This is a genomic window from Rhodococcus sp. 21391 (assembly GCF_016772255.1).
GTDB lineage: Bacteria > Actinomycetota > Actinomycetes > Mycobacteriales > Mycobacteriaceae > Rhodococcus_F > Rhodococcus_F opacus.
Map to the genome: position 1 here is coordinate 7002507 of NZ_CP063781.1, position 56971 is coordinate 7059477.

At 66.3% G+C, this 56971-nt stretch carries 52 protein-coding genes and 6 pseudogenes (2 of these 58 only partly in view); 32 read left to right on the forward strand and 26 right to left on the reverse strand.

What is annotated here, in order from left to right:
- From GO592_RS32425 to GO592_RS32435, 3 genes and pseudogenes are all read left to right on the forward strand, one after another.
- Positions 1 to 92, forward strand: partial view of an HNH endonuclease signature motif containing protein gene (locus GO592_RS32425; RefSeq protein WP_202715043.1) — the end only. 1225 nt of this gene lie to the left of the window's left edge; the window shows 92 of its 1317 coding nt (coding positions 1226-1317); its start codon lies beyond the left edge, outside the window; it ends in the stop codon at positions 90 to 92.
- A 665-nt stretch (positions 93 to 757) separates the two neighbouring features.
- Positions 758 to 955 carry a three-helix bundle dimerization domain-containing protein gene (locus GO592_RS32430; RefSeq protein ID WP_043790384.1) on the forward strand — a complete coding sequence of 66 codons (198 nt, stop codon included), beginning with the start codon at positions 758 to 760 and terminating at the stop codon, positions 953 to 955.
- A 519-nt stretch (positions 956 to 1474) separates the two neighbouring features.
- A pseudogene (locus GO592_RS32435) lies at positions 1475 to 1921 on the forward strand (MspA family porin); the annotation flags it as partial.
- Between the two features lie 93 nt (positions 1922 to 2014).
- Here the strand turns inward: GO592_RS32435 and GO592_RS46675 are convergent.
- Entirely contained in the window at positions 2015 to 2221 is a 207-nt protein-coding gene (locus GO592_RS46675; protein ID WP_371737112.1) for a three-helix bundle dimerization domain-containing protein, read from the reverse strand.
- Positions 2222 to 2796: 575 nt separating this feature from the next.
- Here GO592_RS46675 and GO592_RS32440 point away from each other — a divergent pair.
- From GO592_RS32440 to GO592_RS32460, 5 genes are read left to right on the forward strand one after another with little or no spacing between them, the layout of a single operon-like run.
- Positions 2797 to 3927, forward strand: a complete 1131-nt coding sequence (locus GO592_RS32440) for an ABC transporter ATP-binding protein (RefSeq protein WP_237737169.1) — start codon at positions 2797 to 2799, stop codon at positions 3925 to 3927.
- Positions 3928 to 3977: 50 nt separating this feature from the next.
- Complete coding sequence (locus GO592_RS32445) at positions 3978 to 5354, forward strand: ABC transporter substrate-binding protein (protein ID WP_172652055.1); 1377 nt, start codon at positions 3978 to 3980, stop codon at positions 5352 to 5354.
- A complete protein-coding gene (locus GO592_RS32450) occupies positions 5351 to 6214 on the forward strand; it encodes a metallophosphoesterase (RefSeq protein WP_172652054.1) in 864 nt (287 codons plus the stop codon). Before GO592_RS32445 ends, GO592_RS32450 begins: the two co-directional genes overlap by 4 nt.
- Positions 6189 to 7184, forward strand: a complete 996-nt coding sequence (locus GO592_RS32455; RefSeq protein ID WP_182624219.1) for a carbohydrate ABC transporter permease — start codon at positions 6189 to 6191, stop codon at positions 7182 to 7184. The genes GO592_RS32450 and GO592_RS32455 overlap by 26 nt, the downstream gene beginning before the upstream one ends.
- Positions 7174 to 8007 (forward strand): carbohydrate ABC transporter permease, encoded by an 834-nt coding sequence (locus GO592_RS32460; protein ID WP_172652052.1) that lies wholly within the window; start codon positions 7174 to 7176, stop codon positions 8005 to 8007. Before GO592_RS32455 ends, GO592_RS32460 begins: the two co-directional genes overlap by 11 nt.
- Here GO592_RS32460 and GO592_RS32465 read toward each other — a convergent pair.
- Both GO592_RS32465 and GO592_RS32470 read right to left on the reverse strand, forming a co-directional pair.
- The gene (locus GO592_RS32465; protein WP_202715044.1) at positions 7976 to 8956 is read right to left on the reverse strand and encodes a LysR family transcriptional regulator; all 981 of its coding nucleotides are present in this window, start codon (positions 8954 to 8956) and stop codon (positions 7976 to 7978) included. The two genes, GO592_RS32460 and GO592_RS32465, sit on opposite strands and share 32 nt — an antisense overlap.
- A 117-nt stretch (positions 8957 to 9073) precedes the next feature.
- Positions 9074 to 9523, reverse strand: a complete 450-nt coding sequence (locus GO592_RS32470; RefSeq protein ID WP_202715045.1) for a hypothetical protein — start codon at positions 9521 to 9523, stop codon at positions 9074 to 9076.
- A gap of 235 nt (positions 9524 to 9758) precedes the next feature.
- Between GO592_RS32470 and GO592_RS32475 the strand changes: the two genes are divergently transcribed.
- The 3 genes from GO592_RS32475 to GO592_RS32485 all read left to right on the forward strand — a co-directional run bounded on the left by GO592_RS32475 (position 9759) and on the right by GO592_RS32485 (position 13384).
- Positions 9759 to 11897 (forward strand): catalase, encoded by a 2139-nt coding sequence (locus GO592_RS32475; protein ID WP_202715046.1) that lies wholly within the window; start codon positions 9759 to 9761, stop codon positions 11895 to 11897.
- 216 nt (positions 11898 to 12113) lie between these two features.
- Entirely contained in the window at positions 12114 to 12671 is a 558-nt protein-coding gene (locus tag GO592_RS32480; protein WP_172652048.1) for a CsbD family protein, read from the forward strand.
- A gap of 29 nt (positions 12672 to 12700) precedes the next feature.
- Positions 12701 to 13384, forward strand: a complete 684-nt coding sequence (locus GO592_RS32485) for an IF2 family translation initiation factor (protein ID WP_202715047.1) — start codon at positions 12701 to 12703, stop codon at positions 13382 to 13384.
- Positions 13385 to 13392: 8 nt separating this feature from the next.
- Here the strand turns inward: GO592_RS32485 and GO592_RS32490 are convergent, their stop codons facing one another.
- Positions 13393 to 13752 (reverse strand): MerR family transcriptional regulator, encoded by a 360-nt coding sequence (locus tag GO592_RS32490; RefSeq protein WP_005257843.1) that lies wholly within the window; start codon positions 13750 to 13752, stop codon positions 13393 to 13395.
- 125 nt (positions 13753 to 13877) lie between these two features.
- Here GO592_RS32490 and GO592_RS32495 point away from each other — a divergent pair, with 125 nt between their 5' ends.
- The 3 genes from GO592_RS32495 to GO592_RS32505 all read left to right on the forward strand — a co-directional run bounded on the left by GO592_RS32495 (position 13878) and on the right by GO592_RS32505 (position 15768).
- The gene (locus GO592_RS32495) at positions 13878 to 14297 is read left to right on the forward strand and encodes an Hsp20/alpha crystallin family protein (protein WP_005257842.1); all 420 of its coding nucleotides are present in this window, start codon (positions 13878 to 13880) and stop codon (positions 14295 to 14297) included.
- 54 nt (positions 14298 to 14351) lie between these two features.
- Positions 14352 to 14621, forward strand: a complete 270-nt coding sequence (locus tag GO592_RS32500) for a hypothetical protein (protein ID WP_237720403.1) — start codon at positions 14352 to 14354, stop codon at positions 14619 to 14621.
- A gap of 181 nt (positions 14622 to 14802) precedes the next feature.
- Positions 14803 to 15768, forward strand: a complete 966-nt coding sequence (locus tag GO592_RS32505; RefSeq protein WP_237720402.1) for a GAF and ANTAR domain-containing protein — start codon at positions 14803 to 14805, stop codon at positions 15766 to 15768.
- Here GO592_RS32505 and GO592_RS44855 read toward each other — a convergent pair.
- Positions 15720 to 16123 (reverse strand): annotated as a pseudogene (locus tag GO592_RS44855) (hemerythrin domain-containing protein); the annotation flags it as partial. The gene GO592_RS32505 and the pseudogene GO592_RS44855 sit on opposite strands and share 49 nt — an antisense overlap.
- Before the next feature lie 267 nt (positions 16124 to 16390).
- Here GO592_RS44855 and GO592_RS32515 point away from each other — a divergent pair.
- Positions 16391 to 17071: a GAF and ANTAR domain-containing protein gene (locus GO592_RS32515; protein WP_007297176.1), complete on the forward strand. Its 681-nt coding sequence runs from the start codon at positions 16391 to 16393 to the stop codon at positions 17069 to 17071.
- A 61-nt stretch (positions 17072 to 17132) separates the two neighbouring features.
- Here GO592_RS32515 and GO592_RS32520 read toward each other — a convergent pair whose 3' ends face one another.
- A complete protein-coding gene (locus GO592_RS32520; RefSeq protein ID WP_007297175.1) occupies positions 17133 to 18341 on the reverse strand; it encodes a fatty acid desaturase family protein in 1209 nt (402 codons plus the stop codon).
- 177 nt (positions 18342 to 18518) lie between these two features.
- Between GO592_RS32520 and GO592_RS32525 the strand changes: the two genes are divergently transcribed.
- On the forward strand, positions 18519 to 18872 hold the full coding sequence (locus GO592_RS32525; RefSeq protein ID WP_007297174.1) for a YtxH domain-containing protein: 354 nt from the start codon (positions 18519 to 18521) through the stop codon (positions 18870 to 18872).
- 106 nt (positions 18873 to 18978) lie between these two features.
- On the forward strand, positions 18979 to 19662 hold the full coding sequence (locus GO592_RS32530; RefSeq protein ID WP_172652043.1) for a PAS and ANTAR domain-containing protein: 684 nt from the start codon (positions 18979 to 18981) through the stop codon (positions 19660 to 19662).
- A 48-nt stretch (positions 19663 to 19710) separates the two neighbouring features.
- On the opposite strand, the gene GO592_RS32535 is transcribed toward GO592_RS32530, so the two are convergent.
- From GO592_RS32535 to GO592_RS32560, 6 genes and pseudogenes are all read right to left on the reverse strand, one after another.
- A complete protein-coding gene (locus GO592_RS32535) occupies positions 19711 to 20202 on the reverse strand; it encodes a hypothetical protein (protein WP_007297172.1) in 492 nt (163 codons plus the stop codon).
- A 61-nt stretch (positions 20203 to 20263) separates the two neighbouring features.
- The gene (locus tag GO592_RS32540; RefSeq protein WP_007297171.1) at positions 20264 to 20629 is read right to left on the reverse strand and encodes an HNH endonuclease; all 366 of its coding nucleotides are present in this window, start codon (positions 20627 to 20629) and stop codon (positions 20264 to 20266) included.
- Between the two features lie 70 nt (positions 20630 to 20699).
- A pseudogene (locus GO592_RS32545) lies at positions 20700 to 21104 on the reverse strand (CocE/NonD family hydrolase C-terminal non-catalytic domain-containing protein); the annotation flags it as partial.
- Positions 21105 to 21710: 606 nt separating this feature from the next.
- Positions 21711 to 22472, reverse strand: coding sequence for an SDR family NAD(P)-dependent oxidoreductase (locus tag GO592_RS32550; RefSeq protein WP_007297168.1), 762 nt, complete (start codon positions 22470 to 22472; stop codon positions 21711 to 21713).
- Between the two features lie 47 nt (positions 22473 to 22519).
- Positions 22520 to 23701 (reverse strand): acetyl-CoA C-acetyltransferase, encoded by a 1182-nt coding sequence (locus GO592_RS32555; protein ID WP_007297167.1) that lies wholly within the window; start codon positions 23699 to 23701, stop codon positions 22520 to 22522.
- Between the two features lie 32 nt (positions 23702 to 23733).
- Positions 23734 to 24876 carry an acyl-CoA dehydrogenase family protein gene (locus GO592_RS32560; protein ID WP_005567925.1) on the reverse strand — a complete coding sequence of 381 codons (1143 nt, stop codon included), beginning with the start codon at positions 24874 to 24876 and terminating at the stop codon, positions 23734 to 23736.
- Between the two features lie 101 nt (positions 24877 to 24977).
- On the opposite strand from GO592_RS32560, the gene GO592_RS32565 reads away from it, so the two are divergent.
- Positions 24978 to 25562: a TetR/AcrR family transcriptional regulator gene (locus GO592_RS32565; RefSeq protein ID WP_005567928.1), complete on the forward strand. Its 585-nt coding sequence runs from the start codon at positions 24978 to 24980 to the stop codon at positions 25560 to 25562.
- A 6-nt stretch (positions 25563 to 25568) separates the two neighbouring features.
- On the opposite strand, the gene GO592_RS32570 is transcribed toward GO592_RS32565, so the two are convergent.
- A complete protein-coding gene (locus tag GO592_RS32570; RefSeq protein WP_082324907.1) occupies positions 25569 to 27437 on the reverse strand; it encodes a helix-turn-helix domain-containing protein in 1869 nt (622 codons plus the stop codon).
- A 105-nt stretch (positions 27438 to 27542) separates the two neighbouring features.
- Here GO592_RS32570 and GO592_RS32575 point away from each other — a divergent pair, with 105 nt between their 5' ends.
- The gene (locus GO592_RS32575; protein WP_007297165.1) at positions 27543 to 28910 is read left to right on the forward strand and encodes an FAD-binding oxidoreductase; all 1368 of its coding nucleotides are present in this window, start codon (positions 27543 to 27545) and stop codon (positions 28908 to 28910) included.
- A 96-nt stretch (positions 28911 to 29006) separates the two neighbouring features.
- Positions 29007 to 30363: pseudogene (locus tag GO592_RS32580) on the forward strand (MFS transporter).
- A gap of 43 nt (positions 30364 to 30406) precedes the next feature.
- Here GO592_RS32580 and GO592_RS32585 read toward each other — a convergent pair.
- Positions 30407 to 30880: an Lrp/AsnC family transcriptional regulator gene (locus GO592_RS32585; RefSeq protein ID WP_025433548.1), complete on the reverse strand. Its 474-nt coding sequence runs from the start codon at positions 30878 to 30880 to the stop codon at positions 30407 to 30409.
- A 169-nt stretch (positions 30881 to 31049) separates the two neighbouring features.
- Between GO592_RS32585 and pdhA the strand changes: the two genes are divergently transcribed.
- From pdhA to lpdA, 4 genes are all read left to right on the forward strand, one after another.
- On the forward strand, positions 31050 to 32135 hold the full coding sequence (gene pdhA / locus GO592_RS32590) for a pyruvate dehydrogenase (acetyl-transferring) E1 component subunit alpha (RefSeq protein ID WP_007297164.1): 1086 nt from the start codon (positions 31050 to 31052) through the stop codon (positions 32133 to 32135).
- Complete coding sequence (locus tag GO592_RS32595; protein ID WP_007297163.1) at positions 32132 to 33133, forward strand: alpha-ketoacid dehydrogenase subunit beta; 1002 nt, start codon at positions 32132 to 32134, stop codon at positions 33131 to 33133. Before pdhA ends, GO592_RS32595 begins: the two co-directional genes overlap by 4 nt.
- Positions 33134 to 33148: 15 nt before the next feature.
- Positions 33149 to 34426: a dihydrolipoamide acetyltransferase family protein gene (locus tag GO592_RS32600; RefSeq protein ID WP_007297162.1), complete on the forward strand. Its 1278-nt coding sequence runs from the start codon at positions 33149 to 33151 to the stop codon at positions 34424 to 34426.
- A gap of 62 nt (positions 34427 to 34488) precedes the next feature.
- Positions 34489 to 35865: a dihydrolipoyl dehydrogenase gene (gene lpdA, locus GO592_RS32605; RefSeq protein ID WP_007297161.1), complete on the forward strand. Its 1377-nt coding sequence runs from the start codon at positions 34489 to 34491 to the stop codon at positions 35863 to 35865.
- Positions 35866 to 35911: 46 nt separating this feature from the next.
- Here lpdA and GO592_RS32610 read toward each other — a convergent pair whose 3' ends face one another.
- Together GO592_RS32610 and GO592_RS32615 are read right to left on the reverse strand one after the other, a co-directional pair.
- A complete protein-coding gene (locus GO592_RS32610) occupies positions 35912 to 36541 on the reverse strand; it encodes a cysteine hydrolase family protein (RefSeq protein ID WP_007297160.1) in 630 nt (209 codons plus the stop codon).
- A gap of 56 nt (positions 36542 to 36597) precedes the next feature.
- On the reverse strand, positions 36598 to 38124 hold the full coding sequence (locus GO592_RS32615; protein WP_007297159.1) for a hypothetical protein: 1527 nt from the start codon (positions 38122 to 38124) through the stop codon (positions 36598 to 36600).
- Positions 38125 to 39144: 1020 nt separating this feature from the next.
- Between GO592_RS32615 and GO592_RS32620 the strand changes: the two genes are divergently transcribed.
- The 5 genes from GO592_RS32620 (at position 39145) to GO592_RS32640 (ending at position 44669) form a co-directional block, all read left to right on the forward strand.
- Positions 39145 to 39870, forward strand: coding sequence for a hypothetical protein (locus tag GO592_RS32620; protein WP_007297158.1), 726 nt, complete (start codon positions 39145 to 39147; stop codon positions 39868 to 39870).
- Between the two features lie 376 nt (positions 39871 to 40246).
- Positions 40247 to 40528 carry a hypothetical protein gene (locus GO592_RS32625; protein WP_237720401.1) on the forward strand — a complete coding sequence of 94 codons (282 nt, stop codon included), beginning with the start codon at positions 40247 to 40249 and terminating at the stop codon, positions 40526 to 40528.
- Positions 40528 to 42057: a solute symporter family protein gene (locus tag GO592_RS32630; RefSeq protein WP_007297156.1), complete on the forward strand. Its 1530-nt coding sequence runs from the start codon at positions 40528 to 40530 to the stop codon at positions 42055 to 42057. The genes GO592_RS32625 and GO592_RS32630 overlap by 1 nt, the downstream gene beginning before the upstream one ends.
- A 46-nt stretch (positions 42058 to 42103) precedes the next feature.
- The gene (locus GO592_RS32635; RefSeq protein WP_039951138.1) at positions 42104 to 43705 is read left to right on the forward strand and encodes a thiamine pyrophosphate-dependent enzyme; all 1602 of its coding nucleotides are present in this window, start codon (positions 42104 to 42106) and stop codon (positions 43703 to 43705) included.
- A gap of 28 nt (positions 43706 to 43733) precedes the next feature.
- Positions 43734 to 44669, forward strand: coding sequence for a malate dehydrogenase (locus GO592_RS32640; RefSeq protein ID WP_007297154.1), 936 nt, complete (start codon positions 43734 to 43736; stop codon positions 44667 to 44669).
- Between the two features lie 41 nt (positions 44670 to 44710).
- Here the strand turns inward: GO592_RS32640 and GO592_RS32645 are convergent, their stop codons facing one another.
- Positions 44711 to 45469, reverse strand: coding sequence for an IclR family transcriptional regulator (locus GO592_RS32645; protein ID WP_039951137.1), 759 nt, complete (start codon positions 45467 to 45469; stop codon positions 44711 to 44713).
- A gap of 396 nt (positions 45470 to 45865) precedes the next feature.
- On the opposite strand from GO592_RS32645, the gene GO592_RS32650 reads away from it, so the two are divergent.
- Complete coding sequence (locus GO592_RS32650; protein ID WP_039951151.1) at positions 45866 to 47329, forward strand: aldehyde dehydrogenase family protein; 1464 nt, start codon at positions 45866 to 45868, stop codon at positions 47327 to 47329.
- Here GO592_RS32650 and GO592_RS32655 read toward each other — a convergent pair.
- The gene (locus GO592_RS32655) at positions 47292 to 47585 is read right to left on the reverse strand and encodes a hypothetical protein (RefSeq protein WP_039951135.1); all 294 of its coding nucleotides are present in this window, start codon (positions 47583 to 47585) and stop codon (positions 47292 to 47294) included. The genes GO592_RS32650 and GO592_RS32655 overlap by 38 nt on opposite strands.
- Before the next feature lie 287 nt (positions 47586 to 47872).
- Between GO592_RS32655 and GO592_RS44860 the strand changes: the two genes are divergently transcribed.
- On the forward strand, positions 47873 to 48229 hold the full coding sequence (locus GO592_RS44860) for a hypothetical protein (RefSeq protein WP_237720400.1): 357 nt from the start codon (positions 47873 to 47875) through the stop codon (positions 48227 to 48229).
- A 160-nt stretch (positions 48230 to 48389) separates the two neighbouring features.
- Here GO592_RS44860 and GO592_RS32665 read toward each other — a convergent pair.
- The 5 genes and pseudogenes from GO592_RS32665 to GO592_RS32685 form a co-directional block, all read right to left on the reverse strand.
- Positions 48390 to 49044, reverse strand: a pseudogene (locus GO592_RS32665) (IS1380 family transposase); the annotation flags it as partial.
- Between the two features lie 110 nt (positions 49045 to 49154).
- Positions 49155 to 50017: pseudogene (locus GO592_RS32670) on the reverse strand (response regulator transcription factor).
- Positions 50018 to 50493: 476 nt separating this feature from the next.
- Positions 50494 to 51999 (reverse strand): aldehyde dehydrogenase family protein, encoded by a 1506-nt coding sequence (locus GO592_RS32675; protein WP_007297148.1) that lies wholly within the window; start codon positions 51997 to 51999, stop codon positions 50494 to 50496.
- Positions 52000 to 52046: 47 nt separating this feature from the next.
- On the reverse strand, positions 52047 to 52892 hold the full coding sequence (locus GO592_RS32680; protein ID WP_007297147.1) for a cupin domain-containing protein: 846 nt from the start codon (positions 52890 to 52892) through the stop codon (positions 52047 to 52049).
- 97 nt (positions 52893 to 52989) lie between these two features.
- On the reverse strand, positions 52990 to 53505 hold the full coding sequence (locus tag GO592_RS32685) for an antibiotic biosynthesis monooxygenase family protein (protein WP_172652015.1): 516 nt from the start codon (positions 53503 to 53505) through the stop codon (positions 52990 to 52992).
- Positions 53506 to 53704: 199 nt separating this feature from the next.
- On the opposite strand from GO592_RS32685, the gene pdxR reads away from it, so the two are divergent.
- Positions 53705 to 55210: a MocR-like pyridoxine biosynthesis transcription factor PdxR gene (gene pdxR, locus GO592_RS32690; protein WP_172652014.1), complete on the forward strand. Its 1506-nt coding sequence runs from the start codon at positions 53705 to 53707 to the stop codon at positions 55208 to 55210.
- Positions 55211 to 55259: 49 nt separating this feature from the next.
- Here the strand turns inward: pdxR and GO592_RS32695 are convergent, their stop codons facing one another.
- From GO592_RS32695 to GO592_RS32705, 3 genes are all read right to left on the reverse strand, one after another.
- Positions 55260 to 55685, reverse strand: a complete 426-nt coding sequence (locus tag GO592_RS32695; protein ID WP_202715048.1) for a hypothetical protein — start codon at positions 55683 to 55685, stop codon at positions 55260 to 55262.
- A gap of 77 nt (positions 55686 to 55762) precedes the next feature.
- Entirely contained in the window at positions 55763 to 56077 is a 315-nt protein-coding gene (locus tag GO592_RS32700) for a DUF3263 domain-containing protein (RefSeq protein WP_172652012.1), read from the reverse strand.
- 175 nt (positions 56078 to 56252) lie between these two features.
- Positions 56253 to 56971, reverse strand: partial view of a cupin domain-containing protein gene (locus GO592_RS32705; protein ID WP_172652011.1) — the 3' portion only. It continues 115 nt past the right edge of the window; only the last 719 of its 834 coding nucleotides appear in the window; the start codon falls outside the window, past its right edge; the stop codon is at positions 56253 to 56255.

Here is a 56971-nt window from a genome sequence, read left to right on the forward strand (position 1 = left end):
ACCGGCACCCCACGTTCATCCCACCCCGGCAGGTCGACTGGGAACGAAACCCGATACCGGCGCACAACCGGGCCCGGCCCCGAGCATCCTGACCACGCGACACGGCGCACGCCGACTCGGTGACAGGACAAATCCTGTCGCCGAGCCGGCATGCCGTCGTGGCGGGGTCCGCCGGCCATCTGTGGGAGTACTGGATCGGTCGGCTGCGGCAGCCGGCACCGGCGCGATCGGTCCGCAGGTACAGCCCAGCGGACCGAGTGCGCTTCCCTGCGGTTGTGTCCGTTCCCCGACACGCGGGTAGGTGGTAATTCTTCGGCCAGGATGCGGCCGCCATAGCTGTCGCGTCCAATCGCGCGGACCCCACTGCGTCGATTACCGCCGAGGTGACTTGTGCGCAGCAGGGCAGGCGGATGCTCACCGCTGACGACATGTCCGCCCCTAAGAAATGAAACAAACCGATTGGCCCGTTTTCTGGTAACGTCTGCGTCGTCATGGTGGTCACATGACGACGCGGACGTCTCGGGCACACGAGTCGGTTCACGCGAGGGGTGGAGTGCAGGTGTCGCCTGAGCTGCTGGTTGGGCGGCACCTGCACCCAACGCGCTCGCACACGCCGAAACGCACCGCTCTGGCAGGACGGCAACGCGCTGACCGTCGCGGCGCACCTGGAGTGGGCGGGCCGGTGTCCACATTCCCGCGGGCGGGTGCACTCGGCGAAACAGTGCATTCACGCCACCGTTGGGACGACAATTCGAAGATGAACTCCACCACCGAGGAACAGCACATCAGCGTGGTGCGACAACGCCTGGCGGCACGATTTCCGACCATCGATTCCGGAGTGATCAACCAGGCGATCGACACCGCGCACCACCAGTTCGACGGACGACCAGTACGTGACTTCGTTCCGTTGCTCGTCGAACGCGCTGCTCTCAGGTCCCTCACTGACGACACCTAGCGCACGGGTTCGGTGCTGGGCTCGCTCCCGACGCGGAGGCACTGGTCGGCCGCAACATCTCGACATACGGGACCCCGCCGAGCCGCTGGTGTCGGTTCGGCACCGACGTCAGCGAGGCGGGGTCGAGGTGTCGCATCCTGATGGGTCGACGTCGGTTGCCGCGACACTCCCTCAGCGTAAGCGTCGCCCAGAAGTGTGGGAGAGAAAGCGACCGGGAAGTCTGGGTGAACGTTCTCGGGCGCCTCGGTGGTCGAACTCCCGGTGCGGCTACGACTGACCCGCTCCGCGCTTGCCGCCGTCGACCGCCCTCGTCCGGCCCATCGTGCGACGAAATACCAGGTCAGCTGTGGTGGACTGCACGAAACGCTCGTGAACTTCTGAACAACACGAAGACGTCGAGGGGCTCGAGTGGTTACTCTCTGCCTGCTTTTTCGTATCGGTTGCAGTACGTACTGAATGGGGATCGGCATGACGAACATCAGCACAGCTCGGCCCGGATACAAACCCTTCACCCGCCTGGCGGCGGTCGGTCCCGACGCCGCGGAGTTCGAGGGCACACAGCTCACCGTCGGATACCAGATCGGTTACCCGGTTGCGCTGGCCGGTGCGACCATCGTCCTCAATTCGCCCGGCCTCGGGTTCGCGATCGGGTCGGACACCGGAATCGACCTGGGGCTCGTCCCCGACTTCACGCTGGATCTGAGTGCGGGGACCAACGCGGAGCTGGCGGGTGACATCATCCCGTCGCAGGAGCTGGACATCGACCTGGAGCCGGGAGGTATCACCGAGGTCCCGCTGCTCGAGGGTCAGGAGTTCGACGGACCCGAGGCGCTGGTGCGGATGCAGGGCGTTCACGGTTCCATCTCCGGAGCGATCGGACCGGTCACCATCCGACCGTATGCGAAGGCTGTCACAGCCAACGGTGACACCGTCATGACCTACGGTGTGCCGCAGAAGCTCAACTGACCGGTGCTGGAACAGGTTCCGTAGAATGCAACGGGTCGCCATCCCGATCGTGGATGGCGACCCGGCGCGGTTGTTCGCCTGGCGCGACAACGCCTACGACGCCACTAGTTCCTGGATCTTTTCGCGGGCAGCCCGCTCGATGAGCAGGAGCACGAAGTCGTGTACCTTCCGGTCCGCGAAGCGGCTGTGCGCAGAGCGTACAACCTCGTCGATGGTGTCCCGGGAGACATCCGGGTACCGAAACTGGAGGCCGTCGATGACCCTGGTGAGATGGAGCCGCTCTTCATCGTTCCGCCGAATTCGGCGATGGGGTCAAGCCGCACCGAAGTCACCGGTTCGCCTCGTTCTCGGCGGGTCCCGCTCTGGCCGAGACGCTGTTCACACCGCGGGTCGGGTCGCTGACATGGGCAAACGCACCGCAAGCCAGGGCCTGCCGCTCCCGTCAGAAGCACGCGTCACGGGGGATGCAAGAACTGGTGTGCGCGAATCTGTGACGAAGGGCATCACCGGAGCGGATCGTCGAGAATGGTCAACTTGCACCGGCCGACGGAGGCCGCACGATGTCGGCGCCGGGTCGCCTGCCGCTTTCGACCCCTCACCTTGACTCGTGACAGAACTGCCGGAGTCGGTGAAGGCTCGCTGAGCGAAAGTAGCTAATCGTCAATCATTTCCACTGCGCTTGGCGATTGTCCCATCGGCCACGCGACAGCGGACGTGCGGAAATTCCTATCGCGCGGGCCTACTCCTCCTATCGTCGCTGCATGCCACCGCCCCGGCGCGGTCGGGACGGGAGTTCGGGGCGCGGTGTTCACCGCACCGTCACCCCCGGCTGCTGAGGTGTCTCCGGGAAACACGGAACAACCGAGGAGATGCGGGTGGCGCGAATAGGACTCGAAGGTGTGTCGAAACAGTTCGGCACCGCGCAGGTAGTGCGTGATGTCGACCTCGACATCGCCGACGGAGAGTTCATGGTTCTGCTCGGGCCGAGCGGGTGCGGGAAGTCGACGCTGCTGCGTCTGATCGCCGGCCTCGAGAGCCCGTCGTCGGGCCGCATCCTATTGGGCGAGAACGACATCACCAGGACACCACCCCGACAGCGGGACGTTGCGATGGTGTTCCAAAGCTATGCCTTATACCCGCATTTGACCGTCGCGAAGAACATCGGCTTCCCCTTGCGTGCCCGCAGACGGTCGAAGGACGAGATCCGGGAGCGGATCACCACCGTGGCGTCGGCGCTCGGTCTGCAAGACCACCTGGACCGGCGCCCCGCCCAGCTTTCCGGCGGACAACGCCAGCGGGTGGCGCTGGCCCGGGCGATGGTTCGCGACCCCGGGGCGTTCCTGATGGACGAGCCGCTGTCGAATCTCGATGCCGCGTTGCGTAGCGCGACCCGCACCGAGCTCATCGACCTGCACCACCGGCTGAGATCGACATTCCTGTACGTCACCCACGACCAGGTCGAGGCGATGACGATGGCGACACGAATCGCACTGCTGAACAACGGAAGGATCGAGCAGGTCGGTACGCCGACCGAACTGTACGACACTCCGCGTTCGACGTTCGTCGCCGCCTTCCTCGGCGCGCCACCGATGAACCTGTTCGACGCAACGGTGATCGCGCGGGCCGGGGAACTGCACTTCGTCGCCGACGGCGTCGACGCACCCCTCGGGCTGTCCGCCGGGTCGGCGATCGGACCGCAGAAGGTGACCGCCGGCATCCGGCCGGAACGCATCCGGCTGAACGGCACCGATGTCCAGCTTCGCGGTGTCGTCACCGCCTCGGAGAACCTGGGCAGCGAAGAGATCCTGCACGTCACCGTGGGCGGCACCGTCATTCGCGTCCGCGCTTCACGCCCGGTTGCCGCGCAGGTCGGCGACGCCGCCGCGTTGAGTGTCAGCCCCGAGGACATTCAACTGTTCGACTCCGGGACCGGCCGCCGGCTGGTCTGGCACGTTCCCCACGAGCACGGGGCATTGCCACGCGATGCCTCGCTGTCGGTGGCATGAGCGCCGGCACGGTTCACGAGCCCCCACACACGAACAACAGGAGAACCTCAGTGAAGAAGACCCTGCCCGGGCTGGGCGTGCTGGTGACCAGCGCGTTGGTCCTGACCGCCTGCGGCGGCCTCGGCACCACAACCACGGATCCCGTGGCGAGCAGCACCGATCCGGTGCCGGAACTCGCTCCGGACCAGAATGTGTCGATCGTGTTCGAAAGCTACAACTACGGTATGGCGGGAGCGTGGACCGACACCTTCAACGCCCTGATCGACGACTTCACCAAGCAGCACCCCAACATCCACGTCACAGCGCAGAAGCCGCAGGGCAACAGCCCGAACCCGGCCACCGACACGATCTCGAGCATCCAGAGCCAGACGGTGGCCGGATCGCCCCCGGACGTCGCGCAGCTCGGGTTCAGCGACCTGGACTTCACGATCCACCAGCTCGGCGCCCACTCGCTCGACGACCTTGTCGGCAAAGATGCGGTGCAGAAGAATTTCGACGGCGCGAAGCACTCGTACGCCCCGGCCGCGCGCACTCTCGGTGACTGGGGAGGCGCCACCTTCGGTGTGCCCTTCGTCTTTTCCACTCCCGTGTTCTATTACAACGCAACACTGTTCGAGCAGTCCGGGCTCGACCCGGCGGCACCGCCGAAGACGTGGGACGAGGTCGCGGCCGCAGCGGCCGCGATCACCACCAAGACCGGCAAGGGCGGCGTCTACCTCGACTGCCTGACCAAGACCTCGAAGGACTGGTGCTTCCAGAGCCTCGTCCGGTCCAACGGCGGGCAGGTCATCGCCGAGGACCGGTCGTCACTCACGTTCGCTGACGACCCCGCGGTGCAGGTAACGGAGATGGCCCAGAACCTGGTGCAATCGGGATCGACCCCCAAGCTGAGCCAGCAGCAGGGCTACGAGGCCTTCGCCCGCGGAGATATCGGCATGATCCTCGAGACCAGCGCGATCCAGGGCACCTTCGTCAAAGGTGCCAAGGACAAGTGGGACCTGCGCGCCACCACGATGCCCACCTTCGACGGCAAGACCCCCGTGCCCACCAACTCCGGCGCCTCGCTCTTCACATTCGCATCCGATCCCGCCAAGCAGCGCGCCTCGTGGGAACTGATCAAGTTCCTCACCAGCGAGCAGGCCTACACCAAGATCGCGCAGGGAATCGGGTACCTCCCGCTGCGCACCGGACTCGTCGACGATCCTGCCGGATTGCAGGAGTGGTCGCAGAAGAATCCGCTGCTCGCACCGAACATCGCCCAGCTCGGCTCGATGGAGCCGTGGATCTCGATGCCCGGCAACAATTACCTGCAGATCCGCGACGGGATGATGGATGCCGTCGAGGCGGTCGTCTACCAGGACGCCGACCCGAAATCCACCCTCGACGCCGCGCAGAAGCAGGCCACCGCGCTTCTGCCCACCCAGTGACCCCCGCCGACGTCACGGTGATTCACCTGACGGACACCCACATCCGCGCCGAGGGTGACCTCGTCCACGGCACGATCGACACCCTCGACAACCTCGCCCGCGCACTCGACCGCATCGTCGGATCCCGGCAGCGCGTGGACGCGGTGGTGTTGTCGGGCGATCTCACCGACAACGGGGCACCGGAGGCTTACCGGAGGTTGCGCGAGGTTGTCGAGCCGGCGGCCGCCGAACTCGGGGCGCACATCGTCTACGCCATGGGCAATCACGACGACCGCACCGCCTTCCACACCGAACTACTCGGACTCGACTCCGGCAGTGGTGATCTCGAGGCCCCACACGACGCGGTCCACGACATCCACGGTCTCCGGGTGATCGTGCTCGACAGCACCACACCCGGGAGACACGAGGGTTGGCTGACGGACGTGCAGCTGGCATGGCTCGACGAGGAACTGTCCCAGCCCAGCGAGCGGGGAACGCTCCTCGTCCTGCACCACCCGCCGATTCCGTCGCCGGTCGCCACGGTGAACTACCTGCGCCTCCAGGACCCCGACCGGCTCGCGGCGGTTCTGGCCGGCTCCGATGTGCGGATGATCCTCTGTGGGCACTCCCATCTGACGAGCTCAGGGGCGGTCGCGGGGATCCCGGTGTGGGTCGGCCCGGCCCTGTCCTACCGGGTGGACCCGATCGCGGGGGTGGGCAGCCACCGCGGCGTCGCCGGCCACGGCTTCAGCCGGATCGATGTCCTCGAATCCACGGTGGTCGCCACCGCGGTCGAGACGACCCCGGCCGAAACGGTCTACGACATCCCCGAACAGGACATGCTTGCCCGGTTGCATGCCCTCCAGCTCCGGGCGGGGTGAGGAGGCGATCGTGTTCGTTGCCGTACCGGATCTTGCTGACGCGACAACACCCGTCCGGGAACCGGTGGCGGTGCCTGCCATCCGTACCCACCCTCTGCGGAGGGTGGTGCGGGTGGCCGAGCCGTACCTGTACCTGACACCGGCTGTCGCATTGTTGGTCGTGTGGACCTACCGCCCGCTCGTTCAGGCGGCCCAACTCTCCACCTACTCCTGGAACCTGCTTCCGACCACCCCCATGGTTCCCGTCGGCCCGGACAACTACCGCCGGCTGCTCGAGCTGCCGGCGGTCGGTGACTCCGTCTGGCGGACAGTCATCCTCATCGTCGGTCTGTTGCCGTTCACGCTCGTGCTACCGGTGGTCGTCGGATTCGCCACCCGCGGCGTCCACGGCCGGGCCCGGGCGATCTACCAGAGCCTGATCTTCGCACCCTTTCTCGTCGCCCCTGTCGCGAGCGCGGCGGTGTGGCAATGGCTCCTCGACCCAGGTGCCGGAATCGTGAACCGGGTGCTGGGCTCAAACACCAATTGGATTCACGAACCGGCGACGGCGCAATGGGTGATCGTCGCCGTCACCGGGTGGCATTTCATGGGTTTCGCCGTGCTGGTGGTGTCGGCCGGGATGGCCGGCATCAGCGGGGACTACGCCGAGGCCGCGCAAGTCGACGGGGCGACACGGCGGCAGATCGACTGGTGGATCACCCTGCCACTGTTGTCGCCCACCCTGGTGTTCCTCGGACTCATGACCGTGCTGCTGAGCGCGCAGTGGACCTTCCCGCTCATCGACACCCTGACCCAGGGCGGACCGTCGCAGGCGACGACCAACATCTACTACTTGTTGTGGGACTACGGGTTCCACAGCTTCGACGCGGGCCTGAGTGCCGCCGCGGGCATCATGCTGTTCGTCGGATTCGGTCTCGTTGCGGGTGTTCTCGTGTGGATCTCGGAAAGGATCTCGTTCCATGACGACTAGCCAGTCACCCGTACCCGAGCCGTTGTGGCGGCGAGCACGGGGACATGCGGTCCTCGTCGCCATTGCCCTCGGGTGCATCTTTCCCATCTATTGGCTGCTTGCGACGTCACTGCGACGGCCCGACGACGTCGGCTCCCTCTCCCCCGTTCCGTGGCCGCTGTCATTGGGCAACTATGTGGACGCGACCGAGAAAGTCGACGTGATCCGCCTGCTCGCCAACACGTTCGCCGTCTCAGGCGTCTCGGCGGCTGGCCAGCTCCTCGTGGCTCTGCTTGCCTCGTACGCGTTCGTGATGTATTCGTTCCGCTTCCAACGGCTGCTCTACCTTGCGTTCGTCGGAACCTGGTTGGTGCCGTTCCAGGTCACGATGCTCCCCAACTATGTACTGCTGTACCAAATGGGACTGATCAACAACCTCGTCGGTGTGATCGTGCCGACGCTGTGCTCCGCGCTGGGTGTCCTGATGCTACGGCAGCACATGGCCGGCTTCCCGAAGGAACTGGTCGCGGCGGCCACACTGGACGGCCGTTCGTCGTGGTCGATTCTCTGGACCGTCGTGGTACCGAATCTGCGTCCCGCATTGGCGGCGCTGTCGATTCTGCTGTTCATCAATGCGTGGAACGAGTACTTCTGGCCGGCGGTGGTCCTGCAGCGCAGCAACGCCGTCGTTCAGTTGGGGCTGAGGAGTTTCATGGGAACCGAGGGCAACGACTGGGGGCCGATGATGGCCGTCGCGGGTCTGGCATGCCTGCCGGTGTTCGCGCTCTACGTCGTCCTGCAGCGGCACATCGTCAACGCGTTCGTCCGATCCGGACTGAAATAGGTCTCGGAACATGGGGCGGAACAGTGACCGGGCCGCCCTCGCCGCGTTCCAGTTCGTCGGAATCGTCGACGCAGTCGAGGAAGGAGAACACCGCAGGATTCACCTCGCCGGCCCGCCATACCGCGTACAGGTCGATCGTCGGAATCGGATCGACCAATCTCACCGCCACAGTATTCACGCCCATCGCATCGAGTCCGCCCGAATTGGCGCGCGGCAGCGACGCGAACCCGACCAACGGCTTGACCGACACCATGTGAGCCGTCGCGCCCGGGTTGTCGGCGGTCTGAGCGACGTCGAGCGAGATTCGAGAATCGGACGCCGCGCCGAAGATGGAGTCGTACATAGCGGGGCACTGATCGCGCGAGAACATCACGCACCCCTGGGTCGCCAACTCGGCGAACGGAACCGCAGCCCGCCCCGCCCATCTGTGGCCCTTGCCTACGACGGCGACGAGTGGAATCTTCCCCAAGACCAGCCGGTACCGGAAGTCGGCCGTCCGCGGATGCCCGTACACCAGCGCTATGTCGAGCGTGCCGCCCGCGAGATCGACGAGCTGCGGTCCGGTTCGCTTCTCCCACAACGACACCACGACATCCGGGTGCTCTGCGCTCATCCGCGCCAGCGCCGCCGGCAGGACGTGCCTGCTGGCCGGCATGTTGTATCCGATGTCGAGGGTGCCGGAGCGGCCGTCCGCGGTGGCTTTCGCTATCCGCGTGGCCCTCTCCATGTGGGAGACGATCAGCCTGGCCTGTGTCACGAATTCCCGGCCCGCGGAGGTCAACCTGACCTCATGCGAGTTCCGCGCGACGAGTCTCACACCGAGAGACTTCTCGAGCTTCTGTAGTTGTGAGCTGAGGGACGGCTGGGAGAGGTGCAGCCGCGAAGCGGCCCGGCCGAAATGTAATTCCTCGGCAAGCGTGATGAACGCGACGAGATGTCTGAACTCCATAGTCACTCCCCGGCGGCAGCGCCGCCTCGTGTCCGGTGGCTCGCTCTACAAGGCTAGCGTCGAGTCGAAACCGGGGGTGAACTACGCGAGTACGGCCTTCGCCGCGGACGTGACTTTCTATTTCTTGTCTTCGGCCTTGCCGACGCCTCCTTGATGCGCGGGTCCCACTCCGGAGTCGCTGCCCTCGGTCTCGGCGGCGTGTGCGGCGGGCTTCTCCTCCGCGGGCGAGGCCACCGCACCGCGGGGTGTCTGCCCGGGTTTCGGCGACTGCATTCCACCGGAGTCCACATGGTCATCGTGCTCCGGGCGTCCTTCCTTCGTGCTGGTCGTCCGGCCGTCGTAGGGCGGTGTGGCCGGCTCCGTGTCGCCGGGAGGCAGTGAGCCACCGGCGGGCGCAGGGTTCGTGCCCGATTCCGCGGAGGAGGTGACCTCTTCCTGATCCAGAGACCCCGGCTTGCGGTCCGTCTGGCCTGCTCCGGCCTGGTCCGGTCCCGCGTCGCGTGAGCCCTTGGGGCCGCGCTCGGACTGTGGTTCCTCGTTCAACTGCGTGCCTGGTTCGGTACCCATGATCACTCCTTTCCGACGTAGTACAACGCCGGATTCCTACTTCGTTTGTGATTGATATCTGTTGTAGCTATGCCCTGGGGCGCGAATGCGAAACCGCGTCTCCCGATCGGGGCACGGTGTGGCGCTGCGCCCATCCTGATTCGGTTTGCGAACGGTTGGGCACTCCGAGAAGAGCGGACCGTACAGCAACGATGCGGCGCCGATCCCACGGATTTTTCAGCGAGGAGCTACGCCCGTGCCCAAGAACAACCCGCCCATTCCCGGTACTCCCGGTTCCGGTACCCCGACGCTCGCCGAGCCCACGGAACCCACCGAGCCGTTGCCTCCCAAGCCCGATCAGCGGGCTCCCGCGCTGGGAACCGCGACCGGGCAACCCGTCGAAGGTCCGGATACGGCCCGCGGCCAGCAGGGTGTGCACCTCACCACGGCGCAGGGCGCGCGGCTGTACGACACCGATCACTCGCTCAAGGCGGGAACCCGGGGACCGACCCTGCTCCAGGACCACCATCTCCGTGAGAAGATCACGCACTTCGATCACGAGCGGATCCCGGAGCGGGTGGTGCACGCACGCGGTGCGGCCGCCCACGGCGTCTTCCGCGGATACGGTTCCGCCGAACCGATCAGCAAGGCGGCGTTCCTCGGCAAGGACGTCGAGACGCCGGTCTTCGTGCGGTTCTCCACCGTCCTCGGCTCCCGGGGGTCGGCCGACGCTGTACGCGACACCCGAGGCTTCGCGACCAAGTTCTACACCGGCGAAGGCACTTTCGACCTGGTGGGAAACAACATTCCGGTGTTCTTCATCCAGGACGGCATCAAGTTTCCGGACGTCGTTCACGCCGCCAAGCCGCACCCGGATCGCGAGATTCCGCAGGCGCAGAGCGCGCACGACACGTTCTGGGATTTCGTGTCCCTGCACACCGAGGCCACCGCGCACACGTTGTGGAATATGTCCGACCGCGGCATTCCCCGCTCGTACCGGATGATGGAAGGCTTCGGCGTCAACACCTTTCGGATGGTGAACGCGGCGGGTGAGAGTTCGCTCGTCAAGTTCCACTGGAAGCCGAAACTCGGTGTGCACTCACTGGTGTGGGAAGAAGCGCAGATCGTCAACGGCATGGACCCCGACTACCACCGCCGCGATCTCGCCGACGCGATCGAGTCCGGTGCGTACCCGGAATGGGAGCTGGGCATCCAGGCGTTCCCGGACACCCCGGACCAGACGTTCGAGGGCATCGACCTGCTCGACCCGACCAAGATGGTGCCCGAGGAACTGGCCCCCGTGCAGCCGATCGGGTTGATGACGCTCGACGCGAATCCGACGAACTTCTTCGCCGAGACCGAGCAGGTGGCGTTCCATCCCGGGCATCTCGTTCCCGGGATCGACGTCACCGACGACCCGCTTCTGCAGGCGCGGTTGTTCTCCTACCTCGACACTCAGATCAGCAGGCTGGGTGGGCCCAACTTCGGGCAGATACCGATCAATCGGCCCCAGGCCGAGGTCAACGACATGCTGCGCGACGGCATGCACCAGACGGGAGTCCACCCGGGTGTCGCGCCGTATCGGCCGAACTCCCTCGACGGCGGTTGCCCGTTCCTGGCCGGCGCGGACGCTGCGTTCGTGGAGGTTCCGGTGCCGATGCCGGAGTCGACGAAACTACGCGCCGCCCCCGCGAGCTTCGACGACCACTTCTCGCAGGCCCGACTGTTCTATGCGAGCCTGAGCCCGGTCGAGCAGGCGCACGTCGCGGAGGCCTACACGTTCGAGCTGGGCAAGTGCTACGAGCAGGTGATCAAGGAGCGTGCACTCGAGGTCGTCGCGAACATCGACCCCGGTCTGTGCGAGCAGGTGGCGACGGGTCTCGGCCTCCCGGCGCCAGCGCCGAGCGTCGCCTTCGACGTGGCACCGACGCCCAGTCCCGCGCTGTCGCAGGTCGGTGCCGAGTGGCCGCTGGACGGGAGGATCATCGGCATCGTCGCCGATGACGAGTCGGATCTGTCCGAGGTGGCCGACGCGGTCGAGATGATCGGCAAGAACAGCATGGTGCCGCTCGTCATCGGACCGCACGGTGGCGAACTGGGGTCGGGCAAGGGCGCCGTCCCGGTGTCCCGGACGTTCCTCACGATGCGGTCGGTGGAGTTCGACGCGATTCTCGTCGCGGCGCCGGCGTCGGACCCGCGGGTGCACGTGTTGCTGACGGAGGCATTCCGGCACTGCAAGGCGATCGGGGGTTGGGCCGCCGGTCGCGGCCTTCTCGAAGCCGCCGGAATCCCGTCCGAGGCTCCGGGCATCGTGATCGCCGACGACGCGTCCGCACTGTTCGACGGCATCACTGCGCTGATGAAGTCCCACCGGGTCTGGGAGCGTCAGGTGTGACGTGACCCGGTTGTGAAGTGAATGGTCTGGACGAGAACCGGGAAAACTTGCTGTCCGCGCGGTGCGCCCGTCCCCGGTCGAACTATCCGGCGTCCGGCGCGTCCTCGACCTTGCGGCGCACCCCGAACACCCGACCTCCGGAGCTAAGCATGAAAGACAACACGCCACTGCGGGTGGCGGTACCGTCGCCCGTCCGAATACCAGGAGAACATTCTCATGAATGAGCAGAACACGTCCGGACAAGCGCGCAAGGGTCTCCTCGACTCGGTCAAGGGCAAGGTGAAGGAAGTGGCCGGGGCCGTGACCGGCAACGACTCGCTGGCCACCGAAGGACAGCTGCAACAGGCGCAGGCGCAGCAACGTAGAGAGGCGAACAGTGCGGAGGCCGTGGCCAGGGCGGAAACCTCGCAGGCCGCAGAGGAACTCGGCCAGGTGCGTCGTGAGAGTGCCGAGGAACGCGCTGCGATCAGCGCGGAGACGGCGGCCGCCGAAGAAGCTGCCCGGAACCGGCAGCAAGCAGAGCACCGGGCCGCGGAGCAGCAACAGCACCGCCAGGTCGCGCAGGAGCAGTCCCGCGCGGCGGCCGACGCCCGCGACGAAGCGGCCCGGGCGGAGACCGTCGAACGGGCGAAGACGGTCGCCGCCGCCGAAGAAGCCGTCGACGCCACCGACGAACACCGGCGGGCTGTCCGTGAAGCGAACGCCGCCCGCGACGAGGCAGAACGAGTTCGGCGCGCCGCCGAGGGCCTCAGCAACGACGCCGGCCTGTCCTGATCCACTCCCCTCGAATAATCGGAGATTCCATGAACGTCCTTACCGTCCCCATCACGCTCTTGCGGTTGCAGTACACGATCCTGCGGATTCCTCTGCAACTCGTCGAAGACCAGTTGATGTCCCGGCTGGCAACCGAATCGCCGGCCCGGCTGATGTACGAGCGCACTCTGGGCGTGCTCGACGGCGCCGTCGGCAGTGCACTCGGGGACCGTGACACCGAGCGGCGCGGCGACGCACTGACCGAGCGCAGCGACGCACTGGCCCGGGCGGCAAAACTCGAAGAAGAGGCTGCACGCACCGAGGCCGAGGCCGACACTGCACTGGAAACCAAGCGTAAGCAGGTCCACGACAAGCAGGCGGCAGCGCGGGAGGCGAAGCAGCGGGACGCCCAACAGGCCCGCCGACGTGAGGTCGAGCGCAAGCAGGCGGCCGTGCGGGACGCCGAGCAACGCAAGCAGGTCGCGAAGAAGAACGCCGATCAACTTGCCGCCCAACGCACCCAGGCGGCGGAGGCCGAGCACCGCGCCGAGCAGACCGAACTCCGGGAAGCCGAGAAAGCGGCGGCAGTGCCGGCCAAGGCCCAGCTGAAGGACGCCGCGAACAAGCAGGACGAGGCAGCGGACAAACGTGCTCGTGCCGACCGCGCCGAGAAGCTGGCCGAGGCGGAAAAGGCCAAGCGCCGCAACGAGACGGCAGCCAACGGGCAACGGTGATCTGACACTCAGGCTCGCTCGCCGCGAGTCCCGTCCCTTCTGAGTCGAGCGTTGTCGCTCTCGAGCCGGCTATTGGCCTCGACGAGGCGATCGTTGTCGCTCGCGAGCTCGGTGTTGAGGTGCTCGAGATCGAGGACGCGAGCGATGCCCGTCAGGTTGACCCCGTCCGCGATCAGCTCGGCGATGCGCCGCAAGCGAAGGAGGTCGTCGTCGCTGTAGCGGCGTGTTCCGCCGCTGGTGCGGGCAGGGTTTATCAGGCCGTGCTGCTCGTAGAAACGCAGCGCCTGGGTGCCGAACCCGGAGAGCTCGGACGCCACGGTGATGCCGTAGACCCCCTGTTTGGCTCGCGACTTGTCGTCGTTCGACATCGCGTCCTCCTCGAGAATCGAGTCCGCCGAACCCTCTTGCGAGGAGCTAGAGCGTTTGCTATAACGAATCTACAGCATTTGCTGAAGGTTACCTATCACGATTCGGGTTTCTGGAGGTGGAGACAATGTTGATGCGCACTGATCCATTCCGCGATCTCGACCGCCTGACTCAGCAGATCCTCGGCACCACGGCGCGACCGGCGGCCATGCCGATGGACGCGTGGCGCGAAGGCGAACAGTTGGTGGTCGAGTTCGACCTGCCAGGGGTGGACGCCGATTCCGTCTCGCTCGATGTCGAGCGCAACGTCGTGACCGTTCATGCTGAACGCCCCGCGCGCGCCGACAACCAGGAAATGCTGGCCTCGGAGCGACCGAGGGGCGTATTCAGCCGGCAGCTGTTCCTCGGCGACAACCTCGACACCGACCGGATCACCGCCAACTACCAATCGGGGGTGCTCCGGCTGACGGTCCCGGTGGCCGAACGTGCCAAGGCCCGGAAGATCGAGATCACCCACAGCGACGACCGAAAGGCCGTCAGCGCCTGACCCGCGCCGATCCGACACACAGCGGGAGGGATGACCACGATGGTGTACGCACAGATGACCCCTTCGACCGTGGAAGCGGAACTGCCACAAGTCGAGTACGTGTGGGATGACCTCGAATGCCAGCTGTTGGCAGCCGAGGTGGACCTGATCTTCGCCGACGCGCCCGCACCGGTCCCCACGGACGTGGCACCGACTTCGACTACGGACGTCCACGGCGAGAAGACGAGGCCGCCGCTGCACGCGGTGGCGCCCACCATGCGGCGCAGGGGTCCGAACCCGGCAGTAGCTGCCACCCAACGCTCGCCGCCGCACGGGAACACTTGACGTTGTCCATCCGTAGTCCCCGGCCTGCCGTTCTCGCGCTGGACGGGCCGGGGGCTACTTCGCGCTTGCACGCTGGGCATTCCCTCCGTGAGCTCCTTGCGTTGAGACGGACCGCGTCGCACGATATCTTTATCGGGAACCATAGATTAATTGGTGCAAACCACGTAGAAAGGGGTTTGGCGTGTCCGCGCACGGCGGTTGGGGCGGAGATGTCGAGGCGATCGGAAAGACACTCGACGCATTGCGTCGACTTCTCGCAGAAGAAGTGTCCGGACGCACTCTGCTGCAACGACTGTGTGAGTGGGCCGTCGATGCCGTCAGCGGCGCGGAGATGGCCGGGGTGGTTCTTTCCTATGGCGCTGGGGGCAGTGGGTCGGTGGCGTGCACGGATCCTCGCATCGCCTCGATCGAGGGTGCCCAGATACGGACAGGCATGGGCCCGGGTCCTGTCGCTGCGGACACGTGCGCGGTACTGAGAGGTGAATTCGGTGAGGGGGTGGTTCGGCGCTGGCCCGCGTTGGCGTCCGCGGTTGAAGCTGCCGGTTTCGAGTCGGGCAGTTTTCTATGTGCTCCGCTGTCCGTGGGAGAGCGCCTGGGATCGCTGAATCTGTACAGCCGCGTCGGCCGAGCCTTCTCGGAATTCGATGCTGCCCTGCTCCGGGTGTACGCCAGCCTGATTGCGTCGACGATTCGGCTCGCACGAGATGGTCGGGAGGCGCGTGAGGAAGCGGCGGGTCTGATCAAAGCCATGGAGTCGCGCAGCATCATCGAGCAGGCGAAGGGCATCGTCATGGCAACCGGGGGTGTGTCCGCGGACGAGGCCTTCGATTTTCTCGTCGTCAGCTCGCAGCAGAGAAACATCAAACTCGCTCGGCTGGCGAAGGAACTCGTCGATCTGACGTCCGGTGCCGACGGGGTGAAAGCAATTGCAAGGACACGGGATTACTCTCGCTCGCGGCAGGGTACTTCGATACTCACGTCCTCGTCGTGTCCGGACGCGACGACGGCCAGGCTCCCCGGTTATGCCCATAGCCGGCGGAGCCGCCCACAAGGGATGTGGGGAGCGTGCGGACGGCGCGTCGGTGAGGGACTCCTCAACCGCGGAGCCTTGTCCCTCAACTCCAGCATCCGCGCACTCATCTCCTGAAGTTGTTTACGCCCCAGTTCTTCTCGTACCTTGGGGTACCACTCCTGCTCTTCTTCTTCGATATGATGCTCGACGCTTTCGATCAGGACGGTGGTCTTCGCGTCGAACCGCTCGTCCTCGGGTTCCATCGCTGCCAGCTCGACGACCAGCACGTCCGCGACGTGGTGCTCTTCGTAGGATTCGAGGATGTCGTCCTCGAGGTCAGGGGGGCGAGATCGCGCACTTCCGGATGCATGCTCTCGTTCTCGATGTAGGTGTGCACCGTGAGGGCCTCGATGATCTCGTCGACGATGCGACCTTTTTCCACGCGGGCGTTCGGCCGTGACTGTTTCGCGATGGGGTGCTGGGGTACCACTCGGGAACAGGCATTCGAGTTCCTACCCTCCGAGAAAGGCACTCCATGACTCGACCGGTGCGTCATCGACGACGCGCACACCATTCCGCCTCGACGCCCTGATCGTCAGTGCGGTGTTCCTCGGCGTCGCCATTGTCGCGCTCGGGTTCCGGCTCTCTCGTAACACCGCGCGACCGCGTCCCGAGCCGGGACGCTGTAATTATCGGACCGTTCCCCAACTGGGGCGCCTTCCTGCAGCCATCCTTTCGACCGACCCGAGGAGTGGTAATGAGCGATTCCGGCGCGGGGGACCTCAGCCGCACCATGGCCGAGCTGGCCCGCAGTCTCTCCGGCCCACGCACCCTCGACGAACGCCTGCGCGCTGTCACCGCCGCAGTTGTCGAGCTGATGCCGCACGAAACGTGCGCGGGCATTCTGCTCATCTCCGGTGGCAATAAATTCGAGACCGTCGCGCCGACATCCGAGCTGCTCCGAACGCTCGACCACGCTCAGCAACAACTCGGGCAGGGACCGTGTGTGGCGGCGGCGCTCAACAATCTCGTGGTGCGAAGCGAAGACCTTCGCTCGGAATCGCGGTGGCCGCAGTTCGCTGCCGCCGCCGTCGATGTGGGGATTCTCAGTTCGATGTCCTTTCAGCTGTATACCTCCGAAGGGAAGATGGGAGCACTCAACCTGTTTGCATTCTCGCCGAACGCGTTCGGTCCCGACGAGGAAGCAGCAGGCGAGGTTCTCGCCGCCCACGCCGCGCTTGCACTCACCGCTGTACGGACCGAAGAGCAGCTGCGATCAGCGGTCGCCTCACGCGACGTCATCGGGCAGGCGAAGGGAATGCTGATGGAGCGATTCGACATCGACGCGATCCGTGCGTTCGAGCTGCTCACCAGACTCTCTCAGGAAACCAACACCCGGTTGAGTGTTATCGCACAGCGGATTACCGAACGCAGATGAGAACCGGCCACGAACCACGAATCGGTGAAATCGCCCGTGCTCGAGTGGCGACCCGGCGGTGTCAAGCTCCCGCCCGTGCACGAAGCGCGGTCAACAGCCCACGGCGATTACCCGTGACCGGATCGATCTGCGGGGGCGAGTCGGTGAACTTGCGTTCCGACGCAGTCTCGGGTGCGTCGTCCGCGGTCGCCCTGAGGAACTTGTTCGGCAGCGCCAGCTTGGCGATGGTCCGCCACGACTTGAAGTACTGCATCGGCAGCGAACCCGTCGTGTAGGGCAGGTCGTACTTCTGGGCCAGCGCCTGCACCCGCACGGAGATCTCACGCAGGCGGTTGCTCGGCAGGTCCGGGAACAGATGATGTTCGATCTGGTAGCAGAGGTTGCCGCTCATGAACTCCATGACCGGGCCCGCCTCGAAGTTCGCGCTACCCAGCATCTGCCGCAAGTACCACTGACCCCGCGTCTCGTTTTCGAGGTCCTTCGTTGTGAACTTCTCGGCGCCGTCAGGAAAATGACCGCAGAAGATCACGGCGTTCGTCCACACGTTGCGGATCATGTTCGCCGTCAGGTTCGCGGTGAAGGTCGTCAGGAACGCCGGACCGGTGAGCGCCGGGTAGACGACGTAGTCCTTGCGCACCTGGCGGCCGACCTTCTCGAGCACCTCGTGGCATCTGCGCTCGAACTCCTCACGATCGACACCGCCCGTAACCACCTTGCCGAGTTCGAGGTGCTGGAGGGCAACGCCGTATTCGAAGAACAACTGCAGCAACAGGTTGTAGACCGGGTTGCCGACGCTCAACGGCGTCCACTGCTGATCGCGAGTGACCCGCAGCATGCCGTAGCCCACGTCGTCATCCATGCCCAGCACATTCGTGTACTTGTGGTGAACGTAGTTGTGGGTCTGCTTCCAATGCTCCGACAGGCCGGCGATGTCCCACTCCCAGAACGACGAGTGGATCTCCGGATCGTTCATCCAATCCCACTGACCATGCAACACGTTGTGACCGAGTTCCATGTTCTCGATGATCTTGGCGGTGCCGAGCATCGCCGTGCCAGCAACCCAAGCCGGCGGAAACAGGCTCGCGAACAACAGGGCACGCCCGCCGATTTCGAGTGACCGCTGCAGCCGGATCGCGTTTCTGATGTAACGGGAATCACTCTCCCCGCGCGAGGCTTCGATGTCTCGTCGGATCGTGTCGAACTCGATACCGAGAGCCTCGACATCTGCCTCGGTCAGGTGGGTGTACATCTTGACATCCGAAATCGCCATGTCCTTACGCTACGGCAAGTTACGGAACCGTAGGTTACGCGCAGATGAGATGTGAGTTAGTTCGGAAGTCGTCGCCGGCGCGGTTTGGGTTCGGCAGCTGTGGGCAAGCTGTGCAGGAGGAGCGTTCGGACGACGATTCGGCTGACCGCTCGGGCCACACAACAGTCAGGAGACGTCATGCAGAAAGTGTTGATCTTCGCAGCGGGCGCGGCCGCGGGTTTCGTCCTGGGCACTCGGTCCGGCCGGCAAACCTACGAGAAGATGAGGCATCAGTCCCTCGAGCTCTGGCACAACCCCACCGTGCAGGAGAAGGTGAGCGAGGCGACGGAGACCGTGAAGGACAAGGCGCCGCAGGTGCAGCACAAGGTCGGCGAACTGGCGAAGAAGGCTACCCACCGTGGCACGGACACGAGCGCGACGGGCGCCCCGACCAACGGAGTGTCACTGGAGGACGCGGCGGGCCGCACTCCCACGGCCCCGCCGACCGTTACTTCATCGACGGAGGGCAAGCACACCCAAAGCCCGAACTGACCGGGTAGGCGGTGTTGCGGGCCGCTGAATTCTGCGCATTCCGACGTGAGTGCGCGGCATACTGTGGCAGTGGTTGCAGGGCGAGGATGGTCGAGCGCGCAGTGCCGTGGGTGTCGCTGTGGACACTGATGAGCTCCGTGGCTCGAATGCACCCCCACAGGGCGGAAGTTTCCGGTTCTACCTCGACGGCCAGCGCTGGGAATGGTCCGACCCCGTCGCCCGGATGCACGGCTACCACCCAGGCGAGATAACCCCCACCACGGAACTGCTGCTCTCCCACAAGCATCCTGACGACCAACCTCAGGTCGCGGCCCTCTTCGACAAGATGATCGACGGCGGCGAACCGTTCAGTAGCAAGCACCGCATCATCGACACCGAACGGCGCATCCACCACGTCATCGTGGTCGGCGATCGCATGCTCGACAAGAACAACCAAGTCGTCGGCACATCGGGGTATTACATCGACGTCACCGAAGCCTTGGAAACCGACCTCCGTGAGTTCAACGCGGCGCTCACCGAGGCCGTCGCCGAACTCGAACAATCGCGGGCGGTGATCGAGCAGGCCAAGGGTGCACTCATGCTCGTCTACGGCATCTCCTCAGAACGCGCCTTCGGCATCCTCACCTGGCGTTCACAGGAGACCAACACAAAACTTCATGCCCTCGCCGAGCGTTTCGTCGAGGCTCTCGCCGCCGAGGCGACCCTCCCCGAGTCGTTTCGCGCCCGGTTCGACCACTTGCTCCTGACCGCACACGAGCACCCCGACACCCAGCCGGGAGTACAGAACTGATCGTGGCCGGCACCCCCACGGCACCTGGGGCCGAGCCAGGCGTCCCCCCTATGCGGTGGTGACGTCGGGTGGGTCGGGAAGGTCGACGCCGAGAACGAAGTCGAGCCAGATGAGCGCGTCGGCCAGGGTTTCCGCGCGCATGGTGAGGTCGAATTGTCGCTCGGCCGCGGTGAGAGACCGCTCCACTTCCGCGTGATCCTCGGCGAGGACGGCCGACACTGTCCGCAGCACCCACCGCGCCGATGCCGGTAGGGCGTCGACGTCGACGTACCCGCCGTCCGCGAAGCGGAGGTCGAGGATGAACCTCTCCCCTGGGCCCGCGGCGCCCAGACGCGCGATGACCACGCCGACGATGGCATCGACGACCCAGGCGAGCACGTCGCCGTATTTCGGCCGCTCTCCGTCTGGGTGCGGTTCGGCACACACTCGGGATATCTCGAACGAGAACCGGGCGGCGTCGCGGTCACCGACCAGTTGCATCAGCCGACCGCCGAGAGCTGCGGCCGTCGGGCTGGTGGGGCGGCCTGCGTTCGATCCCATACTGGAGAGTGCCCGGCCCCGGGAGCAGCCACACAGGCTGCCGTTCACGCTCGTGCGCACATCACTGGCTGTTCCGGCAGCGTCGCAGTTGGCCGGACAGGTACCGCTTCGCGCGGCGATGTCCACCCACGTGGTCGAGTTCGGCGTCCAACGCGTTCAGGAGGGTCGCGAACAGGCTCGCCTGCGGGGCCCAACCGTGTCGGCTCCGGCACTGCGCGAGCCAGTCGACCGGACCGGTGTGGCCGCGGTCCGCGTTGCAGCGCGGACACGCGGCGGCCTCGTTGGCTGTGATGCTGGGGCCGCCCTCGAGTCGTGGCACGAGGTGCTCGGTGGTCGGCGGAATCAACGGTCCGAAACGACGACCGCACCACAGGTATCGTCCGCCCTGCCGGTCGACGGCGAGGGCGAGTCTGGCGGTGCGGTCCACCCGTCGATCGTGACCGATCCGCTCGCCGATGGCCAGTACTCCGCCGGCCCACGGGCCGAGACCAGTTTCGCTACCTCTGCTCCTCCGCCTTGCGTGTCGTGAACGGAAGCACGAGGCGGGACCGGTGCGCGGCGTCCCGGTAGATCTTGTGGGTGACCGGGCGGCCGACCGGCAGATGGAAGGCATCGGGTGGCAGTGGTGCGTTATGCGCGTCGGCCGGCGGTTCGTTGTTCGAGAGCTCCGCCGTCAGAGAGTGTCCCGGTCGGAACGTCGCGGCAAACGGGTAGAGGCGCAGCACGTACTCCTCGATTGTTCCGGGCTCGACCGGCACAGCGCGGCTATGCGGGTGGTGCGGGTTGCCCTCGGTGGTGCGCTCGTCGAGTTCGCGGTGCGACGCCTCGAGGTAACCGGACGTGATCAGCTGTCGCTTGCCGTCGGGAGCGGAATCCCACAGATGCAGAACGAAGTTCGTGTCGGAAATGGCTACTCCGCGACCGCGATCGACGACATCGCCGCCGCCAAGCCTGATCTCGTCACCGTATATCGTCCGGCCAGTCAGCCCATACCGCGTGGCGGCCCTCGCGAACGACCTCAGTGGTCAGAAAGCCTTGCTGCGTAGAGCGACTGGCAGCCTCGTGGGCACAATGCGAAAGGGAGTGGAGCAAGGACGGGAGCGGATGATCTTCGCGACCGAGGAACAATGCAATCGGCTGCCGAAAGGCAAACCGTTCCGATGTAGGGCTCAGACAAGGCTCCGCTGCTCGCAACGCACTCCAAGTGGAGAAATCATTCCATCTCCAGGCTGTTGCGTGGAATGGAACCAAGTCTTCGCCTCCGCCCCGGATGTCTCACTTGCAACCGCAGCCTGCATGCTCCCGCACCGAAGATGTGGGTCGCATGTGTGACGGCAATTTCGACCCCCTCCGGAAAGCGCGGGTGCGTCGAGCAGCAGTCAAATGCGCGAACTACGTAGGAATGTAGGCCGATCGATCCGGCCCCAGTCGGATCGAGGAATCCGTCCGGTCGGTGCCGCCGGCGGCACCCGATGACTCGGTGCCGCCGACAGCGACGGTCGGGTCGCCTACCTGGGGCCCATCCGGATGGCGCCGTCGAGGCGGATGGTTTCGCCGTTGAGCATCGCGTTGTCGATGATGTGCGCGGCGAGGGCGGCGTATTCGGTGGCCTTGCCGAGCCGGGAGGGGTGCGGCACCTGCTGTCCGAGGGACTTCTGGGCTTCCGCGGGAAGCCCGGCCATCATGGGCGTTTCGAAGATTCCGGGCGCGATGGTGACGACGCGGATGAGGTGGCGGGCCAGTTCGCGGGCGATCGGCAGTGTCATCGCGGCGACGCCGCCCTTGGAAGCCGCGTAGGCGGGCTGACCGATCTGGCCGTCGAACGCGGCGACGGAGGCGGTGTCGATGATGACGCCGCGTTCCCCGTCGACGGGTTCGGTCTGGGCGATCTTCTCCGCGGCGAGGCGCAGGACGTTGAAGGTGCCGACGAGGTTGATGCGGACGACGCGTTCGAAGTCCGCGAGGGGAAGGGCGCCTGCCTTGCCGAGAACCTTGCCAGGCGTCGCAATTCCGGCGCAGTTGACCACCACGCGCAGGTCGCCGAGCGACGCGGCGAAGTCGATCGCGGACGTGACGTCACCGGCGGAGGTGACGTCGGCGGCCGTGAAGTAGGCACCCTTCCCGATCTCCTTGGCGGCGACTTCCCCGTCGGACGACGGGAGGTCCAGCAGCACGACCTGTGCACCGCGCTCGTGCAGGGCCCGGGCGGTGGCGTTACCGAGTCCGGATGCTCCGCCGGTGACGACAGCGACGGCTCCATCGATCTTCACAAAGTTCTCCTCGAATAGGGTTGCGGCAGGGTGGTAAAGCGGGGTTATCAGGGGACGCGCAGGATCAGGGCGTCGCCCTGTCCGCCGCCGCCGCAGAGGGCGACGGCGCCGGTGCCGCCGCCGCGGCGCTGCAACTCGAGCGCGAGGTGCAGGGTGATGCGGGCGCCGGACATGCCGATCGGGTGGCCGAGGGCGATGGCACCGCCGTTGACGTTGACCCGGTCGGGGTCGACGCCGAGTTCCCGGGTGGAGGCGATCCCGACCGCGGCGAACGCCTCGTTGATCTCGATCAGATCCAGCTCGGCGGGCGTGATACCTGCCGCATCGCAGGCTTTCGCGATGGCACCGGACGGCTGGAACTGCAGACCCGAATCCGGTCCGGCGACCATGCCGTGCTCGCCGATCTCGGCCAGCCAGGTCAGCCCCTCCGCCTCGGCGCGTTCCTTGCTCATCACCACCACGGCGGCGGCGCCGTCGTTGATCGTCGACGCGTTCCCCGCGGTGACGGTGCCGCCGTCGCGGAACGCGCCACGCAACCGCGCCAGCGTTTCGGCGGTGGTGTCGGGGCGGATGCCTTCGTCGCGGCGCAGCCAGGTGCTCTCACCGCGGCGGGCGGGGATCTCGACCGGGACGACCTCGTCGTCGAAGATCCCGTTGTCCCAGGCCTTGGCGGCCAGCTGGTGCGAGCGCGCCGCGAACGCGTCCTGGTCCTCGCGGGCGATGACGTCCTTGTCGTTGCCGGCCTCGGTGAGCAGCCCCATCGGCTGATCGGTGAATGCGTCGTGCAACCCGTCGAGGGCCATGTGGTCGACGAGAGTGACGTCGCCGTACTTGAAACCGCCGCGTGAACCGGGCAGCAGGTGCGGTGCCTGGCTCATCGACTCCATGCCGCCGGCGACGATCACGTCGAACGCGCCGGACCGGATGAACTGGTCGGCGAGGATGATCGACTCGACCCCCGACAGGCAGACCTTGTTGATGTTCAGCGACGGGGTGCTCATCGGGATGCCGGCCTTCGCGGCGGCCTGACGGGCGGGCATCTGCCCGGCGCCGGCGGTGAGGACCTGCCCCATGATGACGTACTGCACCTGGTCCGGGGCCACACCGGCCTTGCCGAGCGCCGTGTCGATGGCGATGGAGCCGAGGTCGGCGCCGGAGAATCCGGCGAGCGAACCCTGCAGGCGGCCGATCGGGGTGCGGGCGCCGGCGACGATCACAGAGGTGGGCATGTGAGGAGGAGCCTTTCTCGGGGGTGGGTGCGTCAGTTCGCGGCGAGGGTGCGGCTGATGACCAGGCGTTGAATCTGGTTGGTGCCCTCGAAGATCTGCGTGATCTTCGCTTCCCGCATGTACCGCTCGACGCGGAAGTCGCGGGTGTAGCCGTAGCCGCCGAGCACCTGGACGGCGTCGGTGGTGACCTTCATGGCGGCGTCGGTGGCGACGAGCTTGGCGACGGACGCGTTGCGGGAGTACGGCAGGCCGGCGTCGCGGCGACGGGCCGCGTCGATGTAGGTGGCGCGCGCGGAGTCGACGGCGGCGGCCATGTCGGCCAGCAGGAAGCCGAGTCCCTGATGGTCGATGATCTTCTTGCCGAACGCAGTCCGCTCCTGGGCGTAGGCGACGGCCTCGTCGAGGGCGGCCTGCGCGAGCCCGACGGCGACCGCGGCGATGCCAAGCCGGCCGGAATCGAGTGCGCTGAACGCGATCTGCAGACCCTGCCCTTCCGCGCCGATACGTCGTTCCGCGGGCACGAAGGCGTCGTCGTAGTGCGCGGACGTTGTCGGCACGGCGTGCAGGCCCATCTTCTCCTCGGGCTTGCCGAACGTCAGGCCCTCGGTGTCCTTCGGGACCAGGAAGCAGGAGATCCCCTTCGATCCCTCACCGGTGCGGGCGAAGAGGTTGTAGAAATCGGCGATGCCGCCGTGGGTGATCCACGCCTTCGCGCCGTTGACGACGTACCCGCCGTCGGTCGCTGTGGCTTTGCAGGTCAGTGCGGCGGCGTCGGATCCGGCCTGCGGCTCGGACAGGCTGTAGGCGCCGATGGTGTTGCCGCCGAGCATCTCCGGGAGCCACTGCTGCTTCTGCTCGTCCGTGCCGAACGCCATCAGTGGGTGGCAGGCAAGGCTGTGGACGCTGACCGCGACCGCGACCGATGCCCAGCGGGCGGCGATCTCCTCGAGCACCTGCAGGTACACCTCGTACGGCTGCGCGCCGCCGCCCCACTCCTCCGGGTACGGCAGGCTCAGCAGTCCGGCCTCGCCGAGGGTGGCGAACACGCCTTCGGGGTAGGTCTCCGACTTCTCGTGCTCGTCGACGATCGGCGTCAGGACCTTGTCGGCGACGTCGCGCGTGAGCTGGATCAGGTCACGGGCTTCGTCAGTAGGCAGCAAGCGATCGACGGCCACGGTTTCTCCTCGAGAAGGCTACGGAAAACAGTACTGGATTACGCCCCAGGGTACTGATTGCGAAATAGTACTGCAAGGCATCTCCCAGTACTATTTCTGTCATGGAGCAGCCCACCCGACCCGGTTTCGCCACCCGACGGCGCACCCAGCTCTTCGACGCCCTCGTCGACCTGATCCTGGTCGAGGGGTTCGCCCACCTGACGCTCGACGAGATCGCGAACCGGCTGCGCTGTTCGAAGTCGACGCTGTACACCCTCGCCGGCAGCAAAGAGCAGCTCGTCCGGGCCGCTACCGTGCACTTCTTCCGCCGCGCGACCGACGACGTCGAGTCGCACATCGAGCCGATCGCCGGGGCCCGCGAGCGGATCACCGCCTACCTGTCGGCCGTGGGCACCGCCCTCTCGGCCGCATCCGACCAGTTCATGGCCGACCTCGACGCCTTCCCACCGGCACGGGAGGTGTACGAACGGAACACCCAGTTCGCGGCCGGTCGAGTCCAGGAGTTGATCACCGAAGGCGTCGCCGGCGGGGACTTCCGCGACGTGCACGCCGCCTTCGCCGCCGACCTCGCCGCCACCATGATGGTCCGCATCCAGCAACGCGGGGTCCGCGACAGCACCGGACTCGACGACGCGCACGCCTACGCCGAACTTGCCGCGATCCTCACGGGCGGCATCAGCGCCTGAACCGTGTCACCGAGTTCGTGCGCCGAGTAGTTCCGCGGTTCTGCGCAACCGCATCAGCACCTGTAGATCGAGAGCCTTGTCGGGGTTGCGCCAGTCCGGGCCGAGGAGGCGGTCGATCGCGTCGAGACGCTGGTAGAGAGTGTTGACGTGCACGCCGAGACTCGCCGCGGTCGCCGAATGGTGGCGTCCGTGAGCCAGATACTCCGACAGTGTTTCCAGCAGTGGCACTCCGCGTTTGGCCTGCTCCGCCATCAGCGGCCCCAGTTGGGCCTCGGTGAGTTCGTCGAGGTGGTCGCGCGCCATGTGACTCAGCAGGATCCGGTAGATGCCCAGGCCGCGCGCGGACGAGACGTCCCCCGCGCGTCCCAATGTGTCGAGCACATCGACGGTCTGCTGGGCTTCGACATAGGCCTGCGCGAGCGCCTTCGCGCCACGCGCGGGCTCCGCGATTCCGATCGTCGCGTCGAGCCGTCCGGCGGTGAACACCGCCTGGACGGAGGCGGAATCCTTGGCGGGCACGACCGCCAGTGCGCGGGAACCATGCTCCGCGGCAACGGTTCCCGAAGGGAAGGCGAATGTCCCGAGAGCGGTACGGACCGTGTCCGGGCCCGTGGCGATCGCCACGGCGACGCAGTACGTCGTGTCGGGGTTGAGCCCGGCCAACCGCAGTTGGCGGCGCTCGTCCTGTGCGGTCGCGGCGGGATGGGTCAGCAGATCGACGAGAAAGGCATCCCGTGCACGACGCGTCGCCTCCCCCGCGGCACGTTCCTCGGCGAGCGACAGCGCGATCGCGGGTGCCGCACGTTCGAGCAGGAGACGCGTGGTCGGCTGCCCGGCTCCCACGCACAGGAGGGCGCCGAGCATCTCGCCGGCCGCCGCGACACGCTGTGCGACCACCTCGTCGCGTTCGGCGTGGTCCTTCCCTCCCGCCCGAAGCTCGCGAACCGCGGCCGACACGTCATCGGCGTGCGGCATCAGTTCGACGGGCAACGCGGATTCGTCCTGCACGAAATAGGCCGGTTGCCGGGAGAGCTGCGCGACCTCCTGCACCAAACGCTGCACTCCCGCCCCGAGCAGCACCACCTGAGTCAGCGTCCGATCCCACTGCAGTATCTGTTCGAGCTCGGTTGTGCGCTGTGATAATTCGGCGTTCACCGATTCGAGCCGTGCGACGGTGTCGCGCTCACGTTCCAACGAGCGAACGTTCTCGATCGCGATCGCTGCATGGGCTGCCAGCGCCGACAGCAGCGCGATCTCGGATTCGGTGAAGGCCCGCTCCTGACGCTTGCACGCGAACAGGGCACCGATGACGCGGTCGGCGACGCGCAGGGGCACCCCGAGCAGGCCGCGCATGTTCTCCGACCGCGCTGCGCTGTCGGCTCCGGTGATGTGCCGGAACGCCGGTTCGCTCTGGTAGTCGGGCGTCCACTCCGGTGCGGACCTGCGGACGATCAGGCCCACGAGTCCTTCGTCCAGGGACAGTCGGATTCCGACGAGGTTCGGGGTCAAGGCCCCGCTGGTGACCTCGATGACGAATTCCTCGTCGTACACCGATCCCATGTAGGCGAGATCCACACCGAGCAGTTGCCGCGCCTGATCGACCACTTCCTGCAGCAACACCCGGTCGTAGCGGACGGTCGTCAGCCTGGCGGCGATGTCGTTGAGCGCCGCCAGCTCCCTACTGCGCTGTTGGCGCTGGTCGAGCTGCGCGCGGAGCCGGAGGGCGGCGTTGGCTTCGCGTTCGACCGCGGCCCTGTCGGACGCGCCGGATTCCTCGATCAGCGTGCGCCGGAGGGCATCGAGTTCGTCGACGGGTGCGTCGTCGAGCAGCAGCTCCATCCAGCCGCGATCGGCAGTACTCACTGGTGTCTCCATCCATGGATTCCTGGATTTGATAGATGAAATCTACATTGGCCGAGATCCAGATCACAGTTAGATTCGAGACATCACCTTCTCGCCCGCAAAGGACCGGTTTTCGCCATGCTGATCGATGCACTGTTGGCATCCCTCCCCGCGGATCGCGTCGTGCGCGACCCCGACGTCGTCGCGAAGTACCAGCACGACGAAGCCGAGTGGGCGCCGTACGCAGCACCGCTCGCGGTCGTCCGGCCCCGAACGGCCCTCGAAGTCCAGGCTGTCGTGCGCGCCTGCCTCGACCACGACACCGCCGTCGTCACCCGGGGCGCCGGGACCGGTCTGTCCGGCGGAGCGAACGCGACCGACGGCTGCGTCGTCCTCGCCCTCGAGGGCATGAACGCGATCAAGGAAATCGATCCGCTCGAGCGGTATGCCGTCGTCGAGCCCGGCGTGGTGAACGACCATCTCCGCGCCGCGTGCGCCGAACACGGACTCTGGTATCCGCCGGATCCGGCCAGTTCACCGTGGTCGACGATCGGAGGGAACGTCGCCACCAACGCGGGCGGACTGTGCTGCGTCAAGTACGGCGTCACCCGTGACTACGTGCTCGGCATGCAGATCGTGACCGGCACCGGTGACCTCGTGCGCCTCGGACGCAAGACCGCCAAGGGTGTGGCCGGTTACGATCTGGCGGGCCTCATGGTCGGATCCGAGGGAACGCTCGGCGTCATCACCGAAATCACCGTCAAACTGCGACCGCTCCAGGACCCGCAGCGCACGGTGGCCGGCTACTTCGATTCCATTGTCGACGCGGGCCGGGCCGTCAGCGCGGTGGCCGCGGCGGGGCTCACCCCGTCGGCGCTCGAACTGGTGGACAAGCAGTGCCTCATCGCCGTCGACGCCTGGAAGAAGATGGGATTGTCGGTGGAGGCGAACGTCGTTCTGCTCGGCCGCATCGACACTGCAGGAGTCGTCGGCGACCAGGAAGCGGAGAAGATGCTGTCGTGCTTCGACGAAGCCGGAGCCACCTGGTCTGCCGTCTCCACCGACCAGGAGGAAGCCGACGCGTTGTTCGCTGCGCGTCGTCTGGCCTACCCTGCGATGGAACGACTCGGACCGGTCCTCACCGAAGACGTGTGCGTGCCGAAACGGGCTGTCCCCGAGATGCTTGCGCGCATCGAACAGATCGGCATCGCCCACGAGACCACCATCGCCAACATCGCACACGCCGGCGACGGAAACCTGCACCCGCTCCTCATCACACCCCGCGGCGACGAGGCGGCCCGCGCCCGCGCGCAGGCCGCGTTCGCGGACATCATCGACGCGGCACTGGAACTCGGCGGCACGGTCACCGGCGAGCACGGCGTCGGTCTACTGAAGATGGACGGCCTCGCCCAGGAACTCGATCCGGTCGTCCTCGGCATGCATCGATCGGTGAAGAACGCCCTCGACCCGCGCGGAATCATGAACCCCGGGAAGATCTTCTCGTAAACCACCCCGAGCACCAACGCCTGTCACGCACGCTTTTCGGCCGAGCGGGACACGGCGGTCCGACCCATGCCCACTCCTCAGAAAGTCGAGTCACACATGTCCTCTGTACTGCAGAAACCCGAGATCGAGGCGAGGGTGGTCCGGAAGGTCGCCCGGCGGCTCATTCCGTTCCTCGGCCTGGCCTACTTCGTCAACTATCTCGACCGGACCAATATCGGGCTGGCGAAGCTGACGATGAGTGAGGAGCTCGGACTCACCGAGACCATGTTCGGTCTGGCCTCCGGGCTTTTCTTCATCGGATATCTCCTGTTCGAGGTGCCGAGCAATCTCGCGCTGCACAGGTTCGGGGCGCGCCGGTGGATCGCCCGGATCATGCTCACGTGGGGAATCATCGCGGCGGCCATGGCCTTCGTGCCCAATGCCGGCTCGCTGTACACGCTGCGCATGCTGCTGGGTATCGCCGAGGCGGGATTCTTCCCGGGTGTTCTGCTCTACCTGACCCTGTGGTTTTCCCCGCGCCTATCGGGTCCGGCTGATGGGCCTGTTCCTTCTCGCGCTCCCGGTGTCGTCGGCGCTCGGAGCCCCGTTGTCGAGCGCCATCATCCAGTACTGGGACGGGTTGTTCGGACTGTCCGGGTGGCGGGTCGTGTTCCTGATCGAGGGGATCCCGGCCGTCGTGCTCGCGGTGGTCACCTGGTTCTACCTGACGGACCGGCCCTCGCAGGCCACATGGCTGGACGAGGACGAAAAGGTGTGGCTCACTCGTGAACTCGAATCCGAGGCGACCGAATCCGGTTCTCATATCAGCGGGTCGGTACGCCGGGCGGTGACCGATTCCCGCGTCTGGATGCTGGGGCTCGTCTACTTCGGGATCACCTACGGGTTGTACTCGCTCAGTTTCTTCCTGCCGAGCATCGTCGCCGGTTTCAAGAAGACGTTCGACACCGACTTCTCGCTGTTCACCACCGGGTTGATCGTCGCGGTCCCGTTCGCGGTGGGTGCTGTCGCAATGGTGTTGTGGAGCAGACACTCCGACCGAACCGGTGAAAGGATCTGGCACGTCGCCATCCCCACCCTGATCGGAGCCGTCTCCATTCCGATCGCCCTGTACATGCAGTCGCCGCTCACGACGATGATCGCGGTGACCGTCAGCGCGGTCGGTGTGTTCTGTGCCCTGCCGGTGTTCTGGTACCTGCCCAGTACATTCCTCACCGGCGCGGGTGCCGCCGCGGGTATCGCGGTCGTCAACTCGGTGGGCAACATGAGCGGCTTCGGGGCCCCGTACGTCACGGGTTGGCTGTTCGACGCCACCGGTAATTCACGCGCAGGCCTGTGGGTCGTAGGGGCGGTCATGCTCGTCGCCGTGGTGCTGGTACTCGTGCTCAGATCGCGGGTAAGTCCCACTCGCAGTGCCGAAGACATCGGCGGGGAGGTCGTCGCCGCACACCACTGATCCGAGAACAGGCGCTGCCGGGCGGTCGACGGCAGCGCCTTCGTCATTGCTCCTCGGCGATCCGCTCCAGCAGCGGCCGGGTTCGGTAGGGGATGGCGTCGCGCATCGCCACGGACACCGTGGTGCGCTCGATCCCGGGCACGGCGAGGATGAGGCCGGCGACCCGATACAGATCGTCGGCATCGACGGCGACCACGCCGATGTGCAGGTCCGCCGCTCCGGAGATGCCGACGACCTCCACGACCTCGGCGATGTCCCGCAGGTGCTCGATGACATCCTCGAGGCGATGCTGGTCGACCACCGCGGTGACGAACGCCTGCAGGGGGTACCCCAGATCGCGGGGTGACACGCAGCGGTCGACGGGTGCGAGCACTCGTTGCTCCTCCCAGCGAGACATCCTTGCTTGCACGGTATTACGTGCCATCCCCAGCAGGGAGGCCAATTGCACCCCGGTGGCGCGAGGGGCGTCGCACAGCGCGAGCAGGAGGCGGGCATCGGTCCGATCGAGTCTCGTCATGTAGCGCAGTATGCCAGAGTTCGGGACGTCATATTTGCGCATTCTGCTTAATCTTCTCAACATCACTTGCGCATGATGAATCCTGATGATTGTGTGAATACAACATTCTGACCGACCCGGTCACTCGCGGGCGGCGAGCTCTCCCGGTACATCACTTTCGGAGGTTTTCGTGTTCGACAATGACGATGTGGTGCAGCTGGTCACTGAAAACGGTGCGCGAGTAGATCATCCGGACTACTCCAGGTACGTCGACGATGTCGACATCACGTCGGTGCGTGCGCTGTACGAAGACCTGGTCGTGGTGCGGCGCATCGACGCGGAGGCGACCGCGCTGCAGCGTCAGGGCGAACTGGGACTGTGGGCTCCGCTGCTGGGGCAGGAAGCGGCGCAGGTCGGATCGGCGCGCGCCCTCCGTCCGGACGACTTCGTCTTCGCCAGCTACCGCGAACACGGAGTCGCGTACTGCCGCGACGTCGATCCCACCCACATGCTCAGGTTCTGGCGAGGGTCGACGCACTCGGGCTGGAACCCGTTCGAGTACAACATGACGACCCCCGCGATCATCGTCGGCGCGCAGGCACTGCACGCCACCGGGTATGCGATGGGCATGCAGTTCGACGGCTCTGACGGCGCCGCGATCACCTACTTCGGCGACGGCGCCACCAGTCAGGGCGACATCTCCGAGGCCTTCGGGTTCGCCGCGAGCTTCAATGCCCCCGTGGTGTTCTTCTGCCAGAACAACCAGTGGGCAAACTCCGAACCGGTCAGCCTGCAATCGCGGGTGAGTATCGCCGCGCGGGGCAGGGGCTTCGGTGTTCCCAGCGTGCGCGTCGACGGCAACGACGTCCTCGCCGTGATCGCCGTGACCCGGGCCGCGCTCGAACGGGCACGGGAAGGCAGCGGACCCACCCTGATCGAGGCGGTCACCTACCGGATGGGCCCGCACACCACGTCCGACGACCCGTCCCGGTACCGCCCCGCTGCGCTCGACGAGGAATGGAAACGCAAGGACCCCCTCGACCGCATCCGCGCCCTCCTCGAGTCGGCGGGCGCGATCGACGACGACTACCTCGCCGCCGTGCAGCAGCGCGCCGACGACACCGCCGCGGCGTTGCGCCGCGGATGCCTCGCGACCGTCGAACCCGAGCCGATGTCCTTGTTCGACAACGTGTACGCCGAACCCCATCCCCTCGTCGACGAAGAGCGCCGCCAGTTCGCCGCCTACCTCGACAGTTTCGAAGGAACCGACGCATGAGCACAGTCATCTCCGCGGCCGCCCCGACCACGCTTCCGCTCGGCAAGGCCCTCAACGCCGGCCTGCGCCGCGCCCTCGAGAACGACCCGAAGGTCGTGCTCATGGGAGAGGACATCGGCAAACTCGGCGGTGTCTTCCGCATCACCGACGGACTGCAGAAGGATTTCGGTCCCAACCGCGTCATCGACACGCCGCTCGCCGAATCCGGGATCATCGGCACCGCAGTCGGTCTCGCGATGCGCGGTTACCGACCGGTGTGCGAGATCCAGTTCGACGGGTTCATCTACCCCGGCTTCGACCAGATCGTCTCGCAGGTAGCCAAACTGCACTACCGCATGAGCGGCAACGTCAAGATGCCGATCACCATCCGCGTCCCGTACGGCGGTGGCATCGGTGCGATCGAGCATCACTCCGAGTCGCCGGAGGGGTACTTCGCCGCGACCGCAGGTCTTCGCGTCGTCACCTGCAGCACCGCCGCCGATGCGCACACGATGATTCAGCAGGCCATCGCGTCGGACGATCCGGTGCTGTTCTTCGAACCCAAGCGCCGGTACTGGGAGAAGGGGCAGATCGACCCGGCGGCCGAGGCGAGTCCACTGCACAAGGCCCGCGTGGTCGTACCGGGCACCGACGCCACCGTCGTCGCGTACGGGCCGCTCGTGACAACTGCACTGGAGGCCGCGAAAGTCGCTGCGGGCGAGGGTAGGTCGATCGAGGTGATCGATCTGCGGTCCATTTCCCCGCTCGACGTCGACACAGTCGCCGCGTCCGTGCAGCGCACCGGACGCCTGGTGATCACTCACGAGGCGCCCGTGTTCCTCGGGATCGGTGCCGAAATCGCGGCCCGCATCAGCGAGCGTTGCTTCTATCACCTCGAAGCACCGGTGGCCCGCGTCGGCGGCTTCACCGTCCCGTATCCGCCGGCGAAACTCGAAGAGCATTTCCTGCCGGACGTCGACCGCATCCTCGACGCCGTCGACCGCACCTTCACCGCGTAGGACCAGGAGTTCGCCATGCCCACTGTCAAGACATTCCTGCTGCCCGACCTCGGCGAGGGCCTCACCGACGCCGAACTGCTGACCTGGCTGGTGAAGGTCGGCGATACCGTGACGCTCAACCAGATCATCGCCGAGGTCGAAACGGCGAAGGCGTCGGTGGAGTTGCCCTCGCCCTACGCCGGAACGGTGGTCGCGTTGCACGCCGAGGAGGGGACGACCGTCGACGTCGGCAGCCCCTTCATCGACGTAGCGGTCGCCGGCGAGGACCCGGCGGACGCGCCCGAGTCGACCGCTGCTGCGGCCCCGGCAGAGCGGACCCCGGTCCTCGTCGGGTACGGCGTGGCCGAAGACTCCTCGAGCCGACGCCGGCAAAGGCGTCCGGCGGCGGGAACCCGACTCGACGACACCGCGGCGCCGGGCACGTCGCGTCCGTTGGCCTCACCGCCGGTGCGGTTCGCCGCGAAGCAACACGGAGTCGACCTCAGCGAGGTCGACGCAACCGGGGTGCACGGTGAAGTCACCAGGGACGACCTCGAACGCCACCGCACCGCCACCCCGGTGACGACGTCGGCGGCGACGGTCCCGCCGGACGCCGACGAGGAACGCATCCCGATCAAGGGCGTCCGCAAGCACACTGCCGCAGCGATGGTCCGAAGCGCATTCACCGCCCCGCATGTCACCGAGTTCGTCACGGTAGATGTCACCCCGACGATCGACCTGCTGGCACAGCTACGCGAAACGAAGCACTTGACCGACGTGCGCCTGACACCACTGACGTGGGTGGCCAAGGCATTGCTCGTGGCGCTGCGCACCAACCCGACCCTGAATTCGTCCTGGGACGAGGACTCCCAGGAGATCGTCCTCAAACGCTCCGTGAACCTCGGCATCGCGGCCGCCACCCCGCGCGGGCTGATGGTGCCGAACATCAAGAACGCACACACCCTCGGTCTGCGCGACCTCGCGATCGCCCTGTCGGATCTGACGAACACGGCGAAGGAGGGCAAGACCGGACCCGCCGATCTCGCCGACGGCACGATCACGATCACCAATGTCGGCGTCTTCGGTGTCGACGCGGGTACGCCCATCCTCAACCCCGGTGAGGCGGCGATCCTGTGCTTCGGGGCGATCCGCAGGCAGCCGTGGGAACACCAGGGCGAGATCGCGTTGCGGTCGGTCACCACACTGAGCCTGTCGTTCGACCATCGACTGGTCGACGGTGAGCAGGGATCGAGATTCCTCGCGGCCATCGGTCAGATCCTGTCGGACCCGTTGACGTTGATCGCGCTCAGCTGAAGTCCTGTTCATTTCGACCTTTCCGGCACGTCCCATGGCGTGCCCGACCGAGGGAGTTCCCCATGTCCGACCAACCGGACGTCCTGATTCTCGGCGGTGGATCCGGCGGGTACGCATGTGCCTTCCGCGCCGCGCAACTGGGTAAGACCGTCACCCTGATCGAAGAGGACAAGGTCGGCGGCACCTGCCTGCACCGAGGGTGCATCCCCACCAAGGCGCTCGTGCACGCCGCCGAGGTCGCCGACACCGTCACGCACGCGTCGGCCCTCGGTATCGGTGCGACGCTCGACGGGATCGACCTCGGCGGTGTCCACGCCTACAAGAACGCGACGGTCGAACGCCTGTACAACGGCCTGCAGGGGCTGGTTCGCGGCCACAAGATCGAGGTGGTGCACGGAACCGGCCGCTACGGCGGAGGCCGCACCGTGCACGTCGGCGATCGCACGATCACCGGCACGTCGCTGGTGCTCGCGACCGGCTCGCAGGTCCGGAGCCTGCCCGGACTCGAGATCGGTGGCCGCATCCTCACGAGCGACGAGGCACTGACGTTTCCCGAACTTCCGAAGCGCGTCGTCGTACTCGGCGGCGGTGTCATCGGGGTCGAATTCGCCAGCATCTGGGCATCGTTGGGTGCCGCCGTCACCATCGTCGAAGCCCTGCCCCGGCTCGTCGCCGCCGAAGACGAGTGGTCCTCGAAGCAACTCACCCGGGCCCTCCGCAAACGCGGCATCACCATCATGACCGGCACCCGATTCGCGAAGGCGGTCCAGCACGAGAGCACGGTCAGCGTTACGGTGGAGTCGGGCGACACGATCGAGGCGGACCTGGTGCTCGTCGCGGTCGGCCGCGGACCTCGGACCGCCGACATCGGGCTCACCGAGAACGGCGTCGCACTCGACCCCCGCGGTTTCGTCGCGGTCGACGACTCTCTGCGCACCTCGCAGCCGGACGTGTACGCGGTCGGCGACATCGTCGCCGGTCCGCAACTCGCGCATCGCGGATTCCAGCAGGGCATCTTCGTCGCGGAAACGATCGCCGGCCTGAGCCCGGCACCGGTCGAGGACAGCGGCATCCCCCGGGTGACGTACTCCAACCCCGAGGTCGCGTCGGTCGGGCTCACCGAAGACCAGGCCCGCGAGCGGCACGGAGACGTCGCCACCGTCGTGTACGACCTCGCCGGCAACGGCAAGAGTCAGATCCTCGGAACCAGCGGCGGCGTCAAACTGGTGCGTGCCGGAGCCACGGAGGGACCGGTCGTCGGAATCCACATGGTCGGCGAGCGCGTGGGCGAACTCATCGGCGAGGCGCAACTGATCGTCAACTGGGGCGCGTACCCCGACGAAGTCGCCACCCTCGTGCACGCGCACCCCACCCAGGCCGAAGCACTCGGCGAGGCACACCTCGCTCTCGCGGGTACACCACTGCACAGTCACAGCTGATCGCTGGCCGACCTCGCTTGCCGCACCCGTCGCCGGCTGAAGTCTTTCACAATCCTGCAGTCCAAAACGTCTCGAGCTTCTCGGCCGTGATCACGGTGCCGAAGTTCTGTGCGACGACGGACACCGAAGCGTCGTGGGCTGTTCGGCTGTAGGTGGCGGCGCAGTCTTCGACGAGCGAAACCCAGTATTCGTGAAACAGCGCGCTACGCAGACTCGACTCGACACACACCTCGGTGGCGACCCCGGTGAAGAGCAGGGAATCGATGCCGAGGGAACGCAGGGTGAGGTCGAGGTTGGTGCCGACGAAGGCGCTGAACCGGTTCTTCGTGATCACCACGTCGCCGTCCTGCGGAGCGACGGCGTAATAGTCTGCCCCGGGTGTTCCTGTGCGGCAGGTAATTCCGGTGCGTGCCGCGTCCGGCCCCTCGCCGATGCGGCCGAGCCACTGGGGTGTATCGGTGGTTTCGTCGTGCAGGGTACGTACGAAGATCACCCGGACCCCGGCCGTGCGTGCGGACGCGACGAGGTGATCCAGGCGCGGTGCCATCGCCACCGGGGCGGTCACGTCGAAGCCCTTCTGTGCCAGCGACCCGTCGGGAGAGCAGAAATCCTTCTGCATGTCGATGACGATCAGTGCGCACCGGGCGGGGTCGTAGCGGAACGGGACCGAGCTCATTTCGTGGTGTCCTTCCCTGTCAGGGTTGTGCGGAAATCTTGTTCGGCGTTGAGCCGCTACCAGATGACGACGGCGGCTCCGGTAGCCAGCAGCAGTCCGGCCATCACCGGGACGACGAGATGGCGGACCAGTTCGGCAACCGGTATCCGGCAGAATCCGGCGACCACCACCAGCGACGACCAGATCACGAGAGTTCCCCCGCCCGTCCATGTGGCGCCGTTCTGGGCGATGGCAGCCAAGGTCGCGGTGTCCATTCCGGACTGCGGTGCCAGCGCGGCAGCCAATCCGCCGGTGAGGGGTAAGCCCGCCCACCCCGAACCGTCGAGACCGACCGCCATACCGATGAAGAGCATGCTGAGCGCGACGAAGACGCCGTTGTCGGGGATGTACGGCTGCACCCGTTCGACGGTGTCGAAGAGGAAGGCCGGACCGGTGGTGTCGTCGTCGAGTCCGAGAATGGCGCCCGAATAGTCGGGAATTCCGATGTACACGAAACCTGCGACGGGAAGGATGATGCCCATCGCCTTGAATGCGTACGACAGACCATCGATGAAGTGGGTGGCGCAGAATTCGAGCGCATCGGAGCGTCGTGAGGTGACGGTCACGAGGGCCATCAGGATGATTGCCGTGCCTCCCACCAGAGACGCGCCCGCGCCGTCCTCCCAGGGGACGAGGTCGGTGAAACGACCGACCAACATGTAAACCAGGACGGCGACGAACGCGGCAGGCACGCCGATCGCCCACGCACGGGTCAGAGTCGGGCGATCGGTGATTCTCGTTCCGTCGTCCTCGAACCCGGGCAGTTCCTCGTCGAGCACGTCCGTGGCGGTGGGTGAGACCGCGACATCCGGGCTCGGCGCGAAACCGGCAGCCGGGCCGGCGGGCGTGCCACCGACACCGCCGGGGGGATGCCCGGTTCCACCGATCGGGTCGGTGCCCGGAACCGCGTCCGTACGCATCCTGCGGCGGACGGTCAGGAAGTAGGCGAGCACCGCCGCAGTGATACCGACGATCAATGAGATCACCAGGGCACGATCGGCGATGTCGTCGGCGGGAATGCCCGCGCCGCTCGCGGAAATCGACGGCGCAAGACCGATCACGTAGTCGGAGGCGATCGACATCCCCTGGCCGGAGATCGCGAGAACCACCGCAGCTCCGAGCGGTGGCAGACCCACCTTGATCGCGGCAGGAAGCAGGACCGCACCGATCAGGGCCAGCGCCGGGGTCGGCCAGAAGAACAGCGAGAGAAAATAGGTGAAGACGAACAGCACGATGTACGCGACGCGACCATTGACCATCCACCGACTGACGGGGCGGACCATCACCTCATCGGAACCGATCGCCCGCATCGCCGCGAGCATCGAGGTCACCGCCGCGATGACGATGAAGATCTCGAACAGCGCGGTGCCGGAAGTGATGGTGGCCCGGAACACCGACATGATGGCATTCGGGACGCTGCCGCTGTACGCAAGTGCCGTGGCAAATGTCGCGAGTACCGCGGGGATCATGACGTTCTTGCGTAGTGCCATGGCCACGATCAGAGAAGCAAGGCCGACTAAGAACACGATCTGCGCAGCGCCCACGTGCGACTCCTTGTATCGAACTACTTGCGGCGAGTACCTCGGAAGTGTGCGGGTGAGGACGGCCGGGTCATGACCGTTGTCGGGTCACGACGCGGGGCACCGCAGCCCGGTTGTCGCATGATCATCGCCTTCCTTTGATGTGTCGTCAACGTCAAAGTGACTATGCGAGAGCCGATTCGATGTGCAAGGTGCGCAGAAAATGACAACCGCGTTTCGGCTTCGGCGGGTCGTGTGAACGATTACAGTATTCTGCGGCTTCGCGGGCCGGGAACGGCGCCGGAGACCTCGCGACTAACCGCACGTGCAGGCGCACGACGAGCCGCTCGTGTCCGAGGAAGAGGGGGGCGTCCCCGGACACGAGCGGCGGACGGTCTCCCGGCCGAGGGGGACCGGTCAGGGGACCTGGCTGCCACTCGGGGCCGTCGATCCCGGGGCAGCGTGGATGCGGGGTACCCGCCGACGTGCGGGGCTACTCGCTTCGGGCAGGAAAAGTTTCGCCCGCGTGACGACGCTGCCCGCGGCAGTCCGACCTGCGTAGATCATCCGCCACCCGGGCGATCCACCGGACGCACACGAGAGTGCGAGGCCCCGAGAACGATTGGGCGGGTGTTTAGTTGTGCGTAACACCATCTTCATGGACGCATCCAGAAAATTCTGCCCGAGTTGTAAGTCGGCCATCGGATGGGGGCCGTCGGCGATATCCTTGGGTATCTCCTCGAGAGGCCAGCGGTGGTGCACTTCTTCGACAGTGGCTCGGACCGGAAGAATCGATCCAGTCGATGACGGACAACGATCCCTTCGCGACGCAACAACGCGGACCGACTGCATTCGTCGATCGACTACCTCCCGCCGATCGCCTACGAGACGCGCTACCGTGAACAGCGCCCCACCGTCGCCTCGATCCTCGAGGTGGCCTGAACGAAGTCTCCACTCGATCCAGGGCGGTTCAACCTGATCTGGGAACGCACCCGCCACACTCAGCGGCTGCGACCCGCGCTGCGCGAGTACTTCCCGGCGGCCTTGGAGGCGTTCGAAGACCTCGACGCCGCCGATGTCCTCGAGCTGCTCGGGAAGGTCCCCGACCCGGCCGCGGCGGCGCGGCTGACGCGGGGGCAGATCATGGCAGCGCTCCGCAAGGCCCGCCGCCGTGACATCGAGACCAAGACCGATCGGATCCAGACCGCACTGCGAGCCGAGCAGCTGGGTCGCGCGGAGACGATCGCCGCCGCATATGCGGCCACCACCCGCTCCGCTGTCGCCGCGCTGACCACTCTCAACCAGGAGGTCAAGGCGTTGCAGGGGCAGGTCGATGCGCATTTTGGCCGGCACCCGGACGCTGAGATCATCCTGTCCCAGCCCGGGATGGGACCGCTGCTCGGCGCACGGGTCCTCGGCGAGTTCGGGGACGACCCGAACGGTTTGCCACCGCCAAGGCACGCAAGAACTACGCCGCTACCAGCCCGATCACCCGTGCCTCCGGCAAGAAGAAGGTCGTCGTGGCCCGGTTCGTCCTTGGGCGATCGGCTCGTCGATGCCCTGAACTCGCAGGCATTCTCGGCCCTGCAAGCCTCTCGCGGCGCCCGCGCCTACTACGACAAGCAACGCGACCGCGGTCTCGACCACGGTCCCGCCCTGCGGCAACTGGCAAACCGGCTCGTCGGCATCTTGCACGGATGCCTCAAGACCCGCACCCGATACGACGAAACGACCGCGTGGTCACATCACGCCGAGAAGCCTGCGGCTTGACACTCGAGCTCCTGGGATGTCTTTACCGCTTCGGTTTTCGTGCCGGCCAGCCAGGCGGGGGCGAGCATCGACAGGGTGGTGTGGGCGTACCAGGCGCGGTAGGTGCGCACCTGATACTGATCGAGGCCGGCCTCGTTTGGCTTGGGCCACGTTCAACGATCTTGGACGGGCCATCAGCGCCTCGGAGGCAGTCCGTCCAGGGCGGTACCCGACGCCTCACGCCAAACGCAACCTGCCCCTGTTAGCCACCTTTTCCGCATGTTGAGAGAAGCGGTTCCGTCGCTAGCGGTGCGTCGACCACAGTGTGTGAGCCGCCGTACACCGGGTACGCGGATGTGTCCCGACACATGACTTTGACCTCGCTCGGAGGCAATCCATGGCTTTTCCCGCCGTTGACCGCGGGGTGCAGGTTCCTCGAACCCTGCCTCCCGACACACGACTCCAGATCCGGCGCAATCTGCTCAGTGGCGCAGCAGCTTTCGTGTTGCTACTCGCGTTGACGGTGCTCATGCTGTTCACCCCCATCTTCGACGGCCATGTCGGTGGCGTCGGAGTCGGCTACATCGTCGGGTTCCTTGACTTCCTCGTCGTCCTGGCGGTCGCCGCAATCCATTGCGTGCGCAGCAACCGGCTCGACAATGGTGGGGAGGTCGAGTGATGGACGTGCTGCCGATGATCATCGTGGCCGGCATCGTAGTGGCGACGTTGGGTCTGGCCGCCCTTGCGGCGCGCCGCAATTCGGATACCGGCGACCACTACGTGGCAGGCCAACGCGTCAGCGGTCTGCAAAATGGGCTGGCACTCGCCGGTGAGCAACTGTCGGCGGCGTCGCTCCTGGGTATTACCGGAGCGGTGGCACTGACCGGGTTCAGCGGCTTCTATCTGGCCATCGGCATTCCGACGGCATTCCTGCTGGTGTTGCTCGTCGTGGCCGAACCGTTGCGCAACCTCGGCAAATACACCCTCGCCGATGTCGTGTCGTTCCGGTTCGAAGGTCGGTTGCTGCGTGGGTCGATGGCGGTCACAACGCTGCTGATCAGCGTGATCTACATGATGATCCAGTTCGTGGGAGCCGGGATTCTCGCCGAACTGCTCCTGGGCGTGCCGTTTTCGGTTGCGGTGGTCGTCCTTGCGGTGTTGATGACGGTGTACATGCTCCTCGGCGGGATGGTCGCCGCGACCTACATTCAGGTATTCAAGAGCGTGCTGCTACTCGTGGTCGTCTTCATCTTGCTGTTGTTCGTGATCTCACGAACTGGATGGAATCCCGTGGGCCCGCTCGTCGAAGCGTCCGACAAATTCGGTCCCGACGTCGTCAGCGCGCACCGGCTCGATTCCACGTCGGCGTGGAACAATGTGTCACTGATGGTGGGGCTGTCCCTCGGCGTGATGGGGTTGCCGCACGTGATGCTGCGCTTCTTGACGACCAAAGACGCCCGAGCAGCACGCTCGTCGTCCCTGATCGCGATGATCATCTTCTCCGCGTTCTTCCTGCTGCTGCCGATCTTCGGGTACGCCGCCCTCAACGAGGTCGGTCGCGAGACGATCGTGGCCGACAACAAGGGCGGCAACCTCGCGGTGGCACGGCTCGCCGAGGCCGTCAGTGGCAACGTGCTGCTGTCGATCCTCGCCGGAGTGGTGATCGCGACCATCCTCGCGGTCCTCGCAGGGATCGCCATCGCCGCCTCCGGTGCCGCGGCCCACGACCTGTACACCAACGTCATCAAGGGCGGCAACGTCAGTCCCCGCAAACAGCTCGTCGTCGGCCGCATCGCCGGTGTGGTGATCTCGCTGCTGGCGATCTTGCTTGCGCTCGGGGCCCAGAACCTCAACGTCGGGTTCCTCGCGAACGTCGCCTTCGCCATCGCCGCGGCCACACTGACACCGGTACTGGTATTGACGATCTACTGGCGCGGGTTCAACCGATTCGGTGCCCAGGCGGCGATCACCGGTGGGCTACTGCTGAGCGTTCTGCTCGTGGTGATCGGCCCGAACGTGATGGGCGACGACGCGCTCTTTCCGCTGAGCATTCCGGCGATCGTGACCGTTCCCATCTCATTCGCACTCGCGTGGCTCGGCAGCCTGGTCGGGCGCAACAAAGTTGTAGCCAAGGGGCGCCCCTACGACGAAATAGTGGTGAAAGCCTTCCCTCCCCGTCACACGGCCGCAGCCTCCGAAGCCCGATGAGTTTCGTGACGATCACCCCGCTTCCTCGATAACTGGAGTTTTATCCATGGCCACTGTTCGCGACGCTTCATTCGACGTCTTCCGTCGACTTGGGATGACGACGATCTTCTCCAATCCCGGATCCACGGAGGTATCACTCCTGACCGATCTCCCCGACGACCTCGACTTCGTCCTGGGCCTGCACGAGGCCTCCGTGGTGGGCATCGCCACCGGGCACGCGCTCGCCTCCGAGCGTGCCGCGCTGGTCATCCTCCACACAACGGCCGGCCTCGGAAATGCCGTCGGCGCGTTGGCCACGGCCCGGGTCAACCGGGCGCCGCTGGTGGTCATCGTGGGCCAGCAGGATCGACGTCATCTCGCGCTCGAGCCGTTTCTAGCCGGACGGTTGCCCCAACTGGCTGGTGACTACCCCGTGTGGGTGGATCAGCCGGTACGACCGCAGGACGTGCCCGGCTCCATCGCGCGGGCCTGGCACGAAGCCACGGTCGGCCACGGCCCGGCACTGGTCATCGTCCCGATGGACGACTGGCTCGCCCTTGCCGGCGAGGCGGAGCAGGCGGCACCGGCCCGGATGCTGATCGGCCGTTCACCGCGACCGGAGTCGGTCGCCGAGGTCGCCGAACTGGTCGGCGCCAGCAGTCATCCGCTGCTGGTGGTGGGGGCAGGATTGGACAGCGTCGCCGGCTGGAGGGGTTCGACCGCGCTGGCAGAGCGGCTCGGCTGCGCGGTGTATCAGGAGTCGTTCGGTGCCCGAGCCGGATTCCCACAGGATCATCGGCAGTTCGCCGGCCATCTCCCCGCCGGTCGGTCCCGGCTACGGGCGGTACTTGCACCGTACGACCTCGTCATCGTGATTGGTGCACCGGTGTTTCGCCAGTACCCGTTCGAGGACGGTCCTCTCGTCCCCGAAGGTACGTCGGTGGTCATGGTCACCGACGACAGTAGCGAGGCCTCCCGCAGCCCAGCTGATCTCGCCGTCCTGGCCGATCCGGCCGAGTTCGCACACAAACTCGCCGCGCAGGTGTCGGTCCGCCCCGAGACGACGGTGGCGGCTCGCCAGGCCGGCCGGCCCGCGCCCGCCCAGCACGGGTCACGTCTGCGCGCGGCGCATGTGCTCGCCGCCTTGAGTGATCGGCTTCCGCCGAACACCATCGTCGTCGAAGAGACCCCGTCGAGCCGACCCGACCTGCACGAGTTGCTTCCGGCCCGCGAACCGCTGGGCTTCGTCAGCGCCGCGATGGGCGGACTCGGGTTCGCGATGCCGGCCGCCATCGGGTTGAAGATGGCAGCACCGGAGCGGCCGGTGGTGGCGGTGCTCGGCGACGGATCGTCGCTCTACTCCATCCAGTCACTGTGGAGTGCGGCTCGATACGACGTCGGAGCCCTGTTCGTGGTTCTCGCGAACGGCCGCTACGCGATCATGGACCGGCTGGCCGAGAAGGAAGACACCGGGCCGGCGCCGTGGCCCGCCTTCGAGGAGGTCTCCGTGAGCGGCCTCGCCACCAACCTCGGTTGCCCCATCACCCGCGCGGCCGGGATCACCGAACTCACCGAGATCCTCGACGAGGTCATCCCGACACTATCTACCCGCAAGAGCCCACTCGTACTGGAGGTTGCCGTGCAAACTGAGCGCGATTTCCAGGCCTGACGTCAACTTCCATAGAAGAGGAACATTTATGAGTAACACCCCCACGAAGGTGACGATCTTCGGAGGCGCGGGCGGCATCGGGTCCTCCGTCGCGTTTAACCTGCTGCTGCGACCTGTGACGTACGACGTCGTCATCGTCGACACCAAACCCAACATGGTGACGAGCCACGTCATGGATATGCAGGACATGGCAGGCGTCGATGGGTTCTCCACCGTGCGTGCCGGGACCGTGGAGGACGCCGCCGATTCCGACATCGTCATTCTCAGCGCCGCAGTCCCGTTGCGGCTGAACACCTCCCGATCGGTGTTTCTGGCGGACAACGCGCGGATCGTCGAACAGCTCGCCGTTCCATTGATCGAATCCGGCTGGGATGGGGTGCTGATCATGCTCACCAATCCCGCCGATGCCCTCACCACCTGGCTGCACCAGCGCACCGGGTTCGATCGGCGCAAACTGCTCGGATACACGATCAACGACAGTCTGCGTCTGCGCACCGGGTTGGGCCAGGCCTTGGGCGTCTCCCCACATCGCATCGAGGCGTGGGTCCTCGGCGAACACGGCGACGGGCAGGTACCGCTGTACGACTGCGTTCGAGTCGACGGATCACCGGTGACACTCGACGCAGCGCAGAAGGCGATCGCGAAGGACTACATCAATACCTGGTACGTCACCCACGTGGCGTTGGACTCCGGGCGGACATCGACCTGGAGCACCGGACGCGGCACCGCCCTGCTGGTCGATGCACTAGTGACCGAGTCCGATCAGCCGCTCCCGGTCTCAGTGGTCCTCGGCGGCGAATACGGCGCCAAGGGTGCGAGTCTGACCGTGCCAGCGCTCCTCGGCAAGGGCGGGGTTCGCGACATCGTCGAGTGGGAGCTGTCCGCGGCCGAAGTCGATGCCATGCGATCCGGCGCAGAGAGCGTTCGCGCCGCTGCAGAAAGCATCTCGATCGGGCAGGGCTGACCGCCCACCACCCGAGCTGAGGTCGATGTCGCAGCGGCCGATCATCTCCTGCCGTCCTGGCGAAGGTTACGGGAGATCACAGCCGCTGCGACCCGGACTCCTTGGGCCAGGCCGGCCAGATTCGGGTGCGCGGCCGGCACCACCACGGAGATCGCGGCGACGATGGCGGTGTCCCTTCCGAAGACCGGGGCGGCTGCCGACGCATTGCCCTCGGTCATCTCGTTCCGCGAGATGACGAATCCGGTGGTGCGAATGTCTGCGAGCGCTCGGCGCAGGACATCGGGATCGGTGATGGTCTCAGACGCCATCTTCGGCAACTCCTCGGACAGAACCGTTTCCCGCAGCGCGGGGGTGCCGAAGGCCAGCAACACCTTCCCGGGGCCCGTCGCGTGCAGAGGCAGCCGATACCCGACCTGGGACGAGACAGTGGTACCCGTCCGCGACCGCGGCGCAAGTTTTTCGACATAGAGCGCGCGGGTGCCGTCGAGGACGACCAGGTGCACCACCTCATGGGTGGTCTCGAACAGGTCCTCCAGCACGGGAAGAGCCACGTCACGGAGTTGGCGTTCCTTCGGGGCGAGGGCTCCGAGCTGCCACAGCCGAGTGCCGACCGTGTAGGTCCCGCGACCGGTTCGGTCGAGCCCACCCCATTTGACGAGTTCGGCGAGATACCGGTGCACGGTGGCCGGCGGGATGTTCGTCGCGCTGACGATGGCGCCCAGCGTCTGCTCGGGCCGGTCCTCACTGAACGACTCGAGAATCGACAGCGCTCGGGCCAATGAACTTCTGGATTCGCTCAACGATCGGTCCTTCGCTCCCCCGGGCTGCTTCGTAAAGGATCAAGGTACTTCTTCCGCATGCTGAGAGGAAGGATTGTTCGGGTCATGGCCGTCGTAGACAGTGACCGACAACTCCTTGACCCCGGCATCAACGGTTGCCGCTCCGGAGCAGACACACATGGACAGGCGAGATACAGATTGAACGGTGACAGCACACAGGAGCTGGCGACCGGCCCGATCGCGGATGCCCCGTTGTTCGATCTCACGATCGTCGAGACGAGGTCCCTCCTCACCGCCGGTCTGCGCGACGCCGAGCACTACGCGGCAAAGCTGCGTCACCACACCCCCAAAGCGGCACTCGCCGCTACCAGAGATGAAACGGAGAACCTGACGGTGAGCACACAAGAACACGGCTCGGTGCGGCGGTTGCTGGACGAACCGGTGTGGGAATCACGAATCTTCACCGGCGAATGGGTACGCGGCAGCGCCGACGACCACCCCGTTGTCGAGCCCGCAACCGGCAAACAACTCTCGACCATCGGCATGGCCACCGCAGACGATGTGACACGTGCCGCGGACCGAGCCGCGACCGCGCAAGCCGACTGGGCCGCCCGCCCCTACACCGAACGGGCAGCAGTGCTCCGCCGCGCCGGAACCCTGTTCGAGCAGCACGCCAACGAAATCGCCGAATGGGTGATCCGCGAGGCCGGCAGCATCCCCACCAAGGCCCACATCGAAACACACACCGCCGCCGAGGAGTGCTACAACGCTGCGGCGCTTGCCGCACACCCTTACGGTGAAGTGCTGCGCTCGGAGCAGCCGCGCTTGAGCTTCTCCCGCCGCATCCCGGTGGGCACCGTCGGGGTGATCGCCCCCTTCAACTTCCCGATCATCCTGTCGATCCGTGCCGTCGCGCCGGCGTTGGCGCTCGGTAACGCCGTCGTCCTCAAGCCCGACCCCCGCACCGCCATCTGTGGCGGTGCGGTCCTCGCCCGCATCTTCGAGGAAGCCGGCCTTCCCGCCGGCCTGCTCAGCGTGCTGCCCGGCGGCGCCGACGCCGGGGAAGCCGTCGTCGTCCACCGCACCGTTCGGGTCATCGCCTTCACCGGTTCGACCCGCGCCGGGCGTGCCGTCGGTGAACTCGCCGGACGGCACCTCAAACGCGCCCACCTCGAACTCGGTGGCAACAACGCCCTGATCGTGCTCGACGACGTCGACCTCGAGAAGGCCGTAGCCGTCGGCGCTTTCGGCTCCTTCATGCACCAGGGCCAGATCTGCATGGCGGCGGGCCGTCACCTGGTGCACGAGAGCATCGCCGCCGACTATACCGCACTCCTCGCTGAACACGCCGACCGGCTGCCCGTCGGTGACCCGTTCACCGGCGACGTCGCCCTCGGCCCGATCATCGATGCCAAACAACGAGATCACATCCACACCCTGGTCACCGCGAGCATCGATGCGGGCGCCACCCTCGCGGCCGGCGGAACCTACGACGATCTCTTCTACCGGCCCACCGTGCTCGCGCAGACCCCGCTGACCGCCGCGGCCTTCCAGGACGAGGTTTTCGGCCCGGTAGCCCCGGTGGCATCGTTCAGTTCGATCGAGGAAGCCGTGACGATCGCCAACAGCTCCGAATACGGGCTGTCGTTGAGCATCCTGACAGCCGACGCCATGAAGGGCCTCGAACTCGCACAGCGGATCCCCGCCGGCCTGGTGCACGTCAACGACCAAACCGTGGGCGACGAGGCAGTAGTCCCGTTCGGCGGCGTCGGATCCTCGGGCAACGGCGGGCGGGTCGGCGGCATCAGCGCCAACCTCGACGCCTTCACCGAAACACAGTGGGTCACCGCGCAAAGCACGATGCCCGCTTACCCGTTCTGACGACGCCACCCGGCACGGCTCGCTGCGACTGGCCGCCCGGTGCCGGACGACGAGTGCTTTGGTTATTTCTCACCTTCCGCGTGCCCAGCGCCTCGAGCCAATCACCGTAGGCCCGCGCCGGGGCGGCCAGAGCCAGGTCCTCGTCCACCAGCACCACCGGGCTGGTGGGGTACGCGACTCGGGCCACGAACCGGGCGATCTCGTCGGCGGTCAGGATCTTCCCGAGCGGCGGCATGGTCGCGGCATTCCCGGTCATGGCATCTCTCCCGTTGTTGAGCGGGACGTGGTGTGGACAGTATCGCGTTGCGGGCGCGGGTCCTTCGGACGCCACAGGGACGTGTCCTCTGCCCAGTTCAGTGATAGGAATGCGCGGTGATCGATGCGCACAAACGATGGCCTGCAGGCGAGAACGCCACCCTGGCTTCTTCGACGGCATGGACCGCTGGAGGACTGCGAACCCGCCGCCCGGACCCCGAGTTCGTGCCGCGGCGCGTCTGCAGCTCGGCAACTTCAGGCGCCCACCAGGCTCGCTGGTGGGCTGCCATGGCACTAACAATGCTCCCAGCCGCACTATTCGCGGCGGCACTCACCACGGTCGCGCTCGATGACGTCCTCATGGTCCTGCCCGTGGCGATCGCACTCATGCTGGTCGGGATATTCGTTTACGTCGTATACGCGCGGGCACTGGCGACTCGATCCCGCGCCTACCCCGTCACCCGGTGGCGGCACCGGTTTCGGGTGATGTGGCTGACGAACGGCACCAGCACAGTCGGGGTGCAGCCTCAGACCACCCCGCCGGACCGACGGGCCGTGCTGCAAGCGCGGCGGAGTTCAGCAAACCGCTTTCATCTGCGCGACCACCTGTCGTTCTTCGCCGAATGCGCCTCACACTCACGCTGATCCGGTTCTTAACCTCAATCCGTGGATCGGTGATTCCGGCGGGTTTGGCGGTGGTTTGGTTCTTCGGGCTGCCGTAGGGCGTGCGTTTTCCGCTGACCGGGTGTCAGCTCATCCACGTTGTCGGGATTCCTCGGGTCGGGCCGGATGGCGGACGGATCGGTCAGGCCGGTTGTGGTCGCCCAAACACCGAGCCGATAACCCAGCACCACAGGGTTTCCACTGCTTCTGCCACGGCCAGTGGGCGGGCAGGTGCAGGACAGGTTTGTCGGCGGGCCGGGCGAACCGGGCGGGGCCGTTGACCAGGTGCCGGCGGCGCGCAGCAGGTTGTGCGCGATGGCCGCGCAGATCACCCAGGCGCAGTTCGCCGGAAACCGTCCCGACGGGATGTGGGCGAGTGGTCCGTCGATCAGGTCCGCGAACACCGTTTCCACGATCGCGTGTTTGCGGTGGGTGAGGTCGGCGTCGACGGTCGGCAGGTCGGAATTGGTGAAGAAGGGATGGTACCGCCAGACGGGGAAAAGCGCGTCGGGGTAGTTTGCGTCCTTGACCCGGCGCACGATCAGGCGGGCGGTGACCTGGTGGCGGCCGGAGAAGGCGGTGTACGAGGTTTCGGCGACCTCCGCGTCGGAGATCAGCTTCCCGGTGTCGGGGTCGGTGACCGCGCCGGGGTAGTGCACCGGGATCCACTCCTGCTCGTCGATGCCGGCGATGGCGCGGGTGATGCGCGGGTTACGGGTCATGGTCAGGGAGAACTCGATGTCGGCCTGGATCGCGGCCCAGATGACGGCCTTGTTGCCGAACGCCGAGTCGCGGCGGTTCACCATCCGGCACGATCGTCACAGGACGCGACGTCCAGTCTCGGGTCGGCCGAAGCTGAAAAGGTCGAGTCGACGTAGGGCACCCACACGGCATCTCTCGACGTCCTTCATGGCAGTAGCCTGAGCTTGCGTGCAGTGACCACGGCCTCCTGCCGGGAGTGCGCCTCGAGCTTGTTCATCGCGCTGCGCAGATAGCTCTTCACGGTTTCGGGCTTCACGGAAAGCCTTTGGGCAGCTTCACTGTTCGTGCAGCCCAGCGAGACATGCGACAAGACGTCGATCTCGCGGGCGGTCAGATGCACCACGTGGTCCGGGCGGGCGGCGTTGGTGCTCGGCTGGTCCAGTGCGGCAATCCGATCCGACAACTCGTGCAGTCGCGACCGCGCCGTCGTGTCGGCGACGGTTTGTGCCACCGCTCGTAGGTCGGCATGGATGTCTCGGAGTTCCTCGGTGGTTGCGCCGTCCGCGCCCTCCCTCTCGACTGTGGCGAGCATCCGAAGTCTCCGATCGACCTGGTCGCGGATGGAGATCTCGGCTCCGAGTCGGCGCGACGCTGCGACGACGAGGTTGGCGGCGCGGTCGCCGATCGGGGCGCATCCGCGGATCGCGGCATAGAGGACGGCGCGCGGCCTCTGGCCGACCACCACTGGTACCGCGAGGACCGCACGTAGGCCTTCGATGAGGACAGGCCGGTCGTAGTGGTGGGTGATGGTGGCCGAGCGGGCGTAGTCGTCGACCGCGACCGCCGCTCGGTATGCGACCGCGCGTCCTCCGAGGCCCGCGGCGGGATGGACAACCCCGTCAACCCGCTGGTACGAGTCCCCACGAATTCGCTCAGCCGCAGCACGTCGTCCTGGACCTCGCCACCGAAGACGACGGGCGCGGCGCCCTGTGTGGCGATGGTGCGCAGCTCGCCGCGCAGGGCGTCTCCGTCGCGTGGCCGCAACAGCGGGAAGGCGGTTGTCGCCACTGTGGTTTCATCCCTTCGTTGCTGGGATCGTGGGCCCACCCGGGGCGGCACGTGTGCCCGGTCGGCATTGTTCATTCGTCGGTGTGGGGTGGGGGCGGTGGCGCGTGGGGTGGAGTCGCACCTGGGCGAGTGATCGGATCTGTTCGCCTGTTTCTCTATCGAGCTGCCGACGCCATGAGCCCAGCGAGAGAAGGTGACAGAGGCGGCTCCAGTACTGGTCGGGGTGCAGGCCGAAGCGGATCCAGATTTCCTCTGGCGGAGGTCCGCCGTAGGTGAGCCAGGTGACCGCGAGGTTGACGAGCATGTGGTCGTCATCCCGAGATATCGACACCCCGGGCGGCTGGGGTCGAGGGGTCAGCTGCCGCACTGCGTGGACGGTATGGCTGCTCGTGTCTGTTCGGTGCATGTCGTTGTCGTGCAGGGCGCGCAGAGGCCGGGGCGGGTGGTGGTGACGCCCCGGCCTCTGTGGTGGACTGCTATCCCTTCTTGAGGATCACGGTTTTGGTTTCGGTGTACGCGTCGAGAGCGGACGAGCCGTGCTCGCGGCCCCAGCCGGACTGCTTGTAGCCGCCGAACGGCAAAGCCGGGTCGAGGATGTGGTACGCGTTGATCCACACGGTGCCTGCCCGGAACTTCGCGGCCAGGTTGTGTGCCTTGGCCACATCCGAGGTCCACACCGCGGCGGCGAGACCGTAGTCGGTGTCGTTGGCAGCGTGAACCAACTCGTCGACGTCGTCGAACGGTGCGACGGTGACGACGGGCCCGAAGATCTCTTCCTTGACCACGCGCATGGTGGGCTTGGTGTCGACGAGGACGGTGGGTTCGACGAAGTAGCCGGTGTCGCCCTTGCGGCCGCCGCCGGCGACAGCGGTGGCGCCATCGGTGCGGCCGCTGTCGAGATATCCGAGCACCCGGTCGAGTTGCTGCTGTGAGACCAACGGTCCGAGCTGTGTATCCGCGGCCAAGCTGTCACCGACCTTGATCTGTGTGGCGGCCTCGGCGATCCCGGCGACCACCCGGTCGTACACCGACGACTGCACGAACAGCCTGGAACCGGCTTCGCAGGCTTCGCCCTGGTTGAAGAAGATCGCATTGGCCGCCCCGGCGATGGCGGCGTCGATGTCCGCATCGGCGAAGATCACGTTCGGGGACTTGCCGCCGAGCTCGAGGGTGACCTTCTTCAGGTTCCCGCGGGCCGAGGCGATGATCTGCCGACCGACCTCGGTGGATCCGGTGAACGAGATCTTGTCGACCCCGGGATGCGCGGTGAGTGCCGCGCCGACCTGGTCGCCGTAACCGTGGACGATGTTCACCACGCCCTCGGGAACACCGGCCTCCCGCAACACGTCACCGAGCAGGGCCGCGCTGAGCGGGGTCTGTTCGGCCGGCTTGAGGACGACGGTGTTGCCCGCGGCCAGGGCCGGGGCGAGCTTCCAGGCGGCGAGCAGCAGCGGGAAGTTCCAGGCGATGATCCCCCCGACCACACCGACCGGCTCGCGCACGGTGTAGGCGAAGTAGTCGCCCGGAGTCGCGACCGCCGACACCGGGATCGTGGTGCCCTCAAGCTTGGTGGGCCAGCCCGCGAAGTAGCGGAACCAGTCGATGGCCAGCGGCACGTCGACCAACTGGGCGTAGGTGACAGGTTTGCCGCTGTCGATGGCCTCGAGGATCGCGAACTCCTCGAGCTTGTCCTCGATGAGATCGGCGACCCGCCAGAGGATCTTGCTGCGCGCCGAGGCGCTCAACCGGCCCCACGGGCCGTCGAGAGCCTGCCGTGCCGCGGCGACGGCCCGGTCGACATCCTCCGCTGATCCCCGGGTGACTTGTGTCAGCGTGGTGCCGGTGGACGGATTGAGCGTGGCGAACGTTTCGCCCGTGGCCGAGGCCACATTCGAGCCGTCGATCAGGTGCTCGATCGGTCGGCTGAGGAAGTCGGCCACCGTGGGGGACAGTCCCGCGGTGGGGTTGATGGTGGAGGTCATTTCCCTACTCTCTGCAAAAGGTGGGTGTGTTCTGGTGTCCCGCTTTGTTACGCGGGCAGGTCCGCTTTGGTGATGACCCAGAACTTCTTCACGAACGGGCCCTTCGAGGTCCAGGTGACGTGCACGCCGGACGGCAGTGCGATCAGGTCACCGGCCTTGAAGTCCCATTCCTCGTTCGTCTCGTCGTTGCGGACGTGGACCTCGCCCTCGAGCAGCAGGATCGTCTCGTCACCGAGGGTTCCGGTGTACGGCGTCACCAGCGTCCCGTCCGGTTCGCTGCCGGCGATGCCCTTGCCCGAGCGCCACAGCCCCGAGAGCACGGTGCCGCTACTGCCCTCCGGGCGGAGGATGACCAGCTCGCCCTTGGTCAGGTCACCTTCGAGGGGTTCGGTGAAGTCGTACGGGGTCCAGGTTTCCGGGTTGTCGTTGACGTTCGCGATGATCAGGTCATCACTGGTGGCGTCCGTCGGATTGGGGCCGTCGAAGATGACCCAGAACTTCTTGAAGTAGGGGCCCTTGACGTCCCAGATCTGTTCGAGGCCCTTGGGCTCGTAGATGATCGAGCCGGGACCGACCTCATACTGCTTGCCCGTCGCCTTGACGGTGATGGTCGCGGAGCCCTCCAGGACGACCGCGCACTCGTCACCCAGGGGAGACGACCAGACGATCGAGCCGGAACCGTCGGAACTAGCTCCCGGCGCTCCGGCGTGGTACCGCCAGAAACCGGCGAGCAGGTTGCCGCTCGTCCCGTCCGGGCGGAAGACGGCGATCTCGCCCTGCACGTCGGTCCTCCCGAGTGCGGGCTCCTCCCACTCGAAGGGCTCCCACTCGTGCTTGGCCGGGTCGGCCGAGCCGCTGTAGACACGGCCGGTGGTGGTTTCTTGTGTCGTCATTCCTGTTCTCCTTCAGTAGCGCCCGGTGGGCTCGGTGGGGTGAAACATCGAAGGCGAGGCCGCCGCGGTGTTCGAAAGTGGGCGGCGCCTGCCGGGGTCAGGTGTTCGCCTGCGCGGCGGCCGGCTCCTTGCCGTTGGTGGAGACCGGACCTGGGGCCAGGTCCTTGAAGACCCCGAAGCTCGATTCCTGCTCGGTCATGTACGGGAAGTGGAATCCGCAGTTCGGGCACTGCTCACGCAGCACCGCCTGCTCCTGCCCGAGGTCGTAAGGTTTGTCCTGAAGTTCGTTGCAGCACGGACAGATTCGCAACAGGCGGGTTCCCACCAACTCGAAGTTGGTGATGATGTCCTCCATGATGGCGCCGTTCGCCGCCCATGCCTTGGCGTGCTTGTGATAGGTGTCGGTGTGCCAGTCGTAGAGCGCTTCCTTGTTCGCCCAGAAGCTGCACTCGTTGAACCACATCCGGTCGTCCGGGTGCTCCCACCAGGTCAGGTGCAGGAAGCCGGGCAGCTTCATCAGGTGGTGCCGGGTGTCGGCGAAGACCACCTTGAACTTCTCGTACGCATCGGGGCTGGAGAACCGCACGCGCTGCATGCTCAGGTAGATAGCCATGACGGGGTGAAACCTCTCTTCGGGGATACAGTGCGTTCTCGGGGCGCCCCGGGGCTGTGGGCGTCGACTCCAGCGGCTCGCACTGACGTCGCTCTTCGCTCTGTGATTGCGTTCACACTTATCGTGTGTGTGGTTCCTATAGTTGACCTGATCCGACCGGTCCAACAGATCCAATTTTGAGGGAGTTAGAGGTACCGATTTGTCACCCGCCAGTAACACCCCAGACGGGCCGGATTCGCCCGCGCCCGCGTACCGCCGCCTGTACGAGCAGCTGCGGGCGGGCATCCTCAGCGGCCAACTGAAGGCGGGATCGCCGCTGCCGGCCAGCCGCCGCCTCGCGGCCGAGGTGGGCGTGTCCCGGAACACCGTCCTGGCCGCGTTCGAGCAGCTCGACGCCGAGGGCTACCTCGACCGCCGTCCCGGATCGGGCACCTACGTCGCCGACGTCCTGCCCGAACAGATGCTCACCATCAATCACGCTCCCTGGACCGGCTCCGGATCCGACGATGGCTCCGGCAGGCTCTCGCACCGCGGCCGTGCGATCGCCGACACCCGCAGAATGCCGCTTCCGGAGGTCACCGGCGTTTCCGCCGAGGCGACGGCATTCCAGATCGGCCTGCCCGCGCTCGACAGCTTCCCGGCCGAGCTGTGGGCGCGGATGTACGGCGCGCGGTTGCGGCAATCGACCCGCGACCTGATGCGCTACAGCGACCCCCGCGGATACCGCCCGCTGCGCGAGGCCATCGCCTCCTATATCGGACCGGCGCGCGGAATCCGCTGCACCGCAGACCAAGTGGTCATCGTCTCCGGATCGCAACAAGCTTTGGAGTTCTGCGGCCGGATCCTGCTCGATCCCGGCGACCCGGCCTGGATCGAGGACCCCTGCTATCTCGGGGCGAAGGCGGCCCTGATCTCCGCCGGAGCACGTTTGGTGCCCGTGCCCGTCGACCGCAAGGGCATCGACGTGGCCGCCGGCATCGAACGCGAACAGAGCGCGAGGCTGGCCGTCCTGACCCCCTCGTACCAGTTCCCCCTCGGGGTCACCCTTTCCCTCGAGCGCCGACTCGCATTGCTGGACTGGGCCGCCCAAGCGGGCGCCTGGATCGTCGAAGACGACTACGACAGCGAATTCCGGTACCGCGGCCGCCCGCTCGTCGCGCTGCAGGCCATCGACAAACACCGACGGGTGATCTACGTCGGCACCTTCAGTAAGATCATGTTCCCCGGGCTCCGGCTGGGGTACCTGATCGCCCCGACCGAGCTCGTCGACGGCTTCGCCGCAGCGCATCTGAGCACCGACATGCACGCCCACCTGCTCGACCAGGCGGTGTTGGCCGACTTCATGGAGGCCGGCCACTTCACCAGGCACCTGCGCAGGATGCGCGTCCTCTGCGGCAAACGGCAGCAACTGCTGGTGGCCGAGGCCACGCGCCGGCTGGGGAGTCGCCTGCGGATCGAGGACCCCGACGGCGGACTGCACCTGGTCGGTTGGCTCCCGGAAGGGCACGACGATCAGGTGGTCGCCGAGCTCGCCGCCCGCCAGCGCCTCCACCTTTGGCCCCTCTCGACGCACTGCGTCGAAGCCGACCTGCCACCGGCCCTTCTGCTCGGCTACGCCGGAATCAAGGAACGCGACATCGGGGACGGCGTGGCCTCCTTGGACCGAATCCTCCGTGGCTACAGACCACATGCCCGGTTGAGCTGACCGTCGTGGTGGCTTCGCTCGGTCGCACATTGCGGCCGCTCCGGGTGCGTCATCCGGTCAGCAGTAGCACTCCCGTCACCATGAGCGCGCCGACCTTCGCGACCTCGAGCGCGATGTAGGCGTAGTGCGCGTGCGACCGTGGCGTTTCCTCGCCGGAAAGGACGCGGTCGGAGCGCCGCGTCAGCCGAGGCCGTATCGCCGCGAGTTGCACACTCAGGATTGCGACAACACCGACCGCCACGACCACAATCCGGGTGGGGGGTTCACCGAGAACGACCGCGATGACCAGCATCACCGCCAGCATCGACTCGACGATGTTCAGTGCCCGGAACACGAGGCGACCGATCCCGAGCCCAATCCGTAATGTGACGTCGGGGGCCCGGAACTTCAACGGCGCCTCGAGAAAGGAAATGGCCAGCACCATCCCCAGCCAGACGAATGTGACAGCGGTAGCCACTGCCATCGCGACGGTCAAAGCCCTCTCCCCCTCAACCCACGGCTCTTCCGCACAGTGTGAACTCGATTCGACCTCAGATGCCAGAGGAGTCCGAGTCACGTCACGCGTCTCGGGGGATTGAACTGGGTCATGGCCTGGGCTTGGAGTTCGGTGATGGTGGCGGTATTGAGTAGTTGCAGCCAGTTCGGACGGGTGAGCAGGTAGCAGATCCGATGCCAGAATGGCATGGGGCCGAACCCGAATCGCGCCCGGATATCTTCCTCTTTGGGTCCACCGCGGGGAATCCATTCGATGGCCAGAGCGAGCATCGCCTGATCGTCGTCCGGAAGGTTCCGGTTCGCCGGTAATGTGACGGCGGTCCGGGACCAGCGTTCCGGGAGTAGAGTTCTGGCAGTTCCTGGCTCACTCATCGACTCTCCTTACGTCAACGGGTAGATGCTGCGGACGCAGTATCCGCGGCACCTACCCGTCGCGGTGTGCAGCCGCCGAACGGGCGGCGACGGCCCTGTCTCATGCTGTTCTCTCAGATCAGCGCGCGATCACCGTGCCGGTGGCTGTCCGGGCACTGCTATTGCCGAGCTGTGTTCACGCTGGCAGGTTCTCGTTGGTGATGACCCAGAACTTCTTCACGAACGGGGCCTTCGAGGTCCAGGTAACGTTCAGCCCCGACGGCAACGCAATGATGTCGCCGGCCTTGAAGTCATACTCCTCACCGGTTTCCTCGTTGACCAGGTGCGCCTGCCCTTCGAGCAGCAGCATGGTCTCGTCGCCGATCGGTGCCGTGTACGGGACGGTCGACGAGCCGTCGGGTTCGCAGCCGGCGATCCCGACGCCGGTACGCCACAGGCCGCACATCAGGGTGCCGGTCGAACCGGTGGACCGCAGCGCGAAGAGTTCACCGCAGACCTGCGAGCCGTGCCCGGGCTCGACCCACTCGTAGGGCTCCCACGACTCGGGGTTGTCGCTGATGTTGCCGACGTAGAGGTCGTCGCCCTTGGTGGCCGCCTGGGGGCTGTCCCACAGCACCCAGAACTTCTTCAGGAACGGGGCCTTGATTTCCCAGGTGATCTCGAGTCCCTTCGGGTGGCTCATGATCGTTCCGGGCTCGAGCTTGTACTGCTTGCCGGTGGCGTTGACCGTCACGAGGGCCTCGCCCTCGAGGATCACCACGGTCTCGTCGGCGTCGGGGGCCGAGTAGTCGACGTGACAGGATCCGTCCGCTTCGCAACCGGCGATGCCGACCCCGGTGCGCCACAGGCCGGCCTGCTGGGCGCCGGAGGTGCTGCCGGTCCGGATGATGACGA

Excerpts from the sequence above, each read along its gene's own strand:
- GO592_RS32430 (WP_043790384.1), top strand. The coding sequence starts at position 758 with ATGAACTCCACCACCGAGGAACAGCACATCAGCGTGGTGCGACAACGC.
- GO592_RS32455 (WP_182624219.1), top strand. The coding sequence starts at position 6,189 with ATGCCCTCCAGCTCCGGGCGGGGTGAGGAGGCGATCGTGTTCGTTGCC.
- GO592_RS32460 (WP_172652052.1), top strand. The coding sequence starts at position 7,174 with ATGACGACTAGCCAGTCACCCGTACCCGAGCCGTTGTGGCGGCGAGCA.
- GO592_RS32465 (WP_202715044.1), bottom strand. The coding sequence starts at position 8,956 with ATGGAGTTCAGACATCTCGTCGCGTTCATCACGCTTGCCGAGGAATTA.
- GO592_RS32470 (WP_202715045.1), bottom strand. The coding sequence starts at position 9,523 with ATGGGTACCGAACCAGGCACGCAGTTGAACGAGGAACCACAGTCCGAG.
- GO592_RS32480 (WP_172652048.1), top strand. The coding sequence starts at position 12,114 with ATGAATGAGCAGAACACGTCCGGACAAGCGCGCAAGGGTCTCCTCGAC.
- GO592_RS32485 (WP_202715047.1), top strand. The coding sequence starts at position 12,701 with ATGAACGTCCTTACCGTCCCCATCACGCTCTTGCGGTTGCAGTACACG.
- GO592_RS32490 (WP_005257843.1), bottom strand. The coding sequence starts at position 13,752 with ATGTCGAACGACGACAAGTCGCGAGCCAAACAGGGGGTCTACGGCATC.
- GO592_RS32495 (WP_005257842.1), top strand. The coding sequence starts at position 13,878 with ATGTTGATGCGCACTGATCCATTCCGCGATCTCGACCGCCTGACTCAG.
- GO592_RS32500 (WP_237720403.1), top strand. The coding sequence starts at position 14,352 with ATGACCCCTTCGACCGTGGAAGCGGAACTGCCACAAGTCGAGTACGTG.
- GO592_RS32515 (WP_007297176.1), top strand. The coding sequence starts at position 16,391 with ATGAGCGATTCCGGCGCGGGGGACCTCAGCCGCACCATGGCCGAGCTG.
- GO592_RS32520 (WP_007297175.1), bottom strand. The coding sequence starts at position 18,341 with ATGGCGATTTCGGATGTCAAGATGTACACCCACCTGACCGAGGCAGAT.
- GO592_RS32525 (WP_007297174.1), top strand. The coding sequence starts at position 18,519 with ATGCAGAAAGTGTTGATCTTCGCAGCGGGCGCGGCCGCGGGTTTCGTC.
- GO592_RS32535 (WP_007297172.1), bottom strand. The coding sequence starts at position 20,202 with ATGGGATCGAACGCAGGCCGCCCCACCAGCCCGACGGCCGCAGCTCTC.
- GO592_RS32555 (WP_007297167.1), bottom strand. The coding sequence starts at position 23,701 with ATGCCCACCTCTGTGATCGTCGCCGGCGCCCGCACCCCGATCGGCCGC.
- GO592_RS32565 (WP_005567928.1), top strand. The coding sequence starts at position 24,978 with ATGGAGCAGCCCACCCGACCCGGTTTCGCCACCCGACGGCGCACCCAG.
- GO592_RS32570 (WP_082324907.1), bottom strand. The coding sequence starts at position 27,437 with ATGGAGACACCAGTGAGTACTGCCGATCGCGGCTGGATGGAGCTGCTG.
- GO592_RS32575 (WP_007297165.1), top strand. The coding sequence starts at position 27,543 with ATGCTGATCGATGCACTGTTGGCATCCCTCCCCGCGGATCGCGTCGTG.
- GO592_RS32585 (WP_025433548.1), bottom strand. The coding sequence starts at position 30,880 with ATGACGAGACTCGATCGGACCGATGCCCGCCTCCTGCTCGCGCTGTGC.
- GO592_RS32595 (WP_007297163.1), top strand. The coding sequence starts at position 32,132 with ATGAGCACAGTCATCTCCGCGGCCGCCCCGACCACGCTTCCGCTCGGC.
- GO592_RS32600 (WP_007297162.1), top strand. The coding sequence starts at position 33,149 with ATGCCCACTGTCAAGACATTCCTGCTGCCCGACCTCGGCGAGGGCCTC.
- lpdA (WP_007297161.1), top strand. The coding sequence starts at position 34,489 with ATGTCCGACCAACCGGACGTCCTGATTCTCGGCGGTGGATCCGGCGGG.
- GO592_RS32610 (WP_007297160.1), bottom strand. The coding sequence starts at position 36,541 with ATGAGCTCGGTCCCGTTCCGCTACGACCCCGCCCGGTGCGCACTGATC.
- GO592_RS32625 (WP_237720401.1), top strand. The coding sequence starts at position 40,247 with ATGGCTTTTCCCGCCGTTGACCGCGGGGTGCAGGTTCCTCGAACCCTG.
- GO592_RS32630 (WP_007297156.1), top strand. The coding sequence starts at position 40,528 with ATGGACGTGCTGCCGATGATCATCGTGGCCGGCATCGTAGTGGCGACG.
- GO592_RS32635 (WP_039951138.1), top strand. The coding sequence starts at position 42,104 with ATGGCCACTGTTCGCGACGCTTCATTCGACGTCTTCCGTCGACTTGGG.
- GO592_RS32640 (WP_007297154.1), top strand. The coding sequence starts at position 43,734 with ATGAGTAACACCCCCACGAAGGTGACGATCTTCGGAGGCGCGGGCGGC.
- GO592_RS32655 (WP_039951135.1), bottom strand. The coding sequence starts at position 47,585 with ATGACCGGGAATGCCGCGACCATGCCGCCGCTCGGGAAGATCCTGACC.
- GO592_RS44860 (WP_237720400.1), top strand. The coding sequence starts at position 47,873 with ATGGCACTAACAATGCTCCCAGCCGCACTATTCGCGGCGGCACTCACC.
- GO592_RS32675 (WP_007297148.1), bottom strand. The coding sequence starts at position 51,999 with ATGACCTCCACCATCAACCCCACCGCGGGACTGTCCCCCACGGTGGCC.
- GO592_RS32680 (WP_007297147.1), bottom strand. The coding sequence starts at position 52,892 with ATGACGACACAAGAAACCACCACCGGCCGTGTCTACAGCGGCTCGGCC.
- GO592_RS32685 (WP_172652015.1), bottom strand. The coding sequence starts at position 53,505 with ATGGCTATCTACCTGAGCATGCAGCGCGTGCGGTTCTCCAGCCCCGAT.
- GO592_RS32700 (WP_172652012.1), bottom strand. The coding sequence starts at position 56,077 with ATGAGTGAGCCAGGAACTGCCAGAACTCTACTCCCGGAACGCTGGTCC.